The organism is Thermoactinomyces sp. DSM 45891, from assembly GCF_900119485.1.
In the GTDB taxonomy this organism is placed as follows: domain Bacteria; phylum Bacillota; class Bacilli; order Thermoactinomycetales; family Thermoactinomycetaceae; genus Baia.
This window is the reverse complement of record NZ_FPJZ01000009.1, coordinates 57,672-103,382: the sequence shown is the minus strand read 5'-3', so window position 1 is coordinate 103,382 and position 45,711 is coordinate 57,672. Positions and strand designations below refer to the sequence as shown.

The window sequence follows — 45,711 nt, the reverse complement described above, 5'->3', positions numbered from 1 at the left end:
GGGCAAACCATCTATCTTGGTTCTTCTTCTTCCCTACTCAAAGTTCGATTTTACGATAAGTACAAAGAAGCCCTGAAGGACGGAAATGAGAGCGAATTAGAAGGTATCAAGTTTTGGAATCGTACCGAACTGGAACTAAAGGACGAAAGAGCCGTTAAAGTAGCTTGGTTGATCGCAAATGAAGTGGATGCAGGCGAGATCGTAACGGGTGTTTTAAACTACTATGTCCGCTTTACAACGAAGGGAACCGATAGCAATAAAAGCCGTTGGAAGACTTGGAAGAAGTGGGAACGCTTTATCGGAGACACAGCCAAAATCAAGCTTACAGAACTGCCCAAAGAAAGAACGGTTGAAACGAAATTGAGTTGGTTAGATCGTCAAGTAACGCCTACTCTCGCAACGATCGTGAAGGCAGAATCCGAAGAGTTCTTACTAGAGTTAGTACAAAAAGCGGTTAAGCGTTTGAAAGATCAGGATTTCATTATGATCGATCAGTATAAGGATGCCAAGCAAGTTAGAGATGAGCGTTTGAAGCAATTGAAGAGTATGATCCGTGTTAAATCCGATCCACCAAAAGACCAAACAGCAATGTAGATGAATAAGACAATCTGAGCTATTAATACATTGAATTGAAGTAAGAGAGGGGATGATTATATTGCAGAGATTGGATGAATTGAAGAGAATAGAGGAATTGAATAAAAGCAAGCCCGTAACGTTTGAAGAAAGAATTGAGGGAGTAGGAACGATTAAAGTTTATGGTGATCTTGATATGGAAAAGTTGGTTAGACTACTACTGAAGAGCTATTCAAAGAAGTGTTGATGCTCTTCTTTTCTTTTGTTGATCAGAGAAAAATATAAACTGTTTGTGCAAATCCATAATCAGTTCCCCTTTATGTTACAGAGCAAATCGATACAAACTTTGATGCTCTTTTTTTGTTGTTTATTTCAACAATAATTTTTATTGATAACCGACGAGTTGTCAATCTAATTGCAACAGTAGCCATTCCGTGATATTACAATAATAACCATTTGAAATAAATTACAAATATGTTATTGTTTATTAGGTCGTGGGCGTCCCAATTGTAGTTCTGATAAAAATTGCTGAGTGGAAGCTTAATATATTTGTCCCAACTTAGTATATAAATAATTGCAGGAGGTATATTTCTAAATAATGAAAAAATTAAAAATAACTATTGTAATGATCACATTTCTTTCTATCTGTCTTTCTATTCCCTTTAATACTAGTACAGTATACGGAGCTATGGAAGATCCAACTCCTATTAACTCACAAGAAGAAGCACCTAAAGAACTAATAGATAATGTACAATCTTTGGAGAAGTATATTGTTGTAGGTAAAAATAATGAGCTAGTTTTTGATGTGGAAAAAGCGGAGAAAGATGGTGCTACTCCTGAGCAATTGGCTCAGGGTCGAGAATTTAATAAGTTTTCTTCACAATATAGCTCAGCGAATGTGAAAAAATCACGAATCAAACCAGGTCTTCCTATATATGGTAATTGGTGTGGTCCAGGGCATGGTGGCAAATCTATGAATAATCCGAAACCAGAGAATAATTTGGATTATCGTTGTATGGAACATGACTTATGCTATGCTAAAGTAGGATATTTTCATTGTACTTGTGACAGAAACTTGCTATGGGGCATCCTGAAAAGCTATCCTTATATGAAGTCAGGAGAAAAAGCTATGGCAACAACTGTTTATACGTATTTCCTCCTTCAAATGAAGGCTCGTTTTTGTGGAAATATTGACATGCCAGGAGCACCAAGATAATCAATACACGACAATTAAGGATGGGAATTTATGAATAAGCTGAAAGTGTTCTCAGCACTATCTAGAATTACTTTTGTAATTGGTCTCCTATCTTGGGGGTTACTTTTTGTAGCAAATCAGTTTTCGGTTTCAGTTAAATTGTTTTTACAAGGACCGGTACTGCTGTTTTCTACCCTTATTATAGCCCCCATAGGCATTCTATTTAGTAAGTTAGCTTTAAATAAAAATGGTAAATATGCACTTTTATTTCTTATTTTAAATATCATTATGACATGTAGTATTTTTCTTTATTGGATGATTGGTGGTATTGTATGCGCCCTATTAGGATGTTAAATAGGTAAATTAAATAGTGCTGTCTAATGGTAGTGGTTACCACAATTCATTTAGACGGCACTATTTTTTGTCGATTAGTAGCATAATATAACTAATTTATTTATATATCATTGTTGCAATCATCTCGAGATGAGCGAATTCTTCTGTGCCGATATCGGTTAATAGGCCGACTACTTTATCGGGAATGGTGTACCGCTGGTTGAGATAGCGGAGTGCTGCGGCGAGTTCGCCATCTGCCCCGCCGTATTGTTCAACGAGTAGTTTTGCTAAATAAGGGTTACATGTACTTACTTTTACGGGATATTGCAGTTTTTTTTCATATACCCACATTGACCAGGAACCTCCTTTTTATACTTGCCAAGGCCAAGGAGGCTTTCCCCAAGACCAATTTTCATCGGAGTAACTACGACCAAATTGTAAGAGGGGACCATATCGTGCTTCGTATTCTTTTGCTATTTTTTTTCGTTTTTTGGCTAGTCCGTTAAATTGTCGAATGGAGTCTATGTCTTTTGGATGGGTATCAAGGTAAAGGGTTAGCTCAACTAAGGCAAAGTCAACAGCTTGTAGTTCTTCCAACAGTTTGTAGTATTCTGGTGGGAGGGGTGAATTCATCGTAGTTCCCCCCTTTTTTTATACGGATTTTCGTAAGGGTCATATAATGCTTTCCATAGGGTTCCGCGAAATAGAGCTTCTCGAATGGGGAATTGCTCTAAACAACGTGGTTGAAAACCCATATAGAGATGAGGGGGCGTGGAGTAGTACTTATGACCTATGGGTGGGCAGGGGTCAAAAGGGCCATGATATACGTCATATGTTTTCATTGATGTATGGTGGCAATGATCTTTTTGACTCAAAAAAAATCCCTCCTTGTTATAGAAAACGACTCCTTAGAATTTATGATAAGATTATATTTGATATTCGAATAATCTTACTATTATATTCTTTTGTTATTTAAAATCGAAATATAATATTTAATTAAGGAAATGTAAGTTGTTTTATTTAGGAGGTTATCTAATGAAAGCCAGAGCATTAAAACTGGGAGATACAATTGGGATTATCGCGCCTGCAAGTCCGACGAATCCTGAGGAGCAGGAGCAAGCGTTGGAGATTTTTTCTGAGTTTGGTTTTAATCTCAAGTTAGGAAATTCACTCTGGCAACAGCACGGATATTTGGCGGGACATGACTGGAACAGGGCGGAGGATTTGAATCGGATGTTTGCCGATCCGGAGGTAGATGCGATATTTTGCATGAGGGGTGGTTATGGAACACCCCGTATTCTTGATCTAATTGATTATAGGGGCATTAGGAAAAACCCGAAAATATTTGTAGGCTATAGTGATATTACAGCATTGCATCTGGCGATTCACCGTTTTACGGGTTTGGTTACATTTCATGGGCCTATGATTACGGAGCTTGCGAGGAAACCAGACTTTCATTCATGGTCTACTCTATTTCAACACTTAACAAGCCATGTTCCCGTTGCTAGATATGAAGAGCCTATAGAGAAACACTGCATTGTAGTAGGATCAGCAAGAGGGCCATTAATTGGTGGTAATTTATCATTGCTTGTTTCAACACTTGGAACTCCATTTGAGATTGACACAACTGGAAAAATTTTATTTATTGAAGACGTAGACGAAGATCCATACCGGGTGGATCGTATGCTAACTCAGTTACGGCATGCTACTAAACTTCAAAATGCGGCCGGTATTGTGTTTACTGATTTCACCGATTGTACAGCAGAAAATGGAGAGAAGAGCTTAACCATTCGAGAGATCCTCGACGGTATTGTAAAACCACTTGGAATTCCTTGTTATTACGGGCTAAATGTGGGGCATACTCAGCCTAATTGGACGTTGCCCATCGGGGTGCTTACCGAAATCGATGCCCTGGAAGGGTGGATACAGTTTCAAGAGGGATCTGTAGAATCGCTTGAAGGATAATATTACAGAGATGGAGTTAAATTATCATTAAGTTTTTGTAAATATGTATCTTCTGAATAATATAACTGTTATAATTAGTTTGTATTTCAAATACAATAGTAGGAGTGAATTGAATGAAGAAGTTTTTTTCCATGTGTTTAGCATTCGCATTAATGTTAAGTGTTGGGCTTGTTGCCTCCAGTAACGCTGTTATGGCAAAAGAGCAGGCAAAGCCAGGGATTGGAACACAAGCCATTGATATCACAGGTGTCTGGCGAGGTAATGATGGTGGATATTACTATATCCGTCAAATTGGAAATACTGTTTGGTGGACAGGTTTGAGTAACAATGGGGTCGGAACCAACTGGACCAACGTGTTTAAAGGACAATTAAATGGGGATAAAGTTGCGGGTACATGGGCTGACGTACCAAGAGGTGGAATTTTAAGCCACGGAAACTTGTCATTTACTGTTGTCTACACACAAACAGGTATGCGATTGCATAGAACCGCCGTTTCAGGTGGCTTTGGTGGTAGCGTTTGGTACAGATAATTATATAGTCAAACATAAAATATTTTCCAATACTAGCATCCAAATGGATGCTTTTTTTGTTATCTAGGGGGTGAATAAGGTATAATTTTTGGCAAGTGATATTAAAACGAATATTAGAATAGGGGATTCGATGACACAAACAAGTGAAGGAACAGTGGGTTGGAACTTTGATAATAGTTATGCGAAATTACCTCACGTATTTTTCTCAACAGAAGACGTAAACCCTGTACGTGCTCCAGAGCTAATTCTCCTAAATCATTCCGTAGCAAACTCTTTGGGATTAGACACGGAAGCTTTGCAAAAGGGAGAGGGAGCAGAGGTATTTGCCGGTAATAAGGCTCCTGAAGGTGCAATGCCACTAGCCCAAGCTTATGCAGGGCATCAATTTGGTCACTTTACTAGGTTAGGAGACGGACGGGCTATATTGCTAGGAGAGCAAATTACACCTAGCGGGGAGAGATGTGATATCGTATTAAAAGGATCAGGTAGAACGAGATATTCCCGAGGGGGGGATGGTCGTGCGGGGCTTGGTCCTATGTTACGCGAGTACATTATCAGTGAATCTATGCATGCGCTCGGAATTCCTACTACTCGTAGCCTAGCAGTTGTAACGACAGGAGAAATGATTATCCGTGAAACTGATTTGCCGGGGGCAATCTTAACTCGAGTAGCTAAGAGTCATATTCGTGTAGGCACCTTTCAATATGCAGCTAGGTGGGGGAGTAAGGAGGACTTACGGGCTTTAGCAGATTATACGTTGCAACGTCATTTCCCTGAGATTGTTCTAGATGAAAACCGATATCATTCTCTGCTAAAAGAAGTGATCGATCGTCAAGCGTCGTTAATTGCTAAGTGGCAATTGGTAGGCTTTATACACGGAGTGATGAATACGGATAATATGACCATTAGTGGTGAGACAATCGACTACGGTCCGTGTGCCTTTATGGATACATATCACTTGGATACGGTATTTAGTTCCATTGATCAGCAGGAGCGTTATGCATATGGAAATCAGCCTCGCATTGCTGGATGGAATCTGGCTCGATTCGCAGAAGCACTCTTACCGTTGCTTCAGGAAAATGAGTCTGAGGCAGTCGAGACAGCCCAAGAGGCGATATCTCATTTCCCTGATATCTATCGAAATCATTGGCTTGATGGGATGAGAGCGAAGCTCGGGTTATTTTATGCAGAAATAGAAGATGAATCGTTGATTGAAAGCCTCCTTTACATGATGCAGAAATATCAAGCAGATTATACCAATACATTTCGTTCGCTTACGCTTGATCAATTTGAGGAGTTAGCTTTTTATGAAAAGCCAGAATGGGATCAGTGGATTCAGGAATGGAAAAAAAGAGTAGAGCGAGAACAAGTTTCTATATCAGATTCAAAACAGTTAATGAAGAGTTGTAATCCAGCGATCATTCCACGGAACCATCGGGTAGAGGAAGCGTTAGAGTCTGCTGTGAGAGGAGATCTTAGTGTGATGAAACAGCTTCTAGACGCCCTTTCCAATCCGTATGCTTATACACTAAGGCAAGCTATGTACTGTTCATTACCCGATCCGACCTCACATCCCTATCGAACTTTTTGTGGGACTTAGGGGGAGAGAGTTTGTCTCCTCCTAAGTTAATACATAAAGCCCCTTTTCAATTTTATCATCTATATGTCTATCACCTGTCTATCTACATAGAATAACATATATGAGTTGGTCTAATAGATGTTAGAAAGGCGACAACATCTTTCTGGTATCTAGATGGGAGGAATGAAATTGGCTATTCGGTTATCACCTGAGCAAAATATTTACCATTTGGATCATAAAAAGGTTTGTTTTATTCATGTTCGAACTCTGAGTAGTTGGAAGGATGGACTAGATAAAAAGCTAGAACGATTACTCTCATCGGGGTTATATCAAAAAGTAAATGCTGTTTTTATTAATTTTGTTGTAGATGATATTCATAATACTCAATTCATCGAAGATCAAATTGTAAATCCCTTGAGCCACTATGATGATACAGTTCAATATAGGATTCTTCCTGAAGAATATCAGTATGAAAGAGCCACCTTGCATTGGATTCACCAGTATTGTAGCGCAAGTGTGAATAATGTAAAAGTGTTGTATCTCCACTCCAAGGGAGTAAGACATGGTGAGGTACACAATAAAGCTTGTATAGAAGATTGGGTTAATTTGATGGAGACTGTATTAGTTGACCATCATGAAGTGAGCTTCGAATACCTAAAAAAAGTAGATGCTTGCGGAACTAATTTTTTTCTTCACCATCCTTATCCACCTCATTATTCTGGAAATGTTTGGTGGGCAAATAGCCACTATATTAAACAATTACCAGCTACGGTTCCTCCGGACTGGTTAGCGCCAGAAATGTGGATTTTATCTCATCATACCGTTACATTTGCTGAGATATTTAATTCTGGATATCCCCTCGCGGCTCATTATGTACACCGATTTCCTAAAGAAAATATTCCTTCACAATTTCAACCGATTGTGTACCAAAAAGATGGGGATGGAGTAAGAGTCTGCCCTATATAGATTGATCCATGTACCACTTAGATAGTCAGCTGAATGATAGAGCTGTCTATCTAAGTGGTACTTTCAATTTTATGATTCGTGTGATCCAATCAATGAGATCATGGAAGACCTCTTCGCGATTTTCTTCATGTAGCATCTCATGTCTTTTGTTTTTATATAGCTTCATGGTTACGTTTGTAACTCCGCATTTACGATAGGTGTCATATACTTCTTGTACGCCTTTTCCTTTATTTCCAACAGGATCAAGATCTCCGGAAAACAAGTAAATGGGGAGTTGTTTGGGTGTTTTTTTATATTCTTTGAGTTGATTTACGATGAGTACACCTTTAAATAGTTCGCGATAAAAGCTGGTCGTGCAGGTAAAGCCGCATGCGGGATCTTCTATATAGCGATCTACTTGGCTGGTATCAGAAGATAGCCAATCAAAATCGGTGCGTTTTGGTTTGAATTGAGAGTTAAAAGTGCCAAATGACAACAGTTTCAACATGTTGCTCTTTGTTTTTGCTCCACGTACTTTCATTTCCAGAGTAGCAAATAGATATCCTATTTTTCCTAGAAGACCTGGATTTCCCCCTGTTCCTGAAAGAAGGAGTCCATCCCATAGATTACTCTGAAGTTGTACGGCCCGTCTTGCTAAAAAAGACCCCATACTGTGTGCGAGCAAAAAGAGTGGGCAAGAGTGCTTGTTACGAATGAGGTTGGAAACGAAGATGATATCCGTAACAGCTTGATCCCATCCTACATCGGGCTCGAAATGTCCATAGTCGTCTTCTTGTTTTACAGTTTTCCCATGTCCACGATGATCGTGAGCGTATACACCGAATCCAGCGGATAGTAAGGCCTCTATACATTCCTTGTATACACCGATATGCTCAGTCATACCGTGTGCAATTTGAACGATTCCTCTAAGAGGATCTGTAGGTAGCCATGTGTATAAATAGATTTCAGTCCCATCTGTCATGTGAATAAAGCCTTCTTGAATGTACATATGTATGACCTCCTTCTATTTATTATAAGCGGCTCAGGGAGTATGTGAGAAATAATTTCTGAAAAAAGGAAAAGGGAATGAAAGGAAGAAATTACCATTGTTCTATATTTTTTTATATGGAGGTACTTATGAAGCGATCTTTTTATTTCATGATTGGGCTATCTGTATTCGCTCTATCACTGTCAGGATGTAATGATTCTACCCCGACTATGAAACCACTGCCAACCTCAGCAGAAAAAGCACAAGCTGAGATCATAAACGGTAAAGGGAAAAAGATTGGAAAGGCTGAATTCTGGCAGGAACAGGATTATGTGATGGCAAGGATAACCGTACAAGATTTGCCTAAAGGACCACATGGCATTCATGTCCACACAGTAGGGAAGTGTGATATTCCTACGTTTGAAACGGCAGGGCCTCACTTTAATCCAGCACATAAAAAACACGGGACTGAAAATGTGGAAGGGCCCCATGCTGGAGACTTACCCAATTTAGAAATAAATGATAACGGTGAGGGGATGGCTGAGTTTGCGCTAGAAAACGTTACCTTAAAAGGGAATGAAGACAATTCGTTATTCCATCCTGGTGGAACAGCGATTGTGATTCATAAAGACAAAGATGACTATAAAACGGACCCATCAGGGAACTCAGGAGCGCGTATCGCTTGTGGAGTGATCCAAAACAGTAGTAAATAATAAAGAGTGGAGTGATGAGTGATAGTAGAAGAAGAGCCTGAGGCCTGTTCTGTCGTAGAACAGGCTTTTAGCTTATTAGTAGGTTCATTTGGTTTTTGATCATGGCTAATTTTTCTAGATAGTTACCAAATATGATCCCTTTTTCTGTGATAATAGCTGAAATATACTCGTGCGGTGTGACATCAAAAGCAGGATTGTAAACTTGGATTCCTTTAGGGGCAATCCGTTTTCCAGCGAGATGAGTCACCTCTTCTGGATGACGTTCTTCGATTGGAATATACTCGCCAGTAAGGGTATCTAAATCAATTGTAGATAAGGGGGACGCGACATAAAAAGGAATACCTAGTGCTTTTGCTTGGAGTGCAAGCCCAAAGGTTCCGATTTTATTAGCAGTATCCCCATTTGCAGCGATACGATCGCAGCCTACGATGATAGCTGAGATTTTCTTAGTACGCATGGTATGAGCTGCCATGTTATCTGTGATGAGAGTGACGTCCACGCCAGCTTGTTGTAACTCCCAAGTAGTGAGGCGAGATCCTTGGAGTAGTGGCCTCGTTTCGCAGGCATAAACCGATAGTGGCACCCCTCGCTCTTGAGCAAGATAGAAGGGAGCGAGGGCGGTTCCATAGCGTGCAGTGGCGATCGATCCTGGATTGCAAATGGTTAAAATGCGATCACCTGGTTGAAGTAAGCTAAGGGCATATTCGCCGATTTGTTGGCAAGTGATTTCATCTTCTCGTTGAATCGTGAGGGCTTCTATTTCCATAAGGTAAATGGCATCTTGAACCGTTTCAGCATGCTGAATGGATTGTACAACACGGTCCAGTGCCCAATATAAATTAACCGCCGTTGGACGAGCGGAGGAAAGATAATTACGTTGGATTTTTAATTGATGTGTAAAAATCCGTAAGTCTGACTCCTCCTTTTGTTGATTTGCCCATAGAGAGAGTCCAAAAGCGGCTGCAATCCCAATGGCAGGAGCGCCTCTCACTTGTAAGGCGTGAATCGCATTCCATAGTTGTTCGGTTGATTCGATTCGAATCATGTTCGTTTGGTGTGGAAGCTCATGTTGGTCTAGCAGGAGTAAATGATCTCCTCGATATTGTACCGATTGTATGGGTGTATGTACGCTCATGATCGTAATGCTCCTTTTATGCGCTGAGTGAAGTGGGCTAAACTATAGAGGTGAGTACGGGATTTAATCAGATCTGAACCAAGCTGAAGGGCGCGCTCTTTGATTTTAATTTGGGTGTGAAAGTCTTCGATGGTATCAAGATCTGCTACATGGGCTAATCCGATCGTACGACGAATGATTTCACAACCAGTAAATCCGATTGCATCTGTCCAAATTTTTAACAAAAAACGGGGCAATATACCGGGGATATTCGTATAGATCTCATGATTCGTTTCCTCCCAAAGTTTGGTGAATTCTTGTGCAAAGGTGATCCAAGTTCGTTCTATGGTGCGTAGAAGCTCGCTTAATCGTACTTGGTGTTCTGTGATAGCGAGCTTTGATAGTGCATTTAAAATAATGTTGGCGAAGAATTGTCCTAGATCAAAGCCGATCGGTCCGAAGAATGCAAACTCTGGATCGATGACTTTCGTCGACTGTTCAGTGACAAAAATGCTTCCTGTGTGTAAGTCGCCATGTAGAAGAGCTTCTGCTTGAGTGAGAAATTGGAATTTTAAGATTCCTACTTCGGTGAGCAATGTTTCATCAGACCAAACTTTTTCGACTGTGGGCCTTAGTTCTATTGGAAAATCATTGGTTGGATGATCGAAAAAAGGGTCTGTAAAGACTAGATCTTCTGTAATTTTACATAGGTCTGGATTGGTGAATTTTTGTACGAGCTCTTTTTTGACAAATGGATGGAGCGCGAAATCACTGGTGGTAAATAAAGTTTGCGCAATATAACGTCCAATGTGCTCAGCCAGTAAAGGATAGTGACGGTTTGAAATGAGTTCGGTGCGTAGAATGTTATGTTCGGATAGGTCCTCCATCACCGTACATGCTAACTCGTGATCTGTGTGCAAAACGCGAGGCACCAGATCAGGTACTACCTTTGCATGGATGCGTAGTGATTCTGACTCAATCTTGGCTCGGTTTAGGGACAGCGGCCAACTTTCTCCTACCACTTTCGCATACGGAAGAGCTTGCTTGACAATGATGGAACGATTGGTTTCTGGTTCAACGAGTTGAAAAACAAGGTTTAGGTTGCCATCTCCAATTTCTTTGATAATGAGATTATTAGGATGATCAAAGATAGAAAGCGTTTTTACAAATTCTCCTACAGTGTGCGTGGTAAAAGGAGCATACTGGTTTACGACTTGTATCATGATTATTATTTCCTCCCCGAAAGATAGTGATATGATACGGGGGCAAATAAAAACTGCCCCTTTCGGTGTGAAAGAGGCAGGGAATGCTGATTCCGTGCCTCTTATCTTGCGAACGTCAAATAAAATACGTTCCGCTGGAATTAGCACCGTGCCGTGTTTGACTACAGGTCAAGGCTCCCACTCTCACTTGACGTGGACGCCCCATCTCGCGATGGTATTACGGTCGGTTGCTGGGCTTCATCGGGCCAAAATCCCTCCACCTGCTCTTGATAAGAGACCAAAAATATATAATTGAGTTTTAAATTGGACTTTTCAAATGCAATCATATAGGCTTTCAGAATTTGTTGTCAATAGAAAATTTTTTTGACCGGTATAGCCTAATATATTTCTGGCCGACGGTCTGCAAAGATGGGGATAGTAGAACGTATCTTTGTTACGTGATCGGTGTCGATTTCGACTTGGATGATGGCGGCTTTTTCATCTGCCTCAGCCAATACTTCGCCCCATGGATCTACTACTAGGGAGTGTCCAGCAAATTGGTTATTTGGATCACTCCCTGACCGATTGCAAGCGATGACATAACATTGGTTTTCAATTGCCCGGGCAATACAAAGACTTCTCCAGTGCGAAAGACGCTGGATTGGCCACTGAGCAGGGATGTAAAGCACCTCAGCACCGGCAAGAACGGCTTTTCGAATCCACTCAGGAAAGCGGAGATCATAACAGATAAAACCTGCACTTACTACTTCATCCAGCATAAATGGTTCTAGACTAGAACCAGCTGTAAGATACAGATGTTCGTCCATCAACTGAATAAGATGTGCTTTGCTGTATTCGTTTACTACTTCCCCTTGTCGATTGAAGGCATAAAGTGTGTTGGTAATCCCTGATTTTGTTTTTTTAGGAATCGATCCCGCGATGATATGAACCTGATATTTTTTTGCTAGTTGTGCAAAAAGAGATTGTGTACATTCTCCATTTGGGTCCGAAATTTCAGGTAGTCGTTCTAGGTCATAGCCAGTAGTCCATAACTCAGGTAGCACAACCACATGAGGTGGATTCAACTGTTTCATTACTTGATGCATAAGGTCCTTTACTTGTTTCATATTAGCCTCAGGATCTCCAAATATAATATCCATCTGAATCAGGCAAATGGTTTGCTTCATTCTAAAATCCTCCCTTTGACAACTTCCTCTACAAGTTATAACATATATCATTATCATTTCAAGAATGTTCGAAAGTGACAGGGAGTGATGGATAGTGGGACAATTCACACAAGCAGATGTATTAACGAAACTACCGAAGCAATTCTTTGCCAATCTCGTTCAGAAGGTGAATCATCTTACTGCAAGCGGGGCAGATGTAATTAATCTTGGGCAAGGTAATCCCGATCTTCCAACCCCACATCATATCGTTCAGGCAATGCAAGAGGCGACTGCTAAATCAGATCATCATCGCTACCCTCCTTTTCGGGGGCATCGTTTTCTCAAGGAAGCCGTATCCAATTTCTATGCTCGCGAATATGGAGTGGAACTGGACCCTGAGCGAGAAGTAGCGGTCCTCTTTGGAGGGAAAGTGGGCTTAGTGGAAATATCCCAGTGCTATTTAAATCCGGATGATGTTGCTCTTGTACCCGATCCAGGCTATCCTGACTACTGGTCTGGAATTGCTATGGCACGAGCGAAAATGGTGCAAATGCCATTATTAGAAAAAAATAAGTTTTTACCTGATTTCACGCAAATCTCAGATGAGGAATGGAATCAGGCAAAATGTATGTTTTTAAACTATCCCAACAATCCTACCGGTGGTACAGCTACTACAGAATTTTTTGAGGAAACGGTTGCCCGTGCTAGGGACCATCAGATACTAGTTGTACATGATTTTGCCTATGGAGCAATTGGATTTGACGGGCAAAAACCGATTAGTTTTATGCAAATCCCATGCTCGAAAGAGGTGGGGATTGAAGTATATACATTAAGCAAGACCTATAACATGGCGGGATGGCGGATCGCATTTGCTGTTGGAAATGAGCATGTGATCGAGTCGATTAATTTGATTCAGGATCATTTTTATGTAAGCATTTTCGGGGCTGTTCAAGAAGCGGCAGCAGTAGCATTGAATCATTCTCAGGAATGCGTAGATGAATTGGTAGCAGTTTATGAACGCCGCCGAAATGCTTTTATATCAAGGATTCAGGAACTTGGTGTGGAAAATATTCATGCACCAAAAGGCTCTTTTTTCTGTTGGTTACCTACACCAAAAGGACTAGGATCGCAAGAATTTGCTGACTTGTTGTTGGAACAAGAGCATGTTGCGGTAGCTCCTGGCGTTGGATTTGGCCAAAGTGGTGATGGATATATTCGTGTTGGCCTATTGACCGAAGAAGAGAGATTGGTCGAAGCGGCAGAGAGAATGGCTCGTTGTTATCATCAGGAGAAATAGATTGACATTGCAAATGCATTCGGTCATAATCAGATTAATTAAATAATTGAATACAGATATTTCTCTTATCAAGAGTAGGTGGAGGGACTAGCCCTTTGAAACCCGGCAACCGGCTTATCTAACGATAAAAACGGTGCTAATTCTTGCAGTTCAGAAATGGACTGAGAGATAAGAGGAAGATGACGGACTTTTTGCGCCTCTTCCTCTTATGGGAGAGGCTTTATTTGTTATATATAGGCCACTAGGAGGTTTTACAAATGACACGATTGATTGCATCTTATTTGGTTCATGATAAAAAACAAGATTTGGTGAAAAAAGCAGAGTCGATTGCACTGGGTTTGACGATTGGTTCGTGGACAGAGTTACCTCTTTTGATTCAAGAGCAATTGAAACTTCATAAAGGAGAAGTAGTGGAGGTAACAGAGCTAGATGAAGATCAAGCAGCAAATCAATATTTAGGGGGAACGCGTACTAGAGGGCTATTAAAAATTGCGTATCCGGCAGCTAATTTCTCTAATGATCTACCAGCTATTCTTACTACGGTGTTTGGGAAGCTATCATTAGATGGTGAGGTAAAGTTAGTCGATCTTCATTTCTCTGATGAGCTACTTTCGTCCTATCCAGGGCCGAAATACGGAATACAAGGGGTTCGGGAAAAGGTAGGAGTTATCGATCGTCCACTTTTAATGAGCATTTTTAAAAGTGTGATTGGGAGGGATCTTGATTATTTTCAGGAACAGTTGAGATCGCAAGCTTTAGGCGGGGTTGACCTTGTTAAGGATGATGAAATCTTATTCGATAACCCGCTAACTCCATGGGAAGATCGTGTTCGTACAGCAGTGAACGTATTAAGTGAAACAGAATCGCTCACAGGAGAGAAAACGTTGTATGCGGTTAATATCACAGGCCGGAGCTCTCAATTACGGGATCGTGCGCGCAAAGCAGTAGAACTCGGGGCTAGTGCTCTCTTGCTTAATGTTTTTACCTATGGTTTGGATGTTTTACAGGAGTTAGCGGAAGATCCAGAAGTAGCGGTTCCAATCTTAGCACATCCGGCTTTTTCTGGAGCCTTTACATCATCAGCGTTTTATGGTGTGAGTCATTCATTAGCACTCGGAACATTGCTCCGTGTGGCTGGAGCTGATTTGTCGTTATTCCCTTCCCCTTATGGTAGTGTCGTTTTAGCAAAAGAAGAAACACTCCGAATTGCGCATTCTCTCTGTACGAATAGACTTGCATTACGTCCAACTTTTCCTGTGCCCTCAGCAGGAATTCATCCCGGGATCGTACCGCGACTGATTCACGACTTTGGGATTGATAGCGTTATCAATGCGGGCGGCGGGGTTCACGGTCACCCGAGCGGGACAATAGCAGGTGGAAAAGCATTTCGACAAGCGATTGAGACAGCACTTGCTGGGAAGACATGGATTGAGGTAGCTTCGGATACGAAGAACTATCTCGAGTTAAATCAAGCGATTGTTCTATGGGGAGGCGAGTAGATGAAAAAAAAGCCTGTTATTTTTTGTGATTTTGATGGGACTGTAACGGAATCCGATAATATTATTGCGATTATGAAGCAGTTTGCTCCTAAAGAATGGATCGCGATAAAAGATGATATCTTAGGACAACGGATTTCGATTCGTGATGGAGTTGCTCAGTTATTCCAACTATTACACAGCTCGCAGAAAGAAGAAATTATCACGTATATCCTGAAAAACATTAGGTTTCGTAAAGGCTTTAAGGAGTTTGTGAGTTGGACGGAAGAGATGAGAATCCCACTTTGGATTGTAAGCGGAGGGATCGATTTCTTTGTTTATCCGTCACTGAAGGGGCTTGTACAGCCAGAGAAGATTTATTGTAATCGCAGTGATTTTACAGGTGAACGCATTGAAATTATATGGCCTCATACTTGCGATCACCGATGTCAAAAAGATTGTGGATGTTGCAAAGTAACGATCTTGCGTCAGTTTGATTCTACGGAGATCCATCGTATTGTCATTGGAGACTCAATAACAGATTTACAAGCTGCGAAGATGGCGGATCAAGTATTTGCAAGGGATTTTCTAATTGAGAAGTGTGAGGAACAACAGATTCCATACTATCCATTTGAGACATTCCACGATATTCGCTTTGCCTTAGAGCAAGAGGAGGTGTTTCAACTCATATGATCGAGTTGGCGGAAAAATGGCGCATACTGGCGGATATCAAAGATGAACTTGCAGTACGTGATTGGTTTCTAGGTACAAGCGGGAACTTATCCATTAAAGTCCGTGAAGATCCACTTACGTTTCTCATTACTGCAAGCGGTAAGGATAAGAGAAAGCGTACGGAAGAAGATTTTTTGCTAGTAGATCAAGATGGTAAATCACTAGGAAACACGCATCTTACAGCATCTGCCGAAGTGGGCATTCATGCAGAGATCTATCAGAGAACCAATGCATCCTGTTGCCTGCACGTACACACGTTAGATAATAATCTGATCTCTGAATTGCATGGGCGAGAAGGACGAATTACGTTTCGCGGGCAGGAGCTCATTAAAGCATTTGGGATTTGGGAGGAAGATGGGGAGATATCGATTCCGATTATCCCTAATCATGCTGATTTGGATCTTTTATCCAAGGAGTTTGGAGATCTTCTTCTACAGGATCCTCTGTTAAAGGGAATATTGATTCGCAATCATGGGATTACGACGTGGGGAGCTACACCGCTCGAAGCGAAGAAGTATTTAGAAGCATTTGAGTTTTTATTTTCCTATCATATTAAACTGCGTCTTCTGCAACCAAATTTATCTGCTAAATGGGGAGAGGATTTTCATGGCACAAATACGATTTCATCATACCGATGAGTATGTATCGGCTCAAGATCAGGTCAGTTCTTATCTACAATCTCAAGGAGTTATTTATGAGCATTGGGATATTGAGAAGCTATCTACCAGCCTTCGGGAAAATTACCGTTTAACTGAGGCGCAAAAAACAGAGGTTCTTCATACTTTTCAACGTGAAATTGATGCTATTTCGGCTCGACGAGGGTACACCACAAATGATGTTATTTCCCTCTCTCCAGAGACACCGAATCTTGATCAATTGCTCCAGAGCTTCTTAGCTGAACACCATCATAGTGATGATGAAGTGCGTTTTATTGTGAGTGGACATGGAATTTTTGCCATTCAAAGTCTAGAGGGTTATTTTTTTGATGTGGAATTAGAGCCGGGGGATCTTATATCTGTGCCTGAGGGATATCGACATTATTTTACATTGATGGAGGATCGTCAGGTTGTAGCGATTCGGATTTTCAAAACAAAAGAAGGTTGGGTTCCTATATATTAATAACAGGGGAAGAATAAAAAATGAATGGGGTCATGGAAAGCGGACCCCATTCATTTTTTATTTGCTTAGGGCGATTTTTTATAAAAGTTTCAAAAAAATGAATATTTAATATATTAAAATGTAATATGATAGGTAGATAAGGATGTTGAAATAAGGGGATGACGTAAATGGAAGCGATAGATAGCGGATATGCTCATTCATTGGTGACCCGCATGGCGAAGACGAAAGAGGAGAAGGCACAAGTCTATCAGCTCCGACAGCTACAAAACTTGTCTGAACAGGATTATGATCTTTACAGCGATCACCTTATAGTACTTGACGAGACGGTCAATCAAGTGGTAGGTACTTATCGACTTTTACCTGGTAAAAGAGTCATCGATTTAGGAGGGCTTTATTCACAATCATTATTTGAGTTTCATCATTTTACCGAGCATATACCCCAAGTATTGGAAATAGGGAGTGGCTGTGTGGCCGCTGGTTATCGAGATGGTAAGGTAACCCAGAAGTTATGGAAGGGAATCAGGGATTATCTAAATGGAACTACATATCGATATATAGTAGGTTGTACTAGTTTACCGCTGATGGAGATTCAAGAGATAAACGAGTTATACAGTTTTCTTGTATATAGTGGTTTTGTAATTGATCGTTATCGAATTGAGCCAAGAGAAGAGTTTCGCATCCAAGGGTTACATTTGATTAGTCCCGATAAAATGGTTTCCCATAGAATACAACGTAAGCTTTCTGCTTCGTTAAAAAGATGTTATTGGGTCGGTGGGAAGATTGCTAGTGAACCCATTATGAATCCTATTTTGCAAACGATCGACTTTTTTGTCGTACTAGAGGTAGGAAAAATGATACGTCATTATAGACGAAAATAGATTGAGGAATGATAGCTGTTTGGTGTGAGTGTGGTGATAAGACATCATTTTGTAAAAAATATTTGCGAAAGGCAAGTTCATTATTATATAATATCTTTCTTTCATTAAGAGAGGTGAATATTTTTCATGGACGAAATCTATCAACATGAGCAAGCAAAGTTACGAGAGATACTTTCTTTCATTCAACAACAGTTACAAGAACTTCAATTGATTCCTCGATATCAAGGCTCTGATTTGGTGGAACAGCTTCTGGATGACCAAAGGAGGCAAACAGTTAATCGATTACAGTTATCGGAAAAGTCCCCCTATTTTGGTCGCCTCGATTTTGAAGAGGATGGAAAACAACTTACCCCGCTCTATCTAGGAAAAGCGGGTGTAGAAGATCCTGATAGTCATCAACCAATTATTATTGATTGGCGAGCTCCTGTGGCTAGTATGTTTTATTCTTTTACGGGGCAAGGGGATCGTGCTGGATATGTTTCGCCTGATGGTGAGATAGAAGGGACTGTCCATCTAAAGCGGAATTTGGCCGTTGAAGAACAAACGTTAAAACGAGTGGTGGATAGTTATGTTCGAGGCGGGGAGAATTTACAGGTCACAGATGAATTCCTTCTTTATCGTTTAGGGGAGAACAAAGATCATCGACTAAGGGATATTGTTTCGACGATCCAAGTGGAACAAGATAAGATTATACGGTCTGAGCGGAATCAATCCCTCATTATTCAAGGAGTCCCAGGTTCAGGGAAAACCACGGTGGCTCTCCATCGTTTGGCTTATTTATTATATCAATATCAAAATCAAGTTCGAGCAGACCGCATCATGATCTTTGCTCCCAATAAGATGTTTTTAGATTATATCTCTAACGTGCTTCCCGAACTAGGAATTGGTGGTGTGAAGCAGACTACTTTTACCGAATGGGTACTCGATTTATTACCCGAACCCATGACTCTGCGGAATCAAACAGCTCGGGAGGAATGTTGGTTTGAAACGGGACAGTCAACTGATCTCGAACGTGAACAGCAAGAGATTCTAGCGCGTTTTAAGGGATCATTTGTGTTTTTGGAGTATCTCCAGCAACAATTAGCTACTTTGGAAAGGGAGTTTGTACCACAAGTTGGTTTTGCCATCTGGGATGAGAAGAAATTGACGGCTGCAGAAATTGCTCATTGGTTTCACGTAGAGTATCGCCATGAACCATTGCGTAAGCGTCAAGAGAGAATTTTTGTCAGAATAAAACGCTGGATTGAGATGGAGCACCGCGATATTCGAAACCGAGACCCGCGAAATGAGATGAAGAAGAAAGCAATGGAGAAGCTTCGCCAATATAAAAATCTCTGGGATCGTCGGAAAGTGACCCAAATGTACGTTGATTTGGCTCAGCAATCCAAGATGATTCAGTCATTTTTCATTGAACGGAAAAAGATCCTTTTTGATCCAGAAGACTTAGCTCCATTGTTGTATATTTATAATTTCCTCTATGGGATTAAGACGGAGGATCGCTTTGACCATGTGGTCATCGATGAAGCCCAGGATTTTTCCCCCTTTCAAGTGTTTGTATTACAGGATCATGTAAGAGGAAATTCGTTTACGATTCTGGGAGATTTGTTACAAAATATTTATGCCTATAAAGGAATTTACGACTGGAATGAGTTTGTACATTTGTTTCCTCAGGAACAGGTATCCTATTTTCAATTAGATAGAAGTTATCGTTCTACAACGGAGATTATCCAATTTGCCAATCAGGTAATCCACTCTTACCAAGGAAGTCTTACTCCAGCGACTCCCATATTCCGGAGCGGAGAGCCGGTTTTAGTGGAGCAGATACGGAATCAAGATCGTACACTATCTGTAGAGAAATGGATTCAAAAGCGATCTTCTCAAGGAATGAAATCGATTGCCATCGTGACTCGTACCGAGAAAGCAGCATCCATGCTATCGACCGACTTACTTACTAATGGGGTCAAACATCATCTGATCACCCCGGATCGAAGCCAATATGCGGGAGGAATCTCAGTAGCACCGATCTACCTAGTAAAAGGGATGGAATTCGATGCGGTTATTTTGGTTGACGTTGATAGTGAGCAGTATCCAGACGATGCGCTGACAGCAAAGTTACTTTACGTGGGATGTACCCGTGCTCTCCATTCACTTGTTGTGCTTACTTCTGATAATCCGTCTCCCTTATTACCGATAGTTACACCTGGAGCGGTTTAATTTCCGCTCACGTAGTCAACAATAAAGAAGGATGCTATCAAACTCTCAATGCAATATGATGTAATTTAAAGAGATGTTTGATAAAATGTAAATTAGGGTTCGCTATGTGCACAAAGTGGAGTTCTATTCGAAAGCTTTCGCATATAGTATGAAGAGTAAGCAAAGGAGGTCAGGTTTCATGATCGAAACACTCATCAAGGCAAGACAATTTGAGACTTTGCTAAAAGCGAAACAGGAGTTTGTATCCAAAAGTAGTACTGAAAAAGAATTCGACAGTTTCCTTAAAACGTTCCAGGAATTTGAAAAGCATATGGAGGCTATAGAGAATATGCCTTCTAAAGAGAGATTACACGGTAGGCCGTATCAAGTCTAATTTTGAATAAAGGGGTAATGAAAATGGATCAACCACAAGTACCCCCATCTCTCTCTCTCTTCTTACCGAATCAACCGCTCACACATGCGGTGAATCGCGATCGGTATGACAGACAAGCTTTTATTAAAGAGATTGAGAAAGTAACTGGGCGCAGAGTCATTGTATATATGTCGAACCTGAATCACTCAGATAGTGCGATTTTGCGAGAGGATATCGCACCGTTTAATGAGATTATTGCAAGCATCGATAAAGATAGTGATGTGGATTTTATTATCCAAAGCCCTGGTGGAGATCCGAATGCAGCCGAGATTATTGTTCATACACTTTTATCACGAACGAAGCATTTGCGAGTTGTCGTTCCACAAGCAGCGAAGAGTGCGGCTACTTTAGTTAGTTTGGCAGCCGACGAAATTGTCATGAGTAACACCTCTGAATTGGGTCCGATTGATCCACAAGTGACGATCCCAACTTCATTTGGACTAGCATTCAGACCTGCTCAAGCATTTCTGAATGGACTCGAGATGATTAAAAAGGAACATGCGAATGGCCAAGCATTAAATCCAGCGTACTATCCATTTTTGAAAGGCGTAGACGCAGCTTTGATCGACTATTGTTTAAAATCGATCGAACATTCAAAACGTTTAGCAGTTAAGTGGCTTTCTCGTTCGATGCATAAAGGTAATCTAAAAGAGGCTCAGCGAATTGCCGAGGAATTGATTAACATTGAGAAGTACCCAAATCATGGGCAAGTGATCGATCATTTTGATGCAAAAAGCATAGGTCTGAAAGTTGTGTACAAGCCATATGGAGATGAGCTCTGGCAAGCTTGGTGGCGTCTCTATGTTAACTATATAGTGATGATGAGAGAAAGAGAAGTAGTAAAGATATTTGAGTCAAGTGATGCTTCGGTTATGCTGTAAAATCAAAAAGCATTTGTATCTCGATAAAGAGATATAAATGCTTTTTCTTATGCCTTGACTGCTTTGTGATGGCTATCACAAAGCAGTGGATAAAGATATGGATGATACGTAATCGATTACGTCTGTGACGGTATTTTTTCCTTGATCGATACAATCAGGAATCCCTGAGCCAGCATAGGATGAGCCCGCGAGAAATAGGCCGGGATATTGAGTACGGATTTGCTTCTGTACATTGGAATACCACATTTTATGTCCAGGCACAAACTGTGGCATCGCTCTTCTCCAACGTGTCACATAACTAAATTCTGGTTCACCTGTAATGTTAGATAACTTTTTGATATCTTGAATAACGGCATCCACGATCTCTGAATCATCCAGATCGACGATTTCTTCTTCGTTTGCACGTCCTACATAGCAACGTAGCAGGGTTTTACCTGGTGGAGCAGTATGAGGCCACTTCTTATTCGTCCATGTGCAAGCGGTGATCGAGTATTCTTCTTCACTGCGTGGAACTAAGAACCCTGTCCCCTCTTTATCCAATGTGATTGCTTCTTGTGGATATGCCAAAATAGCTGTAGCCACAGAGGTGGGTCGATCGTGGAGAGGCTTTAAAAAGTCAGGATTTCCTAAAATTTTGCGGGTGAGTCCATGTGGTGTAGTTAGGATGACACTATCCGCTGTCAGTCGTTCACCATTTTGAAGGGACAATGTATATTGATTTCGATCTCGCACAATTTTTTCTACAGAGATTCCCTTTTTTACGGTTACTTCTGTTAACTGTTCTTCCAACGCATTTACTAGAGAGGAGAGTCCCGATTTTAACGTTTGAAAAATTCCTACAGGTTTCTGGTGTGCCTGCTTCTTTGGACGTGAGGATTTCATACCGAGAATCAAACTGCGATGTTCTCTTCCCATCTGAGCAAATTGAGGAAAAGTTGTCATGAGACTCATTTGATCAATATTGCCTGCATAGACCCCAGAGAGAAGGGGTTCGATGATGTTTTCTACAACTTCATTTCCCAAACGTTGTCGGAAAAACGTTCCTACGGACTGATCTTCCTCTTCTAGTATCTTGGATGCAGGGAGTAATAGGTCAGCGGCGGCTCTCATTTTTCCGATGGGAGATAAGAGAGCTGTAGTAACAAACGGCTTTATTTCTGTAGGTACCCCCATTACTGCCCCTTCAGGAATGGGAAGGAGCTGGCCATGCCGAAGAATATAGGCTTGTCCTACTTCATTTCGTACTAGGTCGCTTTCGAGTCCTACATCGCGAACTAACTGCGTTGCACTTGGCTTCCGTGATAGAAACGAATCAGGTCCTCTCTCCATGATATAGCCATCTCGAACAATAGTCTGGATTTTACCACCAAGTTGTTGATTTGATTCTAGCAAAGTAATCGTCCAAGGAAGATCTTTTGCTCGGAGCTCGTTCTGTAGGTAAAACGCTGTCGAAAGTCCTGTGATACCACCGCCTACGATGACGATATTTTTAGAGGGAGCTGAGTTCATAGTTAGTCCCTTTCTCGACGGATAAACGCTTTTCTATGACATCCGCTAAGCCATCGATGAATGTAGGTTCTGTATTGGGCATCTCTGGACGATAGTAGTTTGCTCCAATTTCGTCCGTTACGACTTTACACTCATAGTCGTTATCATATAAAACTTCTAGGTGATCCGATACAAATCCAACTGGACAATACACGAAGGAAGTATATCCATGTTTGTCATGTAATTCTCTAGTCAGATCCTGCACATCAGGGCCAATCCAAGGATCACGTGTGTTGCCCGCACTTTGCCAGCCGATAGCATAGTGCGGAATGTTGGATGCTTCGGCGATTAGTTCAGCAGTCTGCTCTAGTTGAGCTGGATAGGGATCTCCGACTTGAAGAATTTTCTCAGGTAAACTATGGGCCGAGAAAATGACAATGGTTTTCTTTTGCTGATCTGTTGGAATAGAAGAGAATGTTTTTTGTAACTGGGAAACCCAATAGGAAATAAACTTGGGCTCTGTATGCCACTCATCTACAGAATAAATGGCAAGTCCACCTAGTTTTACTGCTTCTTCTTGGGCTCGTTTATTGTAAGATTTCACACTAAAGGTAGAATAGTGTGGTGCCAGTACGATACTTACCGCTTCTTTAATTCCATCTGCGTGCATTTGTTGTACAGCATCTTCGATAAAAGGAGTGGTATGTTTTAAGCCGAGATATACTTTAAATGTTTTCTCACTATTTCTTGCGTTTAGAGACTTTTCTAAGGCATATGCTTGTTCTTCTGTAATTCGGGCAAGGGGAGAAACCCCACCAATCATCTCATAGCGATGCGTTAGATCCTCTAAAAGATCTGGCGGAGGTGTATGCCCGCGGCGGATATGCGTGTAATAGGGTTCGATCTCCTCAGGACTTCGAGGAGTACCATAAGCCATTACTAATAATCCAATTGTGGTGTTTGCCATAATCGATTACCTCTTTGTATATTCATGGATAAAAGCAGTTAGTTTTCGTAGGTTTTCCACAGGCACGTCTGGGAAAATTCCGTGTCCTAGATTAAAGATATAACCAGGTTGTTCCATTCCTTGATCCAAAATAGCCTTCGCCCGTTCCTGAATGACTTCCCAGGGTCCGAGGAGCAAGGAAGGATCTAGATTTCCTTGTAGGGCCTTTTCGATGCCCTTCGCCCTTGCTTGCTGAATCGATGTGCGCCAGTCTAGTCCGAGTACATCCACAGGGAGTTTGTTCCATTCGGTAAGAAGGTGCCCTGTGCCAATTCCAAAGTAGATGGTTGGTACACTCGTTTCCTTTAGAGCTTTGAAGATTTTGTGCATAATGGGTGCCACATATAGCTGATAATCTTGTTCATTAAGTGCACCAACCCATGAGTCAAATACCTGAATAGCATGTGCACCAGCTTTTACTTGAGCTTTCAAGTAGGAGATTGTCATCGCACCAAGCTTCTCCATCAAGGCTTTCCATGCAACAGGCTCGGCATACATAAAGGCTTTGGTTTTATGATAATTTTTGGATGGGCCTCCTTCAATCATATAGCTTGCTAATGTAAAAGGAGCACCTGCAAAGCCGATCAAAGGTACCGACAATTGTTGATTTAAGATACGAATGGCTTCCAAAGTGGTTGCCACATGTGTCTCTGGATCAATTTCCGTCAACCGTTCTACATCTTTTTCAGAACGGATCGGGTTGTCAATGACAGGCCCGATGCCGGAGCGGATCTCGACATTTACGCCAATATGTTGCAAAGGAGTCATAATATCCGCAAATAAAATAGCTGCGTCTACTCCTAGCTGTTCGACAGGAAGACGTGTTACTTCTGCACAAACTTCTGGAATCTCACTCATCTCGAAGAAAGTATATTTCTTTCGAATCTCACGGTATTCAGGCTGGTATCTACCTGCTTGGCGCATATACCACACTGGAACATGCGGAGTTTGTTCTTTTCGACAAGCTTTCAAAAATGCATCATTAAATGGTTTACTCATTCAAAATCCACCTTTTCACCAGCTATACAGTTATGTAGAGAAAAAACAATGTATAGTTGATGGATAATCTTTTGGATATGTTATAGTCAATTACGCATAATATCATATCATTTTTTAAGTAAGAACAAAAAAGTTCTTTTATGTTAAGGGAGTTAGACTAAGACGCTAATTCCTTTAAAAATGCTCCAAACTGCATGCATACCTCTAATATAACTACCTTTATGTTCTCGTTCAATCTTTTTAGTATAAAACACCTAAATTGCGAGAGTAGTAATATGTTGAAATAGCATGGATTTTAGTTAAAAATTCATATAAGTTCGACATCGTGAGTTTGTAGATCATTTCTTGAGTGTTTTAGAAAAAGGACAAGTGTCATTGGATATAAGGATGGATCATGATAAGATGTCAGGATTGGATAGGAGGCCTGTAAAGTTTTCTTTTTACAGGTTGAAGATAATAGAGATTATGACTGCAAATTGATCAAACAGGGAGATGATCAATAAAAAGAGTCGTTTGAGGAGGGAAATCAATGATTCAAAAATTAGACATGCGAGATCCAGAAATGGCCCAAAAACTATTGGATATCGAAATTCCAGCTTATCAGGTAGAGGCAGACATTATCGGGTCTACAAAGATTCCTTATCTACTAGATACAGTAGATAAAATTCAATCCAGCAAAGAGACTTTTTTTGGGTATTGGGTAGATGGGAATTTAGCTGGAGTAATTAGTTTCATGTTAGAAGGCAATGTAGTGGATATTTACCGGCTAGTGGTAAGTCCTCAACATTTTCGTCAAGGAATTGGGGCAAAGTTACTCAGTTTTCTATTTACCCATTATACTGGAATGGAAAAATTCCTTGTCCAAACTGGAGCAGATAACATACCAGCAATGAAACTCTATAAGAAATTTGGCTTTCAGGAAATAGATCGGTTGGAGATAGAGCCAGGTCTCTTAGTGTCTAGGTTAGAAACTAGAGATGTGCGGCCAAACTCGCTTTATACGAGCTATTGAACGCTTCTGGCTACTGCTTTTTCTTGCATGCCGGAAGCCGAATCATGCTATGATAGTATCAAAAAATAATCTTATGCACAGGAGGTATCTCGGTTGCGAATTTTGGTGATAAGTGGAAGTGCTAGAGTTGAATCGAACACAAGAAAGGTAGCAAATCTTGGTGCGAAATATCTCAGTGAGCTAGGGGCAGATGTTACTTTTTTTGACGTAGGGCATGATATTCTTCCTCTTTATTCTGGGGCAGAAGGAGAAGACTTGCTGCCAAATGTCCAAAAGTTGCGTGATTATGCCAGTCAAGCGGAGGCATTTTTGATTCTGACTCCTGAATATCACAGTGCTATGAGTGGGGCGTTGAAAAATGCTCTTGATTTTCTTGGATCATCTTATTTTCGTCAAAAGCCAGTTTCGATTGCTGCAGCAGGCGGGGGTGGAAAAGGTGGTATCAATGCGCTTAATAATGTACGTACGGTTATTCGCGGGATACTCGGGCTTGGGTTGCCTCAACAAGTTGTCATTGACCCAGCTGACTTAACAGAAAATGGGCAGTTGACAGATGGAGCAGATCAACGCTTCCGTGGTGTGATTATGGAATTGGTTACTTTTACGAAAGCGGTTTCTGCTAGTAAAGTTTTGTAAGTTTTTAGATACTCTCTTCTTGTAAATAAAATGAGAAACTAGTTTGTCTAAACTAGTTTCTCATTTTATTTGTGTTATGGAAACGGTCGATCAGAAGGGCTTTGCTGATTTTCTTGATTAGGCTGTGTGTTAGGACGATCTTGATTAGATGGGGATCGATCTGGCTGCCTAGGTGGAAATGATTTCGGCCGTTGATCTGGTTGTTGTGGTCTAATCTGGGTCGTTTTGATCTCTACTTTTACAGGGGATGAAGTATGTTGTTCCCCGGTCTGTGAATCAATCGCGTTGACACGGTAATAGTAGGTTTTTGATTGACCACCCGTGAAGTTATAGCCGGGTATTTGGATACTCTGATCGGTATAGCTGGTTTCTGCTCCCTCGAAGATCGTGCTAAAGTTACTTCCATCTTCAGAGCGTTGTAATTGATAGATAACTTGGTCAGATGGACTGCTCCAATTTACCTGTATAGCTTGGTATTCCTTGCTGTATGTTGCCTGAAGCTGTGGAGCTTGAAATATATAAGGAGGAGTTGGTTCCTCGACCCCGGATGGTTTGGTAAATTCTACGATGGGAACCCCTGATAATGCTTTGTTCATGACGTCTTTGAAAATGGTAGTAGCGTAATGTCCGCCTGTTAAATCGTCTACACGATTTTCTAAGGGTGTTTTACTAGTGTTGTATACCATTGCAACGGTGACGTATTGGGGTGTATAGCCTGCAAACCAAGCGGCAATGTTGTTATTCGTTGTTCCTGTTTTTCCAGCAGTTGGTCGTCCGCCTGCAAGCTTTGCTGAGCGCCCTGTTCCGCTCTCCACTACCTGCTCTAGGAGACGGGTCATGTAGTAGGCGGTTTTGGGAGTAAAGACTCTCTTTTTTTCTGGCTCGGATTGAGGGCGAATGCTCTGTTCTACTCCATTTTCAGTTACTCTTACTTCTCTTACAGCATGTGCTTTTATGGCGACTCCATTGTTAGCTAAAGCAGTATATGCTTGTGCAAGTTGTAGGGGACTAATTCCTTTGGTAAGCCCACCTAAGGCAAGGGGGGCGATATTCTTGTCGGCTTCTTCAAGTGGAAGGCCCAGTTTTTGAGCGGTTTGAAACGAATTTGCAACCCCCACTTTATTATCTAGCAACCAAACAGTAGCAGCATTTAAGGAGTTTTTTACAACTTCAGATAGCGGTACATCTCCCCTAAAGATGCGATCATAGTTACGAGGACTGTATCCATTAATGGTGATAGCACGATCTGGAATGATGGTGTATTCGTTAATGTCGCCCCCTGATTTTTCGATGGCAGGTGCATAAACGGTTAAAGGCTTAATAGCTGAGCCGGGTTGAATCGGAAGTTGTCCATTAATTCGAAAGCCTTGACCTTCGTAGTGACGACCTCCTCCAATTGCAGCAATAAGGCCTGTGCGAGGATCAACTGTGGCAGATCCTCCGTCTAAAATGGCACGTTTTTTATATGTGGAGTCTTGTTTGAGAACACGGTCCGTTTCTGCTTGAGCCCGAGTGTTAATCCCAGTGTATATTCGAAATCCTCGACTTTCTACATCTGAAGGAATGATGCCATATCGCTCTGTCAATTCTTTCAGGACAAATTGTTTGTACGGTTGATAGCGATCTTTTTTACCATAGCGGACGAGGTACTTTTCATCCGTTCCGAGGGGCTGGCGTAAGGCTTTTTGCTTTTCTTCTTCCGTGATGAGCGCATTCATTTCATTTTTCTCAGCCATTTCATTTAATACGATTTTTCGTCGTTCCATTGCCCTTTGCGCAGACTTCTCGGAGGCATATGGATTGTATGCTTCGGGAGCTTTGGGCAAACCAGCTAAGAAAGCAATCTCTGGAATCGTGAGACGATCTTTTGTTACATCTTTTCCAAAATAGATTTTAGAAGCCATCTGGATTCCTCTGACGTTATTACCGAAGTAAATATAATTTAAATACGCTTCTAAAATCTGATCTTTGCTATATTTTTGTTCCAAGTTCCAAGCTGTTGCGATTTCTTTGACCTTGCGTGCGTAGGTTTTCCGGCGATCTTCGAGGATGACATTTCCAGCTACTTGCATTGTAATCGTGCTGGCTCCTTGGGCTTTTTCGCGTTGGATAAGGTTAGCATAGACGGCTCGTCCCAATGCATAGTAATCAATGCCGCTGTGCTGATAATATCGGACATCTTCTACTTTGAGAAAGGCTTGTGGGAGCAGAGGGTTTGTTTTTTTTATATCGTTTAAAGATACAATTTCTCGTTGGAAATTTCCTAGTTCCGCTACTTTGGTTCCATCGAGGTCATAGATAGCGGAATTATTTTGGATATTGCCTAATTGATCAAGGTCAAATGTTTTTCCTTGTACGATGACAGCTGTAATTCCACCTGCTATTAACAGGACAACGGTTAATAGGGCTATGAAAATCAATTTCCGCTTTTTTCGTCTAGGTCTGTTTGACTTTCTCCGTGATTTATCCATCTTGATCCCCTAATTTCATGTTATAGATACCTATACGTAGCATGCCACATATATCCAAAATTAAGTCTACATGAAATAGTTATTGCAGGTTTTTTTGTGTTCATGTAGAATTACTTCAAGTATCCTAAATGGATTATATATTTCAACCCTCATCAAATAAGGTGAGGTAGAGGTCGCGGTTTTGAAGAGTACTTTGTATGAGATGGAGAGTTTCGACATACTTACGTCGTAGTAAACATCAAGGACTACTTAGGAAAGGCACAACCGCCGAAGCAATCTACATACTCTCATGTAGTGTTGCTGGGACTGTTATCGAATAGGGACAGGACTGTCACAAACCATGTCGCATATGGTTTGTGTTGAGCTATCTTCGCGAAATGTTGGTGCGGGTAGAAGAAATCCTACCGTCTGATTTGTTGGCGGTTATTTTTATGCCCAAACCAGCATTCGCGTGATAAACACGAATGGCAGGGAGAGGGTTATTTTTATGTCAACCAATGAGAATCAATTACGCAGAGGGCTAAATGCCCGCCAACTATCCATGATCGCAATCGGGGGATCAATCGGAACAGGTCTTTTTATAGCTAGTGGGGCTTCGATTGCAAATGCAGGCGCAGGTGGGGCACTGCTTGCTTATACTATCGTAGGCATCATGGTTTACTTCTTAATGACAGCTCTGGGAGAGATGGCTTCTTACCTACCGGTTTCAGGTTCATTTAGTACCTATGGAGCTCGTTATGTAGATCCTGCCTTTGGATTTGCATTAGGCTGGAACTATTGGTATAACTGGGCGATTACGCTTGCATTTGAACTAGTAGCCGCCTCTTTAATTATGAAATTTTGGTTTCCTGAGAGTTCTTCATTACTTTGGAGTGGACTTTTTCTATGTCTAATCATTGGGCTTAATCTTTTGTCTGTGAAAGGATTTGGAGAATCAGAGTTTTGGTTTGCGTTTATTAAAGTGGCTACTGTTATTATATTCATCATACTTGGTTTAGCGATGATTTTTGGGATTTTAGAAGGCCATACTGCGGGGTGGAGCAATCTGACTGCAGGAGACGCTCCTTTTAATGGGGGGATTTTAGCTGTTGTCGGAGTCTTTATGGTTGCTGGGTTTAGCTTCCAAGGGACTGAGTTAATCGGGGTAGCAGCTGGTGAAAGTAAAGAACCAGAGAAAAATATCCCACGTGCCGTCAAAAGTATTTTTTGGCGCATTCTATTATTCTATGTGATAGCGATTGCCATTATTGGGGTTCTCATTCCACATACAGATCCCAATTTATTAAGTAACGAAGTTGAAAATGTAGCGATTAGTCCGTTTACTTTGGTATTTAAAAATGCAGGGCTAGCTTTTGCTGCTTCAGCTATGAATGCGATTATCTTAACAGCGGTCTTATCAGCAGGAAACTCTGGAATGTACGCCTCTACCCGTATGCTATACACCCTTGCAAAAGAGGGGAAAGCTCCTCGTTTTCTAGCAAAAGTAAACCGATATGGAGTACCTGTAGCTGCTTTATTTGCTACAGCGGCTGTCGGAGCGTTAGCCTTCATTGCCTCTTTGTTTGGAGATGGTGTCGTATACACGTGGCTGTTAAATGCATCAGGATTATCAGGCTTTATTGCTTGGTTTGGCATTGCGTTTAGCCATTACCGTTTCCGCAAAGCATTTAAGGCACAAGGAAGAAGTTTGAGCGAACTACCTTACCGGGCACGCTTTTTTCCTTTTGGCTCTCTATTTGCGTTTATCCTATGTACCATCGTAATCTTTGGCCAGAACTATCAAGCCTTTTTAGAAGATAAGATTGATTGGTATGGAGTAGCAGCTTCTTATATTGGGTTACCTCTATTCTTGATCGTTTGGTTGGGGTACAAAATGGTGAAACGCACCAAAGTTGTTCCACTGACAGAGTGTGATCTAAGTAGAGAATAAGATATGGTGGCTTTTATGAACCTTGAGCGACACCCAGATGTAGATAAATAACCAAAGCAGCCGTACTAGGAGATAACCCCCAGTACGGCTGCTTTGGTTTCATCATTTAATGCTATCTGATAAATTGTTGGGTCCAGTAGACACCATAAGATCCGCCTTTTGCAGATCCGACTCCTATCTTGGTGAAATCCCTGGATAAAATGTTAGCTCGGTGACCAGGGCTATTCATCCATCCCTTCATCACTTCGGCTGGAGTAGGTTGTCCGCACGCAATGTTTTCACCAGCGGCCTGATAACGAATTCCAAATTGACGCATCATATCAAATGGAGAACCGTACCTCGGTGACTGGTGGTTAAAATAACGTAAATCGATCATGTCTTGCGATTTTGCTCTTGCTACTGAAGAAAGTTTGGTGTCCGCAACTAAAGGCTTTAGACCTGCCTTTTGTCGCTCAATATTAACTAATCGAACAACTTCGTTCTCAACAGAGGAGAGAGAACGGTTACTACTGTTTGCTGGTGGCTTAGCAGGTGAAGGTGTTTTGCTTTTTTCTTGAGTTGTAGGTGTTTTAGAAGTAGTAGGACTTTCTGTCGTACTGTTTGTTGGCTTTACGTTTTTTTCTTTTTGATTTGCCTCAGCAGTACTATTGTTTTTACCTTCTTCTTTACCGCTAGCCTCGGATTTGGTTGGTTCACTCGAATTCGTAGATAGAGAGCTGGTAGATTCAGTTGGTACAGGTGCTACCTGACTTGCATCTGTGGATGTGGCCGGAGCTTTATTTCCTCCAGAATCAGCAGCTGAAGTACAAGCAACGATAACAAGAGAGAAGATTAGAACCGATGTTACAATAGGAAGAATACGTCGCATAATCTCTTTGCTCCTTTCGGCAATCTATAACCTATTCTATATGCAAAATACAGAAAAAAATAAGGAAAATATTAGAATCCTTAAAATGGAAATCATCTTTACGAATATAAAAGGCATTATGCTCATACATTGTAGAGCACTTTATTCTGTCTGTTAAACCAAGAATGGAGGGTTCTGTTTTATGAAGAAGCAATATGCAGTTGGCTTTGGAGCTTTATTGTTGGTGTGGGGGATTGTGGGTTTTTTTCTCCCTGATTCAGGGGTGGTCACAGAGGCTGTAGCCCCAAGCTTGTGGGGTAATTTATTATATGTTGTAACAGGAATTGCTTGGCTGGCTTCCTCTTCGTCAGAAGAAGCGAGTAAAATGAGTGCGCGAGTGATTGGAGTAGTTTATGCTCTCCTAGCGGTGGTTGGCCTATTTACAGATGAGATATTAGGAGTTATACAGGCGACTCTTACGAATGAAATCATTATGATCGTTTTAGCACTCGTCTCATTGTCTGCAGGATTTTGTAAATGTTCGTGTGGTGCTGCTTCTACAGACTCTGCTCCTAATAAAGATGAGCAGGCATAATAAAGTAGATCACTCCGAAGAGGGCTTATGCTCTCTTTTTTTATGATTATATATTGAAATAGGTAAGAAGTGATATCCACCAAATAATAGTTTGAATAAGATGCATAGGGGGTGTTTCCATGCATCCGTTTTGGGAGAAAATTATTAAACCCATTCTCAGGATGGAAAAAGCGAAAAAGATTGTGGAGATTGGCGCTGATGAGGGAATAAATACAAGTGAAAATTCTTGATTACTGCCGAAAAACGAATGGAACAGCCTATATAATTGATCCTTATCCCAAGTTTGATGTGGATGCTCTTAAAAAGAATTATCATCGTCATATGAAATTGAGGAGCTTAACTAGCTTAAACGTGCTACCTAACATAGGCGATTACGATGCAGTACTCATCGATGGCGATCACAATTGGTATACTGTTTTTAATGAGTTAAGTGTGATTGAACGTCGAGCAAAAAAAACAGAGAGATTCCCTCTCGTTTTCTTTCATGATACTGAATGGCCATACGGTAGGCGAGATATGTACTATATGCCAGAGACCATTCCAGAAGCTTATCGAAAACCGTATGAACCAAAGGGCATGTGGCCAGGCATTTCGGATTTAGTAGAGGGTGGTTTGAATAATCATTTAAATAATGCTTTATATGAACATGGAGAGAAAAACGGAGTTTTAACTGCAATTGAAGACTTTTTAAAAAAGACAAGCTTCAACCTTACCTTTCACAAAGCACTTACTTTTTCGGGTCTAGGAATTTTAATATCTAGTAATCGTAAGAAGGATATAAAAATAAAAAAAATAATAAAGAGGTCCGGATTATAAAGTAAACATAAGTTCAAATAATCGTAGACAAACCCTTCTGATTTATTTGCCAGAAGGGTTTGTCTACGGTTTGAGGTATATCGGAATTTATTTGTGTCCATCTCGATTTTACCCGAATAGAATGTAAAACTGATTATGAAGGGAGTGGATAGGGGTGATATGGAAAGGAATGCACGTACTGGTAACGGGTGCAGGAGGATTTATTGGAAGTCATTTGGTAGAAGAACTAGTGGGGCTGGGTGCAGAGGTTACAGCTTTTATTCATTATAACTCCAGTGGGAGTAAAGGATGGTTGGATCGGATTCCCCAGGAGATGCAAAGCCAAATCCGTTTTTTCACAGGGGATCTAAAAGATCAAGACGCGGTCCGAAGCGCTGTGCGGAATCAAGAGATAGTCATGCACTTGGGCGCGTTAATCGCCATTCCGTATTCATATCAAAACCCCACAGATGTATTTCAAACCAATGTTCTAGGTACGTTGCACGTAGCGCAAGCGGTTCGTGAGTATGGGATACCACGAATGGTACATACCTCCACAAGCGAGGTATATGGTTCAGCTAAAATGGTCCCGATTCCTGAATCCCATCCACTCCAAGGACAATCTCCTTATTCGGCTAGTAAAATTGGTGCAGATAAATGTGTGGAAAGCTTCTATTGTTCATTTGATTTACCAGTAGTAACAGTAAGGCCTTTTAATGCGTATGGACCACGCCAATCTATGAGAGCAGTGATCCCAACCATAATTAATCAAGCTCTCCATCGAGATGAGATTGTCTTAGGGAACTTAGAAGCAACCAGAGACTTTACCTATGTAAAAGATACCGCAAGAGCGTTTATTCATGCTGCTACTAGTGAACAAGCTATTGGTACAACCGTGAACGCAGGATCTGGAAAAGAGATTCGCATAGAGGATCTTGCCACGTATATTAAGCAAATTATCGGAAGAGAGCTCCCCATCCGAGTAGCTGATGAACGTTTGAGACCTCCTAAGAGTGAGGTGGACCGTCTCTGCTCAGACTCATCGAAGGCGCTCCACATTATGGGATGGGAACCTCAAATCTCGCTACGAGAGGGATTAGAAAAAACAGTCGAATGGATTTCCTCAAACCCTGAGGGATATCGTCCTGATCAATATGTAGTGTAAAAAAAGTACATTTTCAGGAGGAGGATTCGATGCATGCTGTTATTATGACGGGTGGTAAAGGAGAGAGGATGCGTCCTTATACCCATGTACTTCCTAAAGGATTGCTCCCAATTGATGGAATTCCTTTATTAGATATACTGGTTAGGCAGTGCAAATATTATGGGTTTAACCGCGTAACGATGACTTGTGGATATCTAGCTACTATGATCCAAAGTTATTTTGAAAATGGCTCGAAATGGGGATTAGAGATTGATTTCCTAACGGAAGATGTTCCACTAGGGACGGCAGGGTCACTTCGCGATGTATCGTGCGAACAGGAATCTATGCTAGTTATGAATTGTGATGTACTAACAACCCTCCATTTCCGAGATTTTTATGAGCAACATATCAATCAAAAATCGATGTTAACCATTGCTTCACATGGGATTGAAGTACCAGTAGATTTTGGAGTATTAACGGTTAAGGGAGAAAGGGTCCTTCAGATTGTAGAAAAACCAACAAATCATTCATTAGTAAGTATGGGTATATATATCATTCATCAAGATGCTCTTCAGTATATTCCTAAAGAAGGAAAATTCGATATCCCTGATTTGATCCATACATTGCTTGATCATAAAGAGAGGGTAACCCATCATCACACTGATTCATTTTGGATCGATATTGGAAAGCCAGACGACTACGAAAAAGCAAACCAAATGTTTGAGCAGTTTAAGGCTCAAATCCTCCCAGAGGAATATGATCATGAGTCAGAATGATTGGATTTTCATTACAGGAGCAAATGGATTTGTGGCGCAGCATTTGATTCAAAGATACTTGGAAGAAGAACATACGCAGATAGTAGCAATTGGACGCTCTATTTCGAGAGAGAAGGTTGTACAACATTCACGGGTTCATTATCAAGTCGCTGATTTAACTAATTCGAAAGAGATGGATAACATTCTTTGCCAACATTCTTGGAAAAAAATCTATCATTTAGCCGGAGAAAATCGTGCCGATCTCGATCACTCAGATGTTTGGAAAGATAATGTGTATGCATCTCTCTTATTCCTAGACTCGCTTCGTAAATTGAAACTAGATTCATTGGACAGTGTTGTAATGATCGGAACAGCGATGGAATATCAAGAACAAAAAGGGATGGTGATAACCGAAAATTCGACTATGGATCCCGCTAGCTTATACGGATGGAGTAAGCATCTGGTTATGAGTAGTGCGCAGTGGTTTGCTAGAAACTACGATTTGCCTATTATATGTGTTCGCCCTTTTAATCTCATCGGACCTGGGGCCAAGGAAGGAATCAATCCATGGATTGCTCAACAATTGAAAGAACAGTATCCATTTGTAGAGTTGCCTGTGACCATTCATTTACGTAGTTTAGGTGGGATTCGAGATTACATTGATGTTCGAGATGCTGTACAGGCTTTGTATATGCTTTCTGAGAAGGCAAGGATCTGTGTTGGGGATTGTTATCACATTTGTTCACAAAAAGGGGTCTCTGTCTTAGAGCTAGTTTCCACTTGGGAAGAAGTGATTCAATATCCGATTAAAGTTATTACTCAACACATGCCTCCCTCTCCTATAGGACAGGATGGTTTTATAGGAAGCTATGAAAAAATCAGGAAAATGACTGGTTGGAAGCCCACTTATACACTAAAAGAAACGTTGAGTGATCTTTGGAAGGAAACGTTTCGATGAGATCATGTTTGACTTGATGATGAAGGGGGTTTACAGATGTCGAAACATTTGACTAGTATCGTGATTCCAGTTCATAATCAATGGCCTGTAACCCAAATGTGTTTACGATCACTCTTTCGACATACGCGTGTCCCGGTAGAAGTGATTGTTGTGAATAATGCCTCGACAGATGGAACAGGGCAAAAATTGACAAGAGAATTTCCTAGGGTTAAACAAATTGAAAATTCTTATAAAAATGGGTTTTCAGCATCATTAAACCAGGGGTTTCGAATGGCCACAGGCAAGTATCTGGCAACCATTAATAATGACACATTACCTTCTCATAGATGGTTAGGCAATATTCTACGTGTATTGAAAGATCGCCCTTTATGTGGCATAGCAGCTCCTTTGTCCAACAATACGTTACCCGATCAATACCTTCAAACAGATTTGAAACGAGCACGTGATATTCATATCTTTTGCAAAAAATTTAATCGTCAAAATCAAAAAAAGTGGAGAGTATCAGATCGATTATCGGGATTTTGTCTGGTTTTTCCACGAAAAATTTGGAACACTGTGGGCGATTTTGATGAAAACTACGGTATGGGCTATTACGAAGATATTGATTTTACCTACCGTGTCCGTCTAATGGGTTATAAATGTATAATCGCTGGAGATACCTATGTCCATCATTATGGGAGCAAAAGTTTTATTCAGAACAATTCGGATGAGTTGGCTAGAAAGTTATCAAAAGAGAATCGTGAATATTTCATAAAAAAATGGAATAGGGATCCAGATTTACCTCTTGATCTTTCAAATTAATTATTTCTTCCTAGTGGCTATAATTTCTTGGAAAGTACGAATCATGCTCTGAGTGAATTGTTCTAGGGAAAATTGTTTTGCCATTTCTATCCCATGAGAGGCGAGATGATTTGCTAGCTTTTGGTTGTGTAATAAAGTCAGAATCCCATTTGCAATCGATTGAGGGTTTTGTTTTTTCACGAGGATGGCTGTTTTCTTTTTGATACAAAAATCGGTTACCCCTCCCGAATTTGTTGTCACAACGGGAGTTCCACATGCCATGGCTTCTAGGGGGGGGAGAGAGAAGCCTTCAACCCATGATGTAGAGACGAATAAATGAGCCCTTTGATATAGATTGGCCATGGCCTGTTCGGACACAGGGCGAAAACATTTATGTGGAATATGATTAGGTATTTTGTTTTTTTCGGGACAAATAAAAAATACTTTAAATGGTACTTTACTCTTTCTTTTCACGATTTCGATGCTTTCAATAAAGTCATTAAAACCCTTAATATGGGCTGCAGGATTTCTAGCGATATATAATATCTTCCGAACTCCATTTGGTCTAATGAAATTTTCACGGGGTTTGTATATATCTAAATCGAGACCTGGAGAAATAACGGTACTTATTTGAGCGTTATCTGTCCACAAGTTCTTTTGTAACCAGCTAGAAATAGTAATAGTGGGTACCTTTTTTTGATAAAGAGAAATGGCATATTCTTTATCAGGTACATAGTGGGGTTCGTATCCCATTGTGTATCTCACGCATTGTTGTGGCCAAGCCTCATAAATTGCCTCAAATGTTTTATAGTAATTTGCCAGAATAATATCGCCACTAGGTATATATTTACTGCTGATTTCTGGAACTCTCGTGACTTTACAGGTAAGAGGATAATGAATGGGAGCATTATGTGGGATGACAATCTCCACTTCATGGTTAGCTTGTACGAGACCATGGGCAAGCTGGGCTAATACCTTACATCCGCCACCTATGCTCAGGTTTATGACAGGAATCACGACTTTCAAATTGCTTCCCCCCAGACTAATACATATTGCAAGAGCTCTGCTTATTTTCAGTTAGTATATGAAACATAATGAAAAATGTGAGACTAGTAGATTGATGTACTTAATATGGATTTGGTATAGGCTTTTATACGAACATTTTTTTAGAGATTTCATAGAATGGATTGATAGTGAAATGAGGAGCAATGTGTGAAGTGAAGAGTGATATATGCAAATGTCGGAAAAATGCATATGATGCGGGTTGAATAGTCCCTTTAGAAAGGTGGCTACCCATGAAGAAAATTTTATATTTTTCTCATATATGTCAGGAAAAAGCGATGTCAGGTGCCGAGAAAACGATGCTTCAATTGATAAAAAAAATGGGTGAGAAGCACAATTGCCTATGTGTTCTTCCGCAAAGTGGGGAACTTTCCAGACAAATAACTAAACTCAACATCCCTACCCTATTTTGTAGGTACTCTGCAGTGTGGAGTGTAAAAGATTTACAGGGTGACTTCCAAATGGAGCTTGATCATATTCGCTCTCAGGGTGAAGATGAGGCAATTCGCCATTTGATGCAACAAGTACGCCCCGACTACGTAGTAGTGAATACCTCAGTTAATCTACTTCCTGCAATTATTGCCAAAGAAGAGAACATCCCTATCATTTGGTTTTTACAAGAACATGTCCCCACTTATAAGGAACAATGGTTTGCACTTGTACAAAGAATGAATCCACTTATAATCGGTATTTCGGAAAGTGTGCTAGAGCCTTTTCGTTTAAGAGGGTATCCTGATCGTAAAATGCATTGCCTATATCCATGTTGGAATGAATCTGACGACTATGCCCTACGATCTGAAAAAATGAACCGGCAACTGAGAAGAAGATATCAGATTCCGCATTCAAGCATTGTGGTTGGGACGATTGCAATCAAGGTAAATGTTCAAAAAGGCATCTGGCATGTGGTTCAAGCTATGGTTCCCTTAATGAAGCAAGACCCCTCCATCCATCTCCTTCTTCGTGCTACAAGACCCATTAACCATAGAAATGCACATTTCCGGCAAATTTATGAATATATAGCGAAGGTTCGATTGCAAAATCGAGTCCATTGGATTCCATTTGTGAAAGATATTGCTCGGGTTTATTCTGCTCTGGATCTCGTTGTGGTTCCAAGTGTTTTGCCGGAGGGTTTTGGACTAACTGCTCTAGAGGGGATGGGGCACGGAAAACCAGTCATTGCTTACCCATCTGGAGGGTTGCAAGAAATTTTTTTATCCACTTTAAATGAGCCTTATCTAGCGAAACGTATAAATCCGAATGCCTTACGAAAAGTAATTCGTCCGCTACTACAATCAGATGAGCTACGAAAACAGGTGGGTGAAAAAAATAAGATACAAGCTATTCATCAATTTGGTCCAGATATATATGATAAGCGGTATCAAATGTTGGAAGAGAAGTTGGCGTGGTGTTGAAAGGAGTGACTGTAGCGTAAACTGTCACTCCTTTTTTTATCTTTATTTACAATAATCAGGAAATTCTTGCGCGAATGTTTGTGTTACTTGAACATATTCTTCATCTGGAATCTCGTTGATCTGTTGATCATGAATATAGAAGAAATATAGGTCTTCAGAAGGATGATATGGGTTGTAGTACATACCCACTAATTGATCTTGGTAGAGGAAGGTGGCTCCTAGTAGAGTAGCTAAGGTTCCGGTTTCTGTATGTAATACTTGAAAAAAAATAGGTAGTACTTCATCAAAAACATGTTCTTGGTAGGTTTCTCCTGGATCGAGAAGGGTTAGATTTTCTCCTTCTTCTTTTGTAACGAGATAGAGGTGCTTTCGATGATCTTTTTCCCATAGAAGGAGTAAATGTTTTACATTTCGATGGATAAATAAATACTGTTCGCGAGTTTGAAAGTGTATATTCAAGCTGAACCTCCTATACTAAGATTATCGTGATGGGGATTATCAATCGGTCCATTCCCCATTTTCGAGGGTAGCAAACCATGATATACTTATCAATGGTCTTGACGGAGCGAAAGGAGGTAGTGCAATATGGGTTCCCAAGTTCATCAAAGCCACTATCAAGATGAAAATAAAGATTATGATTTTGATGATTTCATGATAAGCGCCTCAGTTGTAGGTGGTTTATTTTTCGTCATTTTCATAGGTGCTACAGTGGTTCAATTGCTCTGGAGATAGGAAATAATTGTAGGGTTCAGGGTGTCAGCTTGATACCCTGATTCTCTTGGCAATGCTTTCGGCATGAGCTATACTGGCAAAAGAGCCAGCGATGTATGTGTTTGTGGTTCATTTGAGAAATACATAAATAAGTTATCTAAACAGTTTGGCTGTAATGATTAGACTGGGGGATCAGGTATGAATGTACATGAGTACCAAGGTAAGCAATTACTAAAAAAATATGGAGCCATTGTCCCAAATGGCCATGTTGCCTTTCATGCAGACGAAGCAGTAGAAGCTGCTGAAAAATTAGGCGGCGAACTTTGGGTTGTGAAAGCACAAATCCATGCAGGCGGACGTGGAAAAGCAGGTGGCGTTAAACTAGCTCGCAGTCTTGATGAAGTTCGTGCTTATGCGAATGAACTGCTAGGTAAAATTTTGGTCACTCATCAAACAGGACCAGAAGGTAAAGAAGTAAAACGCCTCTTGATTGAAGAAGGTTGTCCGATCGAAAAAGAATATTATATCGGTGTGGTGATTGATCGCTCTAGTAATGCAGTTGTGATGATGGGTTCTGAAGAAGGCGGTACGGAGATTGAAGAGGTGGCCGAAAAAACACCAGAAAAGATTTTTAAAGAAGTAATCGATCCTGCCGTTGGGATGTCACCGTTCCAAGCCCGTCGCTTGGCATATAGCATTAATATCCCGAAAGATAAAGTAAATCAAGCAGCGAAATTTATGCTTGGCCTATATGAAGCATTTGTTTCAAACGATTGCTCTCTTGCCGAAATCAACCCTCTTGTCACAACTAGCGATGGTAGAGTAATGGCATTAGATGCAAAATTAAACTTTGATTCTAATGCATTGTATCGTCATAAAGACATCCTAGAACTTCGTGATCTAAACGAAGAAGATCCAAAAGAGATCGAAGCATCTAAATTTGACTTGAGCTACATTGCATTAGATGGAAACATCGGTTGCATGGTAAACGGTGCAGGTTTAGCGATGGCAACGATGGATATTATCAAACATTATAGTGGCGATCCAGCCAACTTCCTCGATGTAGGTGGCGGTGCTACAGCAGAAAAGGTTACCGAAGCTTTTAAGATCATTCTTTCCGATGAAAAAGTAAAAGGAATCTTTATCAATATCTTTGGTGGAATCATGAAGTGTGACATCATTGCTGAGGGTGTTGTAGAAGCGGTGAAACAAGTAAACTTGAGTGTTCCGCTTGTTGTTCGGTTGGAGGGTACCAACGTTGATCTTGGTAAGAAGATCTTGAACGATTCAGGTCTACCGATCGTTGCGGCTGACTCCATGGCAGATGGAGCTCAAAAAATCGTTCAACTTGTAGCACAAGCCTAATAGATAAGTAGCAGAGGAAAGGTGGATTTCCGTTGAGTATTTTTGTAAATAAAGATACAAAGGTAATTACCCAAGGGATTACAGGAGCAACTGGCTTATTCCATACCAAACAAGCGATAGAGTATGGAACCAACATCGTAGGTGGTGTAACTCCTGGTAAAGGTGGAACAGAGGTAGAAGGCATCCCTGTATTTAATACAGTACAGGAGGCTGTGAAAGCAACAGGTGCCACTGCATCAGCGATTTACGTAGCAGCTCCATTTGCCGCAGATGCGATTATGGAAGCGGTAGATGCAGGTCTTGATTTGGTAGTATGTATTACAGAAGGTATCCCAGTACTAGATATGGTAAAGGTTCGCCGTTACATGGAGGGGAAAAAAACCCGTCTAATCGGTCCGAACTGTCCAGGTGTTATCACGCCAGATGAGTGCAAAATCGGTATTATGCCAGGCTACATTCATCTGAAAGGGAATGTAGGAATAGTATCCCGCTCTGGTACCTTGACTTATGAGGCGGTTCACCAATTGACCACTCGTAATATTGGACAATCCACAGCGGTTGGAATTGGTGGAGATCCGATCAATGGAACGGATTTCATCGATGTGTTGAAGGAGTTCAATGCGGACCCAGAAACCGAAGCAGTGATTATGATTGGTGAAATCGGTGGAACTGCTGAGGAAGAGGCTGCTGAGTGGATTAAAGCGAACATGACGAAACCAGTAGTTGGATTCATTGGTGGACAAACCGCACCAGAAGGAAAGCGCATGGGTCATGCAGGTGCGATTATCTCGGGTGGAAAAGGAACAGCTGCTGAAAAAATTGCTACTTTAGAAGCTTGTGGTGTGGGGGTTGCTCCTACACCAGCAGTAATCGGAGAAACATTGGTTAAGGTTCTCGAAGAAAAAGGCATTTTAGATAACTTCATCGTAAAGAAATAACATCTGCTTTTCTAAGAAGACCTGCTAAGCAAGCTAGGTCTTCTTTTTTTGTTAGAAATGGATGAAGGGAATGTGTAAAAATGAGGGAAGTTAGTGGGTTAATTGGTCTACACCGAATTACGGGAGCAGGATGGCACCTGATTGATAAACTAGTTCGCGCGGGTTGGACGCCCGATCAAGATGTGATACTGTATTTGGACATGATAAAAGATCAGCGGGTGCCGGCTGCTACATATCAACGGATTAAGCAAACGTGGAATCAAGAGTGGAGTAGGCGAGTGATAGCAGAACTGCAAATGAAACGAATTGAGGTTATGACTATATACGATGCTGACTATCCTGAACTCTTACGTGAGATTCCGCAACCTCCTTGGGCTTTGTATCTACGGGGTGATCGTCAGTTGTTAAATGAGGCTTGTTTTGCGATGGTCGGGACACGGAAGCCGACTCCTTATGGACGAAAAATCACAAAGCTCTTAGCTGAGCAGTTTGTACAAGCTGGCTTAACAGTAGTAAGTGGAATGGCCACAGGAATTGATGGGGATGCTCATCATGCGGTCCTAGAGTCTGGGGGAAAGACGATCGCGGTGCTTGGAACAGGAATTGATGTGGTATATCCCAAAAATCATGTTCGTCTATATGAAAGGTTAGTCCAAAAAGGTTTAGTCATATCAGAATCACCGCCAGGGACAGGAGGAAACCCGGGACTATTCCCTCAACGAAACCGGATTATTAGTGGGTTAAGTTTGGGGACGGTTGTGGTAGAAGCTGCAGAACGTAGTGGATCTTTGATCACAGCCGAATGTAGTATGGAGCAAGGACGAGAAGTGTTTGCGGTTCCAGGGCTGGCCACAAGTGAGCAGGTTCCAAAAGGGAACAAATTTCAAAAGGGGCAAACTTATGTGAAAACCTTGCTAAGAGAACTTGCACCAGTGAGCAGGTTCCTAATAGGTACAAGTTAATCTCACCGATGTTTATGGCTATGTCAAGTGGAGCTATGTCAGGTAGACCCGACACCGTTGTACCTTACACTAACAAGAACTAGTATTTAACGAGAACTACGTATAACGAGATAAGTAATTACGAGATAAAAACCATCTCGTTATATTCAATGAAAAGTTTACATAGCGCATACACATTTACATGCATTAGTAGTTAATATGTATGAGTAGATAAATACGGAGTTCAGTAAGTACGGCATTCAGACCGTAATCTTACTGGGCTCTTTTTTGTTTCAAGAAGAAGGTGATCAAATAGTACATAATCATTACGGTCACAGAATCCGAAAAGATGAACGTCCATTCGCCCTTAAAATCCCACCAGGTGGCAACTGGACGAACCTATCACACGAAGACCAGTCCATCTACTGGAACGGTAAAGTCCCATCAGGTGGCAATACCAACGGTCTACGTCGAAAAGATTGGAACGAACCAGCCTTAACAATCACCGCTGCACCACTTCAAAAGCTATCATGCCAATTACATCCGAGTTACGGATATAACGACAACAACATAGAAGAGAGGGCTTATATGAACTATAACGTAACCCCTACGCTACCACAGAACGGCTATACAGTAGCCGAGTTATTCGCTGGTGGCGGACTTATGGCGGTCGGACTAAAAGAGTCCGGCTTTTCTATTATCTGGGCTAACGACTTTGACAAGCGAGCTAGTCAATCCTATGCTCATAACCTCGGAGATCATATCGTATGTGGAGACATTACGGAGATTGATCCTGATGAAATACCCGATACAGACATCATTGCAGGTGGCCCACCATGTCAAGACTTCTCAATGGCAGGGAAGGGGCTAGGAGAAGACGGAGATCGTGGAAAGCTCGTCTACACGTACCTAGACATCATCCAACGAAAACAACCGAAAGCCTTTATCTTCGAAAATGTAAAAGGACTTATTTCGAAGAAACACATCCGAACTTTTGATGCCCTCATGGAGAAATTCGATGACATTGGCTACAACGTATCATGGGAGCTAATCAATAGTTGGGATTATGGAGTAGCCCAAAAGAGAGAGCGAGTATTCATCGTGGGAATTCGAAAGGATCTCGGATTCACCTTCAAGTTTCCCGAACCTGATCCGAAAGACTATCGAACCCAAGTTCTTCGAGATGTGATAGGCGATCTCCCAGATCCGAACAACCTACCTAATCCACTTACTAAGGCTGTGTACAAACATGCCAAGGACTACAATATAGGTTATAACACTTCTATCGATTCCCCTGCGAAAACAGTCCGCACCAAAGGAGACGACATCCTCGATTTAACCCCCGAACCAACCCCTCTGAACCACAACCTCCTTAAACCATCCAACGTAAAAAAAGCCCAACATAAAGCTTCAATGGACAAGCCTAGCCCTTCTATTACGACCCAGTACAATTGTCAGACCATTGATATACAGAACCACGACCAATACGATGGTCGTAAGTACTCCCCTTCATACAAGAACAACAACCTCAAGATGGACTGGAAGAATCCTTCGAATACGATCTCCGCACAAGGCCCCAAATTCGTCCATCCCGACGAACCTTCCGATCCTCCATCCAACCATAATGAAAAATCCTATTACTTTCCTAAGAGAGATTCCTACAAGTTTAATTCAGCTAATCGCCAAGCACCTATGGATGATCGAAGTGTTACGATTACGGCACATCAGAATGTAGGTCAACCGATACATCCTACACAATCCCCACGACGTTTTACCGTTAGGGAGTGTCTTCGGATTCAATCGGTTCCTGACTGGTATGTAATACCCGAAGAGTTGAGTTTGTCGGCTCAATATAAGATCGTAGGGAACGGTGTAGCCTCAAAGGTAGCTTGGTATCTAGGAAGAGCTTTAGCGGAGCAGTTAGGAGCTATAGAAGAAGTGAAAAAGGTAGCATAGACTTGGATTTTATATTTGTGGTTTTATCTGTTTTATATGGGGTATAATGTAAGTCTATAGTTCCCTATACGGGACGGGGCGTCGAGACGGCCGAGAGACCGAATAGCTTGCGTGGTTGTGAGTAGAGTCGGAGAAGGTGGTACGTCCTCAGTACGAGGGAGGGAATCAAACCACGTCGAATCCCTCGAAACCATGTCTCAAAGAGAATAGGGATGTTGAAAGATACTTCAACAGGGATTTCTTTTCGAAAGGACATCCCTATTTTTATTTTTATAAACTACTTGAGGTGGGAAAGGTACTCCACGCGCTACCAGTTTGGTAGTTACCAGAGTTCCCGGAACGGCCGCCCGGGCAGGTAGTTTTATTTTATTGCTTACTTATAATTGGACTTTTAAATATGCATCATCTAAAACTTCTTGTGTGATACCCACATACCTCAAGGTATCTTTTTCTGATGAATGATTTAATAACTGCATAATAATTGCTAACGGTGTGCCATTCTTGAGTTGCGTATATCCGAAGCTCTTTCTCATACTATGACTTCCAAAGTTTCCTTCGATTCCAATTTGCTTTGCCACTTTCTTGATAGTACGAGAAGC

General features: G+C 41.2%; 47 protein-coding genes, 1 pseudogene and 3 riboswitches (1 of these 51 cut by a window edge). Of the genes and pseudogenes, 33 read left to right on the top strand and 15 right to left on the bottom strand.

Annotation, left to right across the window (positions count from 1 at the left end; all coding sequences use genetic code 11):
- From BT147_RS09265 to BT147_RS09255, 4 genes are all read left to right on the top strand, one after another.
- The coding region (locus BT147_RS09265) for a replication initiation factor domain-containing protein (RefSeq protein WP_143187966.1) at window positions 1-594 on the top strand (594 nt) is incomplete at its 5' end.
- A gap of 61 nt (window positions 595-655) precedes the next feature.
- Window positions 656-820: a hypothetical protein gene (locus BT147_RS15515; protein WP_177239754.1), complete on the top strand. Its 165-nt coding sequence runs from the start codon at window positions 656-658 to the stop codon at window positions 818-820.
- A gap of 351 nt (window positions 821-1,171) precedes the next feature.
- Window positions 1,172-1,789: a phospholipase A2 family protein gene (locus BT147_RS09260; RefSeq protein ID WP_072334070.1), complete on the top strand. Its 618-nt coding sequence runs from the start codon at window positions 1,172-1,174 to the stop codon at window positions 1,787-1,789.
- A gap of 30 nt (window positions 1,790-1,819) precedes the next feature.
- On the top strand, window positions 1,820-2,122 hold the full coding sequence (locus tag BT147_RS09255) for a hypothetical protein (RefSeq protein WP_072334067.1): 303 nt from the start codon (window positions 1,820-1,822) through the stop codon (window positions 2,120-2,122).
- A 99-nt stretch (window positions 2,123-2,221) separates the two neighbouring features.
- Here BT147_RS09255 and cotJC read toward each other — a convergent pair.
- The 3 genes and pseudogenes from cotJC to BT147_RS09240 form a co-directional block, all read right to left on the bottom strand.
- Window positions 2,222-2,452 (bottom strand): annotated as a pseudogene (cotJC, locus tag BT147_RS09250) (spore coat protein CotJC); the annotation flags it as partial.
- An 18-nt stretch (window positions 2,453-2,470) separates the two neighbouring features.
- Window positions 2,471-2,734: a spore coat protein CotJB gene (locus BT147_RS09245; protein WP_072334064.1), complete on the bottom strand. Its 264-nt coding sequence runs from the start codon at window positions 2,732-2,734 to the stop codon at window positions 2,471-2,473.
- On the bottom strand, window positions 2,731-2,943 hold the full coding sequence (locus BT147_RS09240; protein WP_072334097.1) for a spore coat associated protein CotJA: 213 nt from the start codon (window positions 2,941-2,943) through the stop codon (window positions 2,731-2,733). The genes BT147_RS09245 and BT147_RS09240 overlap by 4 nt, the downstream gene beginning before the upstream one ends.
- A 193-nt stretch (window positions 2,944-3,136) precedes the next feature.
- Here BT147_RS09240 and BT147_RS09235 point away from each other — a divergent pair, with 193 nt between their 5' ends.
- The 4 genes from BT147_RS09235 to BT147_RS09220 all read left to right on the top strand — a co-directional run bounded on the left by BT147_RS09235 (window position 3,137) and on the right by BT147_RS09220 (window position 7,141).
- Window positions 3,137-4,066, top strand: a complete 930-nt coding sequence (locus BT147_RS09235; protein ID WP_072334061.1) for a S66 peptidase family protein — start codon at window positions 3,137-3,139, stop codon at window positions 4,064-4,066.
- A 113-nt stretch (window positions 4,067-4,179) separates the two neighbouring features.
- Window positions 4,180-4,596 (top strand): hypothetical protein, encoded by a 417-nt coding sequence (locus tag BT147_RS09230; RefSeq protein ID WP_072334058.1) that lies wholly within the window; start codon window positions 4,180-4,182, stop codon window positions 4,594-4,596.
- A 130-nt stretch (window positions 4,597-4,726) separates the two neighbouring features.
- Window positions 4,727-6,196 carry a protein adenylyltransferase SelO gene (locus BT147_RS09225; protein ID WP_072334094.1) on the top strand — a complete coding sequence of 490 codons (1,470 nt, stop codon included), beginning with the start codon at window positions 4,727-4,729 and terminating at the stop codon, window positions 6,194-6,196.
- A gap of 168 nt (window positions 6,197-6,364) precedes the next feature.
- Window positions 6,365-7,141, top strand: a complete 777-nt coding sequence (locus tag BT147_RS09220; protein ID WP_072334055.1) for a hypothetical protein — start codon at window positions 6,365-6,367, stop codon at window positions 7,139-7,141.
- 46 nt (window positions 7,142-7,187) lie between these two features.
- Here the strand turns inward: BT147_RS09220 and BT147_RS09215 are convergent, their stop codons facing one another.
- Window positions 7,188-8,129, bottom strand: a complete 942-nt coding sequence (locus BT147_RS09215) for an alpha/beta fold hydrolase (RefSeq protein WP_072334041.1) — start codon at window positions 8,127-8,129, stop codon at window positions 7,188-7,190.
- 128 nt (window positions 8,130-8,257) lie between these two features.
- Between BT147_RS09215 and BT147_RS09210 the strand changes: the two genes are divergently transcribed.
- Window positions 8,258-8,821 (top strand): superoxide dismutase family protein, encoded by a 564-nt coding sequence (locus BT147_RS09210; RefSeq protein ID WP_072334038.1) that lies wholly within the window; start codon window positions 8,258-8,260, stop codon window positions 8,819-8,821.
- Window positions 8,822-8,888: 67 nt separating this feature from the next.
- On the opposite strand, the gene mtnA is transcribed toward BT147_RS09210, so the two are convergent.
- The 3 genes from mtnA to BT147_RS09195 all read right to left on the bottom strand — a co-directional run bounded on the left by mtnA (window position 8,889) and on the right by BT147_RS09195 (window position 12,375).
- On the bottom strand, window positions 8,889-9,956 hold the full coding sequence (gene mtnA, locus BT147_RS09205) for an S-methyl-5-thioribose-1-phosphate isomerase (protein WP_072334035.1): 1,068 nt from the start codon (window positions 9,954-9,956) through the stop codon (window positions 8,889-8,891).
- Entirely contained in the window at window positions 9,953-11,158 is a 1,206-nt protein-coding gene (gene mtnK, locus BT147_RS09200; protein WP_072334032.1) for an S-methyl-5-thioribose kinase, read from the bottom strand. Before mtnK ends, mtnA begins: the two co-directional genes overlap by 4 nt.
- 98 nt (window positions 11,159-11,256) lie before the next feature.
- A riboswitch (SAM riboswitch) is annotated at window positions 11,257-11,434 on the bottom strand.
- Window positions 11,435-11,535: 101 nt separating this feature from the next.
- A complete protein-coding gene (locus BT147_RS09195; RefSeq protein ID WP_502688562.1) occupies window positions 11,536-12,375 on the bottom strand; it encodes a carbon-nitrogen family hydrolase in 840 nt (279 codons plus the stop codon).
- 43 nt (window positions 12,376-12,418) lie between these two features.
- Here BT147_RS09195 and BT147_RS09190 point away from each other — a divergent pair, with 43 nt between their 5' ends.
- The 9 genes from BT147_RS09190 to BT147_RS09150 all read left to right on the top strand — a co-directional run bounded on the left by BT147_RS09190 (window position 12,419) and on the right by BT147_RS09150 (window position 21,311).
- Window positions 12,419-13,600, top strand: coding sequence for a pyridoxal phosphate-dependent aminotransferase (locus tag BT147_RS09190; protein ID WP_072334026.1), 1,182 nt, complete (start codon window positions 12,419-12,421; stop codon window positions 13,598-13,600).
- Between the two features lie 62 nt (window positions 13,601-13,662).
- Window positions 13,663-13,775: riboswitch (SAM riboswitch) on the top strand.
- Between the two features lie 82 nt (window positions 13,776-13,857).
- On the top strand, window positions 13,858-15,099 hold the full coding sequence (locus BT147_RS09185) for a 2,3-diketo-5-methylthiopentyl-1-phosphate enolase (RefSeq protein ID WP_072334023.1): 1,242 nt from the start codon (window positions 13,858-13,860) through the stop codon (window positions 15,097-15,099).
- Window positions 15,100-15,768 carry a 2-hydroxy-3-keto-5-methylthiopentenyl-1-phosphate phosphatase gene (locus BT147_RS09180; protein ID WP_072334020.1) on the top strand — a complete coding sequence of 223 codons (669 nt, stop codon included), beginning with the start codon at window positions 15,100-15,102 and terminating at the stop codon, window positions 15,766-15,768. It begins immediately after the preceding gene.
- Window positions 15,765-16,445 (top strand): methylthioribulose 1-phosphate dehydratase, encoded by a 681-nt coding sequence (locus BT147_RS09175; RefSeq protein WP_072334018.1) that lies wholly within the window; start codon window positions 15,765-15,767, stop codon window positions 16,443-16,445. The genes BT147_RS09180 and BT147_RS09175 overlap by 4 nt, the downstream gene beginning before the upstream one ends.
- On the top strand, window positions 16,414-16,926 hold the full coding sequence (mtnD, locus tag BT147_RS09170; protein ID WP_072334015.1) for an acireductone dioxygenase: 513 nt from the start codon (window positions 16,414-16,416) through the stop codon (window positions 16,924-16,926). The genes BT147_RS09175 and mtnD overlap by 32 nt, the downstream gene beginning before the upstream one ends.
- Window positions 16,927-17,093: 167 nt before the next feature.
- Window positions 17,094-17,804, top strand: coding sequence for a GNAT family N-acetyltransferase (locus BT147_RS09165; RefSeq protein ID WP_072334012.1), 711 nt, complete (start codon window positions 17,094-17,096; stop codon window positions 17,802-17,804).
- A gap of 126 nt (window positions 17,805-17,930) precedes the next feature.
- Entirely contained in the window at window positions 17,931-20,018 is a 2,088-nt protein-coding gene (locus BT147_RS09160) for a HelD family protein (RefSeq protein ID WP_072334009.1), read from the top strand.
- A 178-nt stretch (window positions 20,019-20,196) separates the two neighbouring features.
- On the top strand, window positions 20,197-20,391 hold the full coding sequence (locus tag BT147_RS09155) for a hypothetical protein (RefSeq protein WP_072334006.1): 195 nt from the start codon (window positions 20,197-20,199) through the stop codon (window positions 20,389-20,391).
- A 23-nt stretch (window positions 20,392-20,414) separates the two neighbouring features.
- Window positions 20,415-21,311 (top strand): SDH family Clp fold serine proteinase, encoded by an 897-nt coding sequence (locus BT147_RS09150; RefSeq protein WP_072334003.1) that lies wholly within the window; start codon window positions 20,415-20,417, stop codon window positions 21,309-21,311.
- A 75-nt stretch (window positions 21,312-21,386) separates the two neighbouring features.
- On the opposite strand, the gene hemY is transcribed toward BT147_RS09150, so the two are convergent.
- Genes hemY through hemE form a run of 3 tightly spaced genes read right to left on the bottom strand, consistent with a single transcriptional unit; the run spans window position 21,387 to window position 24,804 of the window.
- Window positions 21,387-22,820 carry a protoporphyrinogen oxidase gene (hemY, locus tag BT147_RS09145; protein ID WP_072334000.1) on the bottom strand — a complete coding sequence of 478 codons (1,434 nt, stop codon included), beginning with the start codon at window positions 22,818-22,820 and terminating at the stop codon, window positions 21,387-21,389.
- Window positions 22,801-23,766: a ferrochelatase gene (gene hemH / locus BT147_RS09140; RefSeq protein ID WP_072333997.1), complete on the bottom strand. Its 966-nt coding sequence runs from the start codon at window positions 23,764-23,766 to the stop codon at window positions 22,801-22,803. Before hemH ends, hemY begins: the two co-directional genes overlap by 20 nt.
- 6 nt (window positions 23,767-23,772) lie before the next feature.
- A complete protein-coding gene (gene hemE / locus BT147_RS09135; protein ID WP_072333994.1) occupies window positions 23,773-24,804 on the bottom strand; it encodes a uroporphyrinogen decarboxylase in 1,032 nt (343 codons plus the stop codon).
- A 529-nt stretch (window positions 24,805-25,333) separates the two neighbouring features.
- On the opposite strand from hemE, the gene BT147_RS09130 reads away from it, so the two are divergent.
- Together BT147_RS09130 and BT147_RS09125 are read left to right on the top strand one after the other, a co-directional pair.
- Complete coding sequence (locus tag BT147_RS09130) at window positions 25,334-25,816, top strand: GNAT family N-acetyltransferase (protein ID WP_072333991.1); 483 nt, start codon at window positions 25,334-25,336, stop codon at window positions 25,814-25,816.
- Between the two features lie 93 nt (window positions 25,817-25,909).
- Window positions 25,910-26,452 carry an NADPH-dependent FMN reductase gene (locus BT147_RS09125; RefSeq protein ID WP_072333989.1) on the top strand — a complete coding sequence of 181 codons (543 nt, stop codon included), beginning with the start codon at window positions 25,910-25,912 and terminating at the stop codon, window positions 26,450-26,452.
- Window positions 26,453-26,526: 74 nt separating this feature from the next.
- Here the strand turns inward: BT147_RS09125 and BT147_RS09120 are convergent, their stop codons facing one another.
- Window positions 26,527-28,923 (bottom strand): transglycosylase domain-containing protein, encoded by a 2,397-nt coding sequence (locus tag BT147_RS09120; protein ID WP_072333986.1) that lies wholly within the window; start codon window positions 28,921-28,923, stop codon window positions 26,527-26,529.
- Window positions 28,924-29,082: 159 nt separating this feature from the next.
- Window positions 29,083-29,298: riboswitch (Lysine riboswitch) on the top strand.
- 112 nt (window positions 29,299-29,410) lie between these two features.
- On the opposite strand from BT147_RS09120, the gene BT147_RS09115 reads away from it, so the two are divergent.
- A complete protein-coding gene (locus BT147_RS09115; RefSeq protein WP_072333983.1) occupies window positions 29,411-30,853 on the top strand; it encodes an amino acid permease in 1,443 nt (480 codons plus the stop codon).
- A 112-nt stretch (window positions 30,854-30,965) separates the two neighbouring features.
- Here the strand turns inward: BT147_RS09115 and BT147_RS09110 are convergent, their stop codons facing one another.
- Window positions 30,966-31,721: a CAP domain-containing protein gene (locus BT147_RS09110; protein WP_072333980.1), complete on the bottom strand. Its 756-nt coding sequence runs from the start codon at window positions 31,719-31,721 to the stop codon at window positions 30,966-30,968.
- Between the two features lie 181 nt (window positions 31,722-31,902).
- Here BT147_RS09110 and BT147_RS09105 point away from each other — a divergent pair, with 181 nt between their 5' ends.
- From BT147_RS09105 to BT147_RS09080, 6 genes are all read left to right on the top strand, one after another.
- A complete protein-coding gene (locus BT147_RS09105) occupies window positions 31,903-32,295 on the top strand; it encodes a DUF4383 domain-containing protein (protein ID WP_072333977.1) in 393 nt (130 codons plus the stop codon).
- Window positions 32,296-32,511: 216 nt separating this feature from the next.
- On the top strand, window positions 32,512-33,111 hold the full coding sequence (locus tag BT147_RS09100; protein ID WP_286119285.1) for a class I SAM-dependent methyltransferase: 600 nt from the start codon (window positions 32,512-32,514) through the stop codon (window positions 33,109-33,111).
- Between the two features lie 154 nt (window positions 33,112-33,265).
- Complete coding sequence (locus tag BT147_RS09095) at window positions 33,266-34,255, top strand: SDR family NAD(P)-dependent oxidoreductase (protein WP_286119284.1); 990 nt, start codon at window positions 33,266-33,268, stop codon at window positions 34,253-34,255.
- A gap of 29 nt (window positions 34,256-34,284) precedes the next feature.
- Window positions 34,285-35,010, top strand: coding sequence for a sugar phosphate nucleotidyltransferase (locus BT147_RS09090; protein WP_072333974.1), 726 nt, complete (start codon window positions 34,285-34,287; stop codon window positions 35,008-35,010).
- Entirely contained in the window at window positions 34,997-35,947 is a 951-nt protein-coding gene (locus BT147_RS09085) for an NAD-dependent epimerase/dehydratase family protein (protein ID WP_072333972.1), read from the top strand. The genes BT147_RS09090 and BT147_RS09085 overlap by 14 nt, the downstream gene beginning before the upstream one ends.
- A gap of 36 nt (window positions 35,948-35,983) precedes the next feature.
- Entirely contained in the window at window positions 35,984-36,748 is a 765-nt protein-coding gene (locus BT147_RS09080; RefSeq protein ID WP_072333969.1) for a glycosyltransferase family 2 protein, read from the top strand.
- On the opposite strand, the gene BT147_RS09075 is transcribed toward BT147_RS09080, so the two are convergent.
- A complete protein-coding gene (locus BT147_RS09075; protein WP_286119294.1) occupies window positions 36,749-37,744 on the bottom strand; it encodes a glycosyltransferase family 4 protein in 996 nt (331 codons plus the stop codon).
- A 278-nt stretch (window positions 37,745-38,022) separates the two neighbouring features.
- Between BT147_RS09075 and BT147_RS09070 the strand changes: the two genes are divergently transcribed.
- Window positions 38,023-39,201: a glycosyltransferase family 4 protein gene (locus BT147_RS09070; protein WP_072333963.1), complete on the top strand. Its 1,179-nt coding sequence runs from the start codon at window positions 38,023-38,025 to the stop codon at window positions 39,199-39,201.
- 42 nt (window positions 39,202-39,243) lie between these two features.
- Here BT147_RS09070 and BT147_RS09065 read toward each other — a convergent pair whose 3' ends face one another.
- Window positions 39,244-39,660, bottom strand: coding sequence for a hypothetical protein (locus BT147_RS09065; RefSeq protein WP_072333960.1), 417 nt, complete (start codon window positions 39,658-39,660; stop codon window positions 39,244-39,246).
- 126 nt (window positions 39,661-39,786) lie between these two features.
- On the opposite strand from BT147_RS09065, the gene BT147_RS15510 reads away from it, so the two are divergent.
- The 5 genes from BT147_RS15510 (at window position 39,787) to BT147_RS09045 (ending at window position 45,112) form a co-directional block, all read left to right on the top strand.
- Window positions 39,787-39,933, top strand: a complete 147-nt coding sequence (locus tag BT147_RS15510) for a hypothetical protein (RefSeq protein WP_177239752.1) — start codon at window positions 39,787-39,789, stop codon at window positions 39,931-39,933.
- 177 nt (window positions 39,934-40,110) lie between these two features.
- Window positions 40,111-41,277 (top strand): ADP-forming succinate--CoA ligase subunit beta, encoded by a 1,167-nt coding sequence (sucC, locus tag BT147_RS09060; protein ID WP_072333957.1) that lies wholly within the window; start codon window positions 40,111-40,113, stop codon window positions 41,275-41,277.
- 32 nt (window positions 41,278-41,309) lie between these two features.
- Complete coding sequence (gene sucD / locus BT147_RS09055) at window positions 41,310-42,215, top strand: succinate--CoA ligase subunit alpha (protein WP_072333954.1); 906 nt, start codon at window positions 41,310-41,312, stop codon at window positions 42,213-42,215.
- An 80-nt stretch (window positions 42,216-42,295) separates the two neighbouring features.
- Window positions 42,296-43,177: a DNA-processing protein DprA gene (gene dprA / locus BT147_RS09050; RefSeq protein ID WP_072333951.1), complete on the top strand. Its 882-nt coding sequence runs from the start codon at window positions 42,296-42,298 to the stop codon at window positions 43,175-43,177.
- A 267-nt stretch (window positions 43,178-43,444) separates the two neighbouring features.
- Window positions 43,445-45,112, top strand: a complete 1,668-nt coding sequence (locus BT147_RS09045; protein ID WP_143187964.1) for a DNA cytosine methyltransferase — start codon at window positions 43,445-43,447, stop codon at window positions 45,110-45,112.
- Between the two features lie 377 nt (window positions 45,113-45,489).
- Here BT147_RS09045 and BT147_RS09040 read toward each other — a convergent pair whose 3' ends face one another.
- Window positions 45,490-45,711 carry the 3' portion of a tyrosine-type recombinase/integrase gene (locus tag BT147_RS09040; RefSeq protein ID WP_072333945.1) on the bottom strand. 330 nt of this gene lie beyond the right edge of the window, so 222 of the gene's 552 nt are visible here — the last part of the coding sequence; its start codon lies off the right edge, out of view — the gene reads right to left on this strand; the stop codon is at window positions 45,490-45,492.

What these genes read in the sequence shown, in the direction of transcription:
- BT147_RS09260 (WP_072334070.1), top strand. Translation starts at nt 1,172, where the DNA reads ATGAAAAAATTAAAAATAACTATTGTAATGATCACATTTCTTTCTATC.
- BT147_RS09255 (WP_072334067.1), top strand. Translation starts at nt 1,820, where the DNA reads ATGAATAAGCTGAAAGTGTTCTCAGCACTATCTAGAATTACTTTTGTA.
- BT147_RS09245 (WP_072334064.1), bottom strand. Translation starts at nt 2,734, where the DNA reads ATGAATTCACCCCTCCCACCAGAATACTACAAACTGTTGGAAGAACTA.
- BT147_RS09240 (WP_072334097.1), bottom strand. Translation starts at nt 2,943, where the DNA reads ATGAAAACATATGACGTATATCATGGCCCTTTTGACCCCTGCCCACCC.
- BT147_RS09235 (WP_072334061.1), top strand. Translation starts at nt 3,137, where the DNA reads ATGAAAGCCAGAGCATTAAAACTGGGAGATACAATTGGGATTATCGCG.
- BT147_RS09230 (WP_072334058.1), top strand. Translation starts at nt 4,180, where the DNA reads ATGAAGAAGTTTTTTTCCATGTGTTTAGCATTCGCATTAATGTTAAGT.
- BT147_RS09225 (WP_072334094.1), top strand. Translation starts at nt 4,727, where the DNA reads ATGACACAAACAAGTGAAGGAACAGTGGGTTGGAACTTTGATAATAGT.
- BT147_RS09215 (WP_072334041.1), bottom strand. Translation starts at nt 8,129, where the DNA reads ATGTACATTCAAGAAGGCTTTATTCACATGACAGATGGGACTGAAATC.
- BT147_RS09210 (WP_072334038.1), top strand. Translation starts at nt 8,258, where the DNA reads ATGAAGCGATCTTTTTATTTCATGATTGGGCTATCTGTATTCGCTCTA.
- mtnA (WP_072334035.1), bottom strand. Translation starts at nt 9,956, where the DNA reads ATGAGCGTACATACACCCATACAATCGGTACAATATCGAGGAGATCAT.
- mtnK (WP_072334032.1), bottom strand. Translation starts at nt 11,158, where the DNA reads ATGATACAAGTCGTAAACCAGTATGCTCCTTTTACCACGCACACTGTA.
- BT147_RS09195 (WP_502688562.1), bottom strand. Translation starts at nt 12,375, where the DNA reads ATGATATATGTTATAACTTGTAGAGGAAGTTGTCAAAGGGAGGATTTT.
- BT147_RS09185 (WP_072334023.1), top strand. Translation starts at nt 13,858, where the DNA reads ATGACACGATTGATTGCATCTTATTTGGTTCATGATAAAAAACAAGAT.
- BT147_RS09180 (WP_072334020.1), top strand. Translation starts at nt 15,100, where the DNA reads ATGAAAAAAAAGCCTGTTATTTTTTGTGATTTTGATGGGACTGTAACG.
- BT147_RS09175 (WP_072334018.1), top strand. Translation starts at nt 15,765, where the DNA reads ATGATCGAGTTGGCGGAAAAATGGCGCATACTGGCGGATATCAAAGAT.
- mtnD (WP_072334015.1), top strand. Translation starts at nt 16,414, where the DNA reads ATGGCACAAATACGATTTCATCATACCGATGAGTATGTATCGGCTCAA.
- BT147_RS09165 (WP_072334012.1), top strand. Translation starts at nt 17,094, where the DNA reads ATGGAAGCGATAGATAGCGGATATGCTCATTCATTGGTGACCCGCATG.
- BT147_RS09160 (WP_072334009.1), top strand. Translation starts at nt 17,931, where the DNA reads ATGGACGAAATCTATCAACATGAGCAAGCAAAGTTACGAGAGATACTT.
- BT147_RS09155 (WP_072334006.1), top strand. Translation starts at nt 20,197, where the DNA reads ATGATCGAAACACTCATCAAGGCAAGACAATTTGAGACTTTGCTAAAA.
- BT147_RS09150 (WP_072334003.1), top strand. Translation starts at nt 20,415, where the DNA reads ATGGATCAACCACAAGTACCCCCATCTCTCTCTCTCTTCTTACCGAAT.
- hemY (WP_072334000.1), bottom strand. Translation starts at nt 22,820, where the DNA reads ATGAACTCAGCTCCCTCTAAAAATATCGTCATCGTAGGCGGTGGTATC.
- hemH (WP_072333997.1), bottom strand. Translation starts at nt 23,766, where the DNA reads ATGGCAAACACCACAATTGGATTATTAGTAATGGCTTATGGTACTCCT.
- hemE (WP_072333994.1), bottom strand. Translation starts at nt 24,804, where the DNA reads ATGAGTAAACCATTTAATGATGCATTTTTGAAAGCTTGTCGAAAAGAA.
- BT147_RS09130 (WP_072333991.1), top strand. Translation starts at nt 25,334, where the DNA reads ATGATTCAAAAATTAGACATGCGAGATCCAGAAATGGCCCAAAAACTA.
- BT147_RS09120 (WP_072333986.1), bottom strand. Translation starts at nt 28,923, where the DNA reads ATGGATAAATCACGGAGAAAGTCAAACAGACCTAGACGAAAAAAGCGG.
- BT147_RS09115 (WP_072333983.1), top strand. Translation starts at nt 29,411, where the DNA reads ATGTCAACCAATGAGAATCAATTACGCAGAGGGCTAAATGCCCGCCAA.
- BT147_RS09110 (WP_072333980.1), bottom strand. Translation starts at nt 31,721, where the DNA reads ATGCGACGTATTCTTCCTATTGTAACATCGGTTCTAATCTTCTCTCTT.
- BT147_RS09105 (WP_072333977.1), top strand. Translation starts at nt 31,903, where the DNA reads ATGAAGAAGCAATATGCAGTTGGCTTTGGAGCTTTATTGTTGGTGTGG.
- BT147_RS09090 (WP_072333974.1), top strand. Translation starts at nt 34,285, where the DNA reads ATGCATGCTGTTATTATGACGGGTGGTAAAGGAGAGAGGATGCGTCCT.
- BT147_RS09085 (WP_072333972.1), top strand. Translation starts at nt 34,997, where the DNA reads ATGAGTCAGAATGATTGGATTTTCATTACAGGAGCAAATGGATTTGTG.
- BT147_RS09080 (WP_072333969.1), top strand. Translation starts at nt 35,984, where the DNA reads ATGTCGAAACATTTGACTAGTATCGTGATTCCAGTTCATAATCAATGG.
- BT147_RS09070 (WP_072333963.1), top strand. Translation starts at nt 38,023, where the DNA reads ATGAAGAAAATTTTATATTTTTCTCATATATGTCAGGAAAAAGCGATG.
- BT147_RS15510 (WP_177239752.1), top strand. Translation starts at nt 39,787, where the DNA reads ATGGGTTCCCAAGTTCATCAAAGCCACTATCAAGATGAAAATAAAGAT.
- sucC (WP_072333957.1), top strand. Translation starts at nt 40,111, where the DNA reads ATGAATGTACATGAGTACCAAGGTAAGCAATTACTAAAAAAATATGGA.
- dprA (WP_072333951.1), top strand. Translation starts at nt 42,296, where the DNA reads ATGAGGGAAGTTAGTGGGTTAATTGGTCTACACCGAATTACGGGAGCA.